The organism is Paenarthrobacter sp. NPDC018779 (assembly GCF_044391085.1).
Lineage (GTDB): Bacteria > Actinomycetota > Actinomycetes > Actinomycetales > Micrococcaceae > Arthrobacter.
In genome coordinates this window covers 57,672-114,809 of record NZ_JBIRZS010000011.1, presented here as the reverse complement: position 1 = coordinate 114,809, position 57,138 = coordinate 57,672, and the positions used below count along the sequence as shown (strand labels likewise).

Annotated in this window: 52 protein-coding genes (2 of these 52 running past the window's edge); 26 read left to right on the top strand and 26 right to left on the bottom strand. The window is 64.4% G+C overall.

Going from position 1 to position 57,138, the window contains the following annotated elements; genetic code table 11:
* Together ACH488_RS13260 and rsmI are read right to left on the bottom strand one after the other, a co-directional pair.
* A protein-coding gene (locus ACH488_RS13260; RefSeq protein ID WP_397324796.1) for an NAD-dependent succinate-semialdehyde dehydrogenase crosses the window boundary here: on the bottom strand, positions 1 to 1,441 show its 5' portion. 41 nt of this gene lie to the left of the window's left edge; 1,441 of the gene's 1,482 nt are visible here — the first part of the coding sequence; it begins with the start codon at positions 1,439 to 1,441; its stop codon lies beyond the left edge, outside the window.
* Between the two features lie 161 nt (positions 1,442 to 1,602).
* Positions 1,603 to 2,493 carry a 16S rRNA (cytidine(1402)-2'-O)-methyltransferase gene (gene rsmI, locus ACH488_RS13255; protein WP_397324823.1) on the bottom strand — a complete coding sequence of 297 codons (891 nt, stop codon included), beginning with the start codon at positions 2,491 to 2,493 and terminating at the stop codon, positions 1,603 to 1,605.
* Between the two features lie 157 nt (positions 2,494 to 2,650).
* Here rsmI and ACH488_RS13250 point away from each other — a divergent pair, with 157 nt between their 5' ends.
* Both ACH488_RS13250 and ACH488_RS13245 read left to right on the top strand, forming a co-directional pair.
* Positions 2,651 to 4,405 carry a dolichyl-phosphate-mannose--protein mannosyltransferase gene (locus tag ACH488_RS13250; protein WP_397324821.1) on the top strand — a complete coding sequence of 585 codons (1,755 nt, stop codon included), beginning with the start codon at positions 2,651 to 2,653 and terminating at the stop codon, positions 4,403 to 4,405.
* Positions 4,406 to 4,486: 81 nt separating this feature from the next.
* Positions 4,487 to 6,319 (top strand): AMP-dependent synthetase/ligase, encoded by a 1,833-nt coding sequence (locus ACH488_RS13245; protein WP_397324795.1) that lies wholly within the window; start codon positions 4,487 to 4,489, stop codon positions 6,317 to 6,319.
* 25 nt (positions 6,320 to 6,344) lie between these two features.
* On the opposite strand, the gene ACH488_RS13240 is transcribed toward ACH488_RS13245, so the two are convergent.
* Both ACH488_RS13240 and ACH488_RS13235 read right to left on the bottom strand, forming a co-directional pair.
* Positions 6,345 to 7,532, bottom strand: coding sequence for a TIGR01906 family membrane protein (locus ACH488_RS13240; protein WP_397324793.1), 1,188 nt, complete (start codon positions 7,530 to 7,532; stop codon positions 6,345 to 6,347).
* A 139-nt stretch (positions 7,533 to 7,671) separates the two neighbouring features.
* Positions 7,672 to 8,667: a stage II sporulation protein M gene (locus tag ACH488_RS13235; protein ID WP_397324791.1), complete on the bottom strand. Its 996-nt coding sequence runs from the start codon at positions 8,665 to 8,667 to the stop codon at positions 7,672 to 7,674.
* Positions 8,668 to 8,785: 118 nt separating this feature from the next.
* On the opposite strand from ACH488_RS13235, the gene ACH488_RS13230 reads away from it, so the two are divergent.
* A complete protein-coding gene (locus tag ACH488_RS13230) occupies positions 8,786 to 9,589 on the top strand; it encodes an RDD family protein (protein WP_397324790.1) in 804 nt (267 codons plus the stop codon).
* 3 nt (positions 9,590 to 9,592) lie between these two features.
* Here ACH488_RS13230 and ACH488_RS13225 read toward each other — a convergent pair whose 3' ends face one another.
* From ACH488_RS13225 to ACH488_RS13205, 5 genes are all read right to left on the bottom strand, one after another.
* Positions 9,593 to 10,417 carry a pentapeptide repeat-containing protein gene (locus ACH488_RS13225; protein WP_397324788.1) on the bottom strand — a complete coding sequence of 275 codons (825 nt, stop codon included), beginning with the start codon at positions 10,415 to 10,417 and terminating at the stop codon, positions 9,593 to 9,595.
* 187 nt (positions 10,418 to 10,604) lie between these two features.
* Complete coding sequence (locus tag ACH488_RS13220) at positions 10,605 to 11,825, bottom strand: Ig-like domain-containing protein (protein ID WP_397324786.1); 1,221 nt, start codon at positions 11,823 to 11,825, stop codon at positions 10,605 to 10,607.
* A gap of 113 nt (positions 11,826 to 11,938) precedes the next feature.
* On the bottom strand, positions 11,939 to 13,417 hold the full coding sequence (gene ahcY, locus ACH488_RS13215; protein WP_397324785.1) for an adenosylhomocysteinase: 1,479 nt from the start codon (positions 13,415 to 13,417) through the stop codon (positions 11,939 to 11,941).
* A gap of 45 nt (positions 13,418 to 13,462) precedes the next feature.
* Positions 13,463 to 13,651, bottom strand: a complete 189-nt coding sequence (locus ACH488_RS13210; protein ID WP_397324783.1) for a Trm112 family protein — start codon at positions 13,649 to 13,651, stop codon at positions 13,463 to 13,465.
* 113 nt (positions 13,652 to 13,764) lie between these two features.
* Positions 13,765 to 14,172: a DUF3499 domain-containing protein gene (locus ACH488_RS13205; protein WP_397324782.1), complete on the bottom strand. Its 408-nt coding sequence runs from the start codon at positions 14,170 to 14,172 to the stop codon at positions 13,765 to 13,767.
* Between the two features lie 121 nt (positions 14,173 to 14,293).
* Between ACH488_RS13205 and ACH488_RS13200 the strand changes: the two genes are divergently transcribed.
* Entirely contained in the window at positions 14,294 to 14,812 is a 519-nt protein-coding gene (locus ACH488_RS13200; protein ID WP_397324780.1) for a metallopeptidase family protein, read from the top strand.
* A gap of 24 nt (positions 14,813 to 14,836) precedes the next feature.
* Here the strand turns inward: ACH488_RS13200 and ACH488_RS13195 are convergent, their stop codons facing one another.
* From ACH488_RS13195 to ACH488_RS13185, 3 genes are read right to left on the bottom strand one after another with little or no spacing between them, the layout of a single operon-like run.
* Positions 14,837 to 16,519 carry a DUF5719 family protein gene (locus ACH488_RS13195; protein ID WP_397324778.1) on the bottom strand — a complete coding sequence of 561 codons (1,683 nt, stop codon included), beginning with the start codon at positions 16,517 to 16,519 and terminating at the stop codon, positions 14,837 to 14,839.
* Positions 16,512 to 19,835: a glycosyltransferase gene (locus ACH488_RS13190; RefSeq protein ID WP_397324776.1), complete on the bottom strand. Its 3,324-nt coding sequence runs from the start codon at positions 19,833 to 19,835 to the stop codon at positions 16,512 to 16,514. Before ACH488_RS13190 ends, ACH488_RS13195 begins: the two co-directional genes overlap by 8 nt.
* Before the next feature lie 29 nt (positions 19,836 to 19,864).
* Complete coding sequence (locus ACH488_RS13185; RefSeq protein WP_397324774.1) at positions 19,865 to 20,410, bottom strand: WhiB family transcriptional regulator; 546 nt, start codon at positions 20,408 to 20,410, stop codon at positions 19,865 to 19,867.
* 366 nt (positions 20,411 to 20,776) lie between these two features.
* On the opposite strand from ACH488_RS13185, the gene ACH488_RS13180 reads away from it, so the two are divergent.
* On the top strand, positions 20,777 to 21,472 hold the full coding sequence (locus ACH488_RS13180; protein ID WP_397324772.1) for a TIGR03089 family protein: 696 nt from the start codon (positions 20,777 to 20,779) through the stop codon (positions 21,470 to 21,472).
* On the opposite strand, the gene ACH488_RS13175 is transcribed toward ACH488_RS13180, so the two are convergent.
* Positions 21,459 to 22,031, bottom strand: a complete 573-nt coding sequence (locus tag ACH488_RS13175) for a GtrA family protein (protein ID WP_397324770.1) — start codon at positions 22,029 to 22,031, stop codon at positions 21,459 to 21,461. The genes ACH488_RS13180 and ACH488_RS13175 overlap by 14 nt on opposite strands.
* Positions 22,032 to 22,222: 191 nt before the next feature.
* On the opposite strand from ACH488_RS13175, the gene ACH488_RS13170 reads away from it, so the two are divergent.
* The 5 genes from ACH488_RS13170 to ACH488_RS13150 are packed head-to-tail and all read left to right on the top strand — an operon-like array spanning position 22,223 to position 27,889.
* The gene (locus ACH488_RS13170; RefSeq protein ID WP_397324768.1) at positions 22,223 to 23,410 is read left to right on the top strand and encodes a 5-(carboxyamino)imidazole ribonucleotide synthase; all 1,188 of its coding nucleotides are present in this window, start codon (positions 22,223 to 22,225) and stop codon (positions 23,408 to 23,410) included.
* Positions 23,407 to 23,970, top strand: a complete 564-nt coding sequence (gene purE, locus ACH488_RS13165) for a 5-(carboxyamino)imidazole ribonucleotide mutase (protein ID WP_397324766.1) — start codon at positions 23,407 to 23,409, stop codon at positions 23,968 to 23,970. Before ACH488_RS13170 ends, purE begins: the two co-directional genes overlap by 4 nt.
* Positions 23,971 to 23,981: 11 nt before the next feature.
* On the top strand, positions 23,982 to 25,637 hold the full coding sequence (locus ACH488_RS13160; protein WP_397324764.1) for an LCP family protein: 1,656 nt from the start codon (positions 23,982 to 23,984) through the stop codon (positions 25,635 to 25,637).
* Between the two features lie 48 nt (positions 25,638 to 25,685).
* Entirely contained in the window at positions 25,686 to 26,951 is a 1,266-nt protein-coding gene (gene manA / locus ACH488_RS13155; protein ID WP_397324763.1) for a mannose-6-phosphate isomerase, class I, read from the top strand.
* A 2-nt stretch (positions 26,952 to 26,953) separates the two neighbouring features.
* Complete coding sequence (locus ACH488_RS13150) at positions 26,954 to 27,889, top strand: lipid II:glycine glycyltransferase FemX (protein ID WP_397324761.1); 936 nt, start codon at positions 26,954 to 26,956, stop codon at positions 27,887 to 27,889.
* Positions 27,890 to 28,044: 155 nt separating this feature from the next.
* Here the strand turns inward: ACH488_RS13150 and glpX are convergent, their stop codons facing one another.
* On the bottom strand, positions 28,045 to 29,064 hold the full coding sequence (gene glpX, locus ACH488_RS13145) for a class II fructose-bisphosphatase (protein WP_397324760.1): 1,020 nt from the start codon (positions 29,062 to 29,064) through the stop codon (positions 28,045 to 28,047).
* A gap of 199 nt (positions 29,065 to 29,263) precedes the next feature.
* Between glpX and ACH488_RS13140 the strand changes: the two genes are divergently transcribed.
* The 5 genes from ACH488_RS13140 (at position 29,264) to ACH488_RS13120 (ending at position 34,527) form a co-directional block, all read left to right on the top strand.
* A complete protein-coding gene (locus tag ACH488_RS13140) occupies positions 29,264 to 29,971 on the top strand; it encodes a DUF4245 domain-containing protein (protein ID WP_397324759.1) in 708 nt (235 codons plus the stop codon).
* Between the two features lie 9 nt (positions 29,972 to 29,980).
* Positions 29,981 to 30,595: a carbonic anhydrase gene (locus ACH488_RS13135; RefSeq protein WP_397324757.1), complete on the top strand. Its 615-nt coding sequence runs from the start codon at positions 29,981 to 29,983 to the stop codon at positions 30,593 to 30,595.
* A gap of 87 nt (positions 30,596 to 30,682) precedes the next feature.
* Entirely contained in the window at positions 30,683 to 32,110 is a 1,428-nt protein-coding gene (locus ACH488_RS13130; RefSeq protein WP_397324755.1) for a class II fumarate hydratase, read from the top strand.
* 156 nt (positions 32,111 to 32,266) lie between these two features.
* On the top strand, positions 32,267 to 32,935 hold the full coding sequence (locus ACH488_RS13125; RefSeq protein WP_397324753.1) for a TetR/AcrR family transcriptional regulator: 669 nt from the start codon (positions 32,267 to 32,269) through the stop codon (positions 32,933 to 32,935).
* A complete protein-coding gene (locus ACH488_RS13120; protein ID WP_397324751.1) occupies positions 32,932 to 34,527 on the top strand; it encodes an MDR family MFS transporter in 1,596 nt (531 codons plus the stop codon). Before ACH488_RS13125 ends, ACH488_RS13120 begins: the two co-directional genes overlap by 4 nt.
* A gap of 4 nt (positions 34,528 to 34,531) precedes the next feature.
* Here ACH488_RS13120 and ACH488_RS13115 read toward each other — a convergent pair whose 3' ends face one another.
* Together ACH488_RS13115 and ACH488_RS13110 are read right to left on the bottom strand one after the other, a co-directional pair.
* On the bottom strand, positions 34,532 to 35,005 hold the full coding sequence (locus tag ACH488_RS13115; RefSeq protein WP_397324749.1) for an NUDIX hydrolase: 474 nt from the start codon (positions 35,003 to 35,005) through the stop codon (positions 34,532 to 34,534).
* 17 nt (positions 35,006 to 35,022) lie between these two features.
* A complete protein-coding gene (locus ACH488_RS13110; protein ID WP_397324747.1) occupies positions 35,023 to 35,553 on the bottom strand; it encodes a prepilin peptidase in 531 nt (176 codons plus the stop codon).
* A 61-nt stretch (positions 35,554 to 35,614) separates the two neighbouring features.
* Between ACH488_RS13110 and ACH488_RS13105 the strand changes: the two genes are divergently transcribed.
* Both ACH488_RS13105 and ACH488_RS13100 read left to right on the top strand, forming a co-directional pair.
* Complete coding sequence (locus tag ACH488_RS13105; protein ID WP_397324745.1) at positions 35,615 to 36,421, top strand: hypothetical protein; 807 nt, start codon at positions 35,615 to 35,617, stop codon at positions 36,419 to 36,421.
* Positions 36,422 to 36,487: 66 nt separating this feature from the next.
* The gene (locus ACH488_RS13100) at positions 36,488 to 37,132 is read left to right on the top strand and encodes a GNAT family N-acetyltransferase (RefSeq protein WP_397324744.1); all 645 of its coding nucleotides are present in this window, start codon (positions 36,488 to 36,490) and stop codon (positions 37,130 to 37,132) included.
* Positions 37,133 to 37,190: 58 nt separating this feature from the next.
* Here the strand turns inward: ACH488_RS13100 and ACH488_RS13095 are convergent, their stop codons facing one another.
* Both ACH488_RS13095 and ACH488_RS13090 read right to left on the bottom strand, forming a co-directional pair.
* The gene (locus tag ACH488_RS13095) at positions 37,191 to 38,585 is read right to left on the bottom strand and encodes a PhoH family protein (protein ID WP_397324742.1); all 1,395 of its coding nucleotides are present in this window, start codon (positions 38,583 to 38,585) and stop codon (positions 37,191 to 37,193) included.
* A gap of 274 nt (positions 38,586 to 38,859) precedes the next feature.
* Complete coding sequence (locus ACH488_RS13090) at positions 38,860 to 39,621, bottom strand: isoprenyl transferase (RefSeq protein WP_397324740.1); 762 nt, start codon at positions 39,619 to 39,621, stop codon at positions 38,860 to 38,862.
* A 158-nt stretch (positions 39,622 to 39,779) separates the two neighbouring features.
* On the opposite strand from ACH488_RS13090, the gene ACH488_RS13085 reads away from it, so the two are divergent.
* Complete coding sequence (locus tag ACH488_RS13085; protein ID WP_397324738.1) at positions 39,780 to 40,421, top strand: hemolysin III family protein; 642 nt, start codon at positions 39,780 to 39,782, stop codon at positions 40,419 to 40,421.
* 40 nt (positions 40,422 to 40,461) lie between these two features.
* On the opposite strand, the gene ACH488_RS13080 is transcribed toward ACH488_RS13085, so the two are convergent.
* From ACH488_RS13080 to mca, 3 genes are all read right to left on the bottom strand, one after another.
* Positions 40,462 to 42,621, bottom strand: coding sequence for a thioredoxin domain-containing protein (locus ACH488_RS13080; RefSeq protein WP_397324737.1), 2,160 nt, complete (start codon positions 42,619 to 42,621; stop codon positions 40,462 to 40,464).
* Entirely contained in the window at positions 42,599 to 42,880 is a 282-nt protein-coding gene (locus tag ACH488_RS13075; RefSeq protein WP_397324735.1) for a hypothetical protein, read from the bottom strand. Before ACH488_RS13075 ends, ACH488_RS13080 begins: the two co-directional genes overlap by 23 nt.
* 99 nt (positions 42,881 to 42,979) lie before the next feature.
* Positions 42,980 to 43,882 carry a mycothiol conjugate amidase Mca gene (gene mca / locus ACH488_RS13070; protein ID WP_397324733.1) on the bottom strand — a complete coding sequence of 301 codons (903 nt, stop codon included), beginning with the start codon at positions 43,880 to 43,882 and terminating at the stop codon, positions 42,980 to 42,982.
* Between the two features lie 68 nt (positions 43,883 to 43,950).
* On the opposite strand from mca, the gene ACH488_RS13065 reads away from it, so the two are divergent.
* The gene (locus ACH488_RS13065) at positions 43,951 to 44,409 is read left to right on the top strand and encodes a DUF4307 domain-containing protein (protein WP_397324732.1); all 459 of its coding nucleotides are present in this window, start codon (positions 43,951 to 43,953) and stop codon (positions 44,407 to 44,409) included.
* A gap of 153 nt (positions 44,410 to 44,562) precedes the next feature.
* The gene (gene greA, locus ACH488_RS13060; protein ID WP_387433331.1) at positions 44,563 to 45,057 is read left to right on the top strand and encodes a transcription elongation factor GreA; all 495 of its coding nucleotides are present in this window, start codon (positions 44,563 to 44,565) and stop codon (positions 45,055 to 45,057) included.
* Positions 45,058 to 45,192: 135 nt separating this feature from the next.
* Here greA and ACH488_RS13055 read toward each other — a convergent pair whose 3' ends face one another.
* The 4 genes from ACH488_RS13055 to ACH488_RS13040 are packed head-to-tail and all read right to left on the bottom strand — an operon-like array spanning position 45,193 to position 49,352.
* Positions 45,193 to 45,810, bottom strand: a complete 618-nt coding sequence (locus ACH488_RS13055) for a rhomboid family intramembrane serine protease (RefSeq protein ID WP_397324730.1) — start codon at positions 45,808 to 45,810, stop codon at positions 45,193 to 45,195.
* A 12-nt stretch (positions 45,811 to 45,822) separates the two neighbouring features.
* Complete coding sequence (ilvA, locus tag ACH488_RS13050) at positions 45,823 to 47,061, bottom strand: threonine ammonia-lyase (protein ID WP_397324728.1); 1,239 nt, start codon at positions 47,059 to 47,061, stop codon at positions 45,823 to 45,825.
* Between the two features lie 3 nt (positions 47,062 to 47,064).
* Positions 47,065 to 48,345 carry an AI-2E family transporter gene (locus ACH488_RS13045; protein ID WP_397324726.1) on the bottom strand — a complete coding sequence of 427 codons (1,281 nt, stop codon included), beginning with the start codon at positions 48,343 to 48,345 and terminating at the stop codon, positions 47,065 to 47,067.
* 56 nt (positions 48,346 to 48,401) lie between these two features.
* Positions 48,402 to 49,352 carry an aldose 1-epimerase family protein gene (locus ACH488_RS13040; protein ID WP_397324724.1) on the bottom strand — a complete coding sequence of 317 codons (951 nt, stop codon included), beginning with the start codon at positions 49,350 to 49,352 and terminating at the stop codon, positions 48,402 to 48,404.
* Between the two features lie 99 nt (positions 49,353 to 49,451).
* On the opposite strand from ACH488_RS13040, the gene galT reads away from it, so the two are divergent.
* The 3 genes from galT to ACH488_RS13025 are packed head-to-tail and all read left to right on the top strand — an operon-like array spanning position 49,452 to position 53,042.
* The gene (gene galT, locus ACH488_RS13035) at positions 49,452 to 50,594 is read left to right on the top strand and encodes a galactose-1-phosphate uridylyltransferase (protein ID WP_397324723.1); all 1,143 of its coding nucleotides are present in this window, start codon (positions 49,452 to 49,454) and stop codon (positions 50,592 to 50,594) included.
* Positions 50,591 to 51,751, top strand: coding sequence for a galactokinase (gene galK, locus ACH488_RS13030; RefSeq protein WP_397324721.1), 1,161 nt, complete (start codon positions 50,591 to 50,593; stop codon positions 51,749 to 51,751). Before galT ends, galK begins: the two co-directional genes overlap by 4 nt.
* Before the next feature lie 52 nt (positions 51,752 to 51,803).
* A complete protein-coding gene (locus ACH488_RS13025) occupies positions 51,804 to 53,042 on the top strand; it encodes an acetyl-CoA C-acetyltransferase (RefSeq protein WP_397324720.1) in 1,239 nt (412 codons plus the stop codon).
* 78 nt (positions 53,043 to 53,120) lie between these two features.
* Here ACH488_RS13025 and ACH488_RS13020 read toward each other — a convergent pair whose 3' ends face one another.
* Positions 53,121 to 54,044 carry a Bax inhibitor-1/YccA family protein gene (locus ACH488_RS13020; protein WP_397324718.1) on the bottom strand — a complete coding sequence of 308 codons (924 nt, stop codon included), beginning with the start codon at positions 54,042 to 54,044 and terminating at the stop codon, positions 53,121 to 53,123.
* Between the two features lie 401 nt (positions 54,045 to 54,445).
* Here ACH488_RS13020 and ACH488_RS13015 point away from each other — a divergent pair, with 401 nt between their 5' ends.
* The 3 genes in view from ACH488_RS13015 to ACH488_RS13005 are tightly spaced (at most 9 nt apart) and all read left to right on the top strand, a layout consistent with a single transcriptional unit that may run on beyond the window.
* Positions 54,446 to 55,723 carry a branched-chain amino acid ABC transporter permease gene (locus ACH488_RS13015; protein ID WP_397324716.1) on the top strand — a complete coding sequence of 426 codons (1,278 nt, stop codon included), beginning with the start codon at positions 54,446 to 54,448 and terminating at the stop codon, positions 55,721 to 55,723.
* 9 nt (positions 55,724 to 55,732) lie between these two features.
* Positions 55,733 to 56,701 carry a branched-chain amino acid ABC transporter permease gene (locus ACH488_RS13010; RefSeq protein WP_397324714.1) on the top strand — a complete coding sequence of 323 codons (969 nt, stop codon included), beginning with the start codon at positions 55,733 to 55,735 and terminating at the stop codon, positions 56,699 to 56,701.
* Positions 56,698 to 57,138, top strand: the start of a protein-coding gene (locus ACH488_RS13005; RefSeq protein WP_397324712.1) for an ABC transporter ATP-binding protein. Its footprint extends 570 nt past the window's final position; the window shows 441 of its 1,011 coding nt (coding positions 1–441); the start codon lies at positions 56,698 to 56,700; its stop codon lies off the right edge, out of view. The genes ACH488_RS13010 and ACH488_RS13005 overlap by 4 nt, the downstream gene beginning before the upstream one ends.

The window sequence follows — 57,138 nt, the reverse complement described above, 5'->3', positions numbered from 1 at the left end:
AGAGGTACTCTTCGATGCCTTCGGAGCCGCCTTCGCGGCCCAGGCCGGACTGCTTGACGCCACCGAACGGAGCTGCGGCGTTGGAGATCACGCCGGCGTTGAGGCCGAGCATGCCGGTCTCGAGGCGTTCGCTCACGCGCAGGCCACGGTTGAGGTCCTTGGTGAAGACGTAGGCCACCAGGCCGTACTCGGTGTTGTTGGCCAGGCGGATCGCGTCGTCCTCGGTGGAGAACGTGACGATCGGGGCTACGGGTCCGAAGATTTCTTCCTGCAGGATGCGGGCGTCTTCGGCGACGTTCTTCAGCACGGTGGGCTGGTAGAAGTAGCCGGGACCGTCGACGGCGGCACCACCGGTGACTGCCTCGGCGCCACCTGCGACGGCGTCGGCAACCAGGGCGTGGACGCCGTCGCGGGCCTTGCCATCGATCAGCGGGCCGACCTTGGATTCGGGCTCGGTGCCGCGGGCGGTGGTGAGGGAGGCGATCTTCGCGGCGAACTTCTGCGCGAACTCGTCAGCGATGGATTCCTGGACAATGAAGCGGTTGGCCGCGGTGCAGGCCTCGCCCATGTTGCGCATCTTCGCCGCGATGGCGCCTTCGACGGCCTTGTCCAGGTCAGCGTCCTCGAACACGACGAACGGTGCGTTGCCGCCCAGTTCCATGGAGGTGCGCAGCACCTTGTCCGCGGCTCCCCGGATGAGGGCCTGGCCCACCGGGGTGGAGCCGGTGAAGGAGATCTTCCGGAGGCGGTCGTCCTTGATCAGCGGACCCGTCACGGCCCCGGCGGTGGAGGTCTGGATGACGTTCAGCACACCGGCGGGCAGGCCGGCTTCCTGCATGACCTGGGCGAACAGCAGGCTGGTCAACGGGGTCAGGTTGGCCGGCTTGAGGACCATGGTGCAACCTGCGGCGACGGCCGGGGCGATCTTGCGCGTGGCCATGGCCAGCGGGAAGTTCCACGGCGTGATCAGCAGGCACGGGCCAACGGGCTTCTTCTGCACGAGCAGGCGGTTCTTGCCATCCGGGGCTGCGGAGTAGCGGCCCGAAACGCGGACGGCTTCTTCGGAGAACCAGCGCAGGAACTCGGCACCGTAAGTCACTTCACCGCGGGCCTCGGCCAGGGGCTTGCCCATTTCCAGGGTCATCAGCAGCGCGAAGTCCTCGGCGCGCTCGGTGACGAGTTCGAAGGCACGGCGCAGGATCTCGCCACGTTCGCGCGGGGCCGTGCGGGCCCAGTCAGCCTGCGCGGCGGCAGCGGCGTCCAGGGCCGCAGCGCCGTCCTCCGCGCCGGCGTCGGAGATGCTCAGCAGGACCTTGCCCGTAGCCGGGTCCTCAACATCAAAAGTCTTCCCGGATCCCGCCGGACGCCACTGACCATTGATCAGCAGGCCAGTAGGAACGGAAGCCAGCAGTTCGCTTTCGCGTTCAACCGTGACAGTCATGGCGACTCCTTCGTCTTGGGTGCTTTGGAGTGTTGCACCACTAGGGTTCCTTGCCAGAAGTGGCTTGAATTACTGCCACGGTACTGCCCGGCCGGAAGGAGTGTCTACGCCTTCGCGCACTGCCCTGCGCCTCCCAATTTGTGCAACTGCACAGGAGTGCATCAGCGCGCTGCGAGTACCGCCGCGTACAGTTCCCGCTTGCTGATGCGGGCGTCGTCGGCCACCGCCGCAACGGCTTCCTTCAGGCGGATTCCCTGGGAGACCAGCTCATTGACGGCAACAACCTGGTCCTCTGGCTTGGCCGGCGCCTGTTCAGGTGCACCACCAACCACTACGGCGATCTCGCCCCGGACCTCATTGGACTCGGCCCACTCCAGGAGTTCCCGCAAGGATCCGCGAATCACTTCTTCGTAGGTCTTGGTCAGTTCCCGGCAGACGGCCCCAGTGCGGTCCGGCCCAAAGCGTTCGTGCAAGGCACGCAGCATGGCTTCCAGGCGGTGGGGCGCTTCAAAGAACACCATGGTGCGGCGCTCGTCAGCCAACTCCCCGAGCCGGGAACTACGCTCCCCGGATTTACGGGGCAGGAAGCCCTCGAAGCAGAAGCGGTCCGTCGGCAGCCCGGACAACGCCAGGGCGGTCAGCACAGCCGAAGGCCCGGGCACTGCCGTCACCGTCAGCCCGGCCGCGACTGCGCCTTCAACCAAGCGGAACCCGGGGTCGGAAACCGCTGGCATCCCCGCATCACTGACCATGAGGATGTTCTTGCCTGCGCGCACCTGTTCCAGCAGGTCGCCGGTCTTCGCCACCTCATTGTGTTCGTGGTAGCTGATCACCCTGCCGGTGACCTGGACACCAAGCGCCTGAACCAAACGATGCAGCCGCCGGGTATCCTCGGCCGCGATGATGTCCGAGGTGCCCAGGAGTTCGATCAAGCGGGAGGACGCGTCGCCCACGTTCCCAATGGGGGTTGCGGCCAGGACGATCCTTCCGATTCCGGAGGTCCCGTCGGGTACCGGCGCTTCGAGCTCGTCGTCGGGAAAGTCGTCATCCAAGGGGGCTTCGGCCGGCACGCTGCGTTCTTCGTCCACCTGCCAAGCCTAATGCCCGGGCCGCCCCGCGAGGCATTCCGGCTTAGCACCAAGCATCGAAAGGTAGCATGGGCGGGTGAACCAGTCGCCCGTCCCAGCAACAGCTTCCGGAACTCCCGGGATGCCGTCCTCGCCTGAAGAGGCCGAAGAGACGGCACAGGGTGCTGCTGGCGGACAAACGGTAAGTAAACTGACCGCTTGGCAGCCCCCCGGCCGGCGCAGCCCCGGCAATCGTGGACAAAGGCGTGGCTTGGAAGGCCACCATTGGATTGAGCGTCCGGCTGAGGCGTTCACCGCGAACGCCCTGCGGTCCCGGCTCATCGGCAGCATCCAGAGTTGGCGGGACTATCCGCCGACGTTGCGCCTGTGGTTCTGGCTGATCCCCACCCTGACGGCGGCGCTCGGGGGCATCCTTCGCTTCTACCGGCTGGATGCACCCCACAGCCTGGTCTTCGATGAGACCTACTACGTCAAAGACGCTTACTCCTACCTGGTGAGCGGCTATGAACGCAGTTGGCCGGCCAAAGCCAACGACTCGTTCAACATCGGCAATCCGGACGTCCTCCTGAACTCTCCCGAATACGTGGTGCACCCACCCGTGGGCAAGTGGATGATCGCTTTCGGCATGTGGCTGTTCGGTTCGGACAACCCCTTCGGCTGGCGGTTCGGGGCTGCCCTGACCGGAACACTCACGGTCTTCCTGATCTCGCTGATCGCGCTGAAGCTGTTCCGTTCCCACATACTCGGCCTGGTCGCCGGGCTCCTCCTCGCCGTCGATGGCCACCATCTGGTGTTGTCGCGGACCTCCTTGTTGGACATCTTCCTTGCTTTCTGGCTTTTCGCGGCTTTTGGTGCCCTGCTGTTGGACCGCGACGACGGCCGCCGTCGTCTTGCTTCCCGGCTTGCCGCGCAAGCGGCTGCTTCGCCCGATGGCCGTCCCTCCCCCGTCCAACTGCTCTCCGGCCCGTGGCTGGGCATGCGCTGGTGGCGGCTCGTGGCGGGGATCTGCCTGGGGCTTGCCGTCGGAACCAAATGGTCTGCCCTCTTCTTCGTGGTTGCCTTCGGCCTCATGACCGTTTTCTGGGACATGAACGCCCGCCGTGTTGCCGGAATCCGAAGCTGGCCAAGTGCCGCCATCATCAAGGACGGCCTCGCAGCATTCGTCACCATCATTCCCATCATGTGCGTTACGTACGTCGCCACCTGGACGGGTTGGTTCCTGTCCAAGGACGCGTACTACCGGCAGTGGGCTGCCACCAATCCGTCCCCCGGCTGGGACTGGTTGCCCAACTCCGTACGTTCCTTGGCGCACTACCATCTTGAGGCCTACAAGTTCCATCAGGGCCTGTCCTCGGACCACCCCTACGAATCCAGTCCCTGGACGTGGCTCATCATGGGCCGGCCAACATCTTTCTATTACCAGTCGCCCAAACAGGGAACTGCCGGGTGTGTGGTGGAAACCTGTTCGTCGGCCATCCTTCCCGTCGGCAACCCTGTGGTGTGGTGGGGTGGAACCATCGCCCTGGTGATCCTGCTGTTCTGGTGGGCCGGGCGCAGGGACTGGCGGGCCGGTGCCATCCTGGCCGGCGTGGCTGCCGGCTACCTTCCGTGGTTCATGTACCCGGAACGCACCATGTTCATTTTCTACGCGGTGTCCTTTGAACCCTTCCTGGTGCTGGGCTTGACGTACGTGCTGGGCTTGGCGCTGGGCCGGAGCAGCGATCCACCCTGGCGGCGCAGGTCCGGCTTCTACATCGTGGCGCTCATCGTGGTGCTGGCCGTCATTGCCACAGCCTTCTTCTATCCGGTGTTGACCGCCGAAGTGATCAGCTACCAGGACTGGCGGATGAGGATGTGGATGCCTTCGTGGATCTAGGCTGATCCATGGAGGCAATTGACCAGTGCCTGCTGGAAGGCCCCGGCAGTGCGCAGCAACGGCAAGGAAATGAGGAGGGTCGTGAGGGAAGCAAGCACGGAGCTTCTGGTCGAGGCCGATGAGAACAGCAATGTCACGGACCTCCTGTTGGAACGGTGTGCCAAGGACCCGTTCGGGACGCTCTACGCGCACAAGACCGCCAATGGCTGGTTGAACGTCAATGCTTCCCGTTTCCAGGCCGACGTCAACGCAATGGCCAAAGGACTGATTGCCGGTGGCCTTAATCCCGGTGATCCCGTAGCCGTCCTGTCCCATTCAAGCTTTGAGTGGACCGTGGTGGACTTCGCCATCTGGATGGCCGGCGGTGTCACCGTGCCTATCTATGAGACGTCCTCGCCGAGCCAGATCGAGTGGATCCTGGTGGACTCCGGCGCCCGTCGGATCTTCGTCGAGGACGCCGGCAAGGCTAAATTGGTCCGCGGCGTCGTGGACAAGTCGGCCGCCCTGGGCGACGATCCCGTGACCATCATCCGGATGGAGCACGAAGGCGAGGTGCCCAACCTGACCAGCCTGGCCGCCGTCGGAAGCGGAATTACGGACACGGAGCTGGAACGGCAACGCAGCGCCGCAACCCTGGCCAACGTCGCGTCCATCGTCTATACCTCAGGGACCACGGGTAAACCCAAGGGCTGCGAAATCACGCACGGGAATTTTGTGCTGGTGGCCAGGAACGTCATCCCTTTCCTTCCGCAGCTGCTCATGCAGCAGGACGCCCGTACCTTGATGTTCCTGCCCCTGGCCCATGTGTTGGCCCGTGCCGTGCAGGTGGTGTGCCTCTCAGCCGGTGTCACCCTGGGCCACAGTGCCGGTGCCAACGGCCTCATGGCGGACCTCGGCGCGTTCAAGCCCACCTTCCTCCTGGCCGTGCCGCGTATCTTCGAGAAGGTGTACGCCGGCGCCGGCCACAAGGCGACCATGAGCGGCAAGTCGGCGCTATTCGCGGCAGCCTCGGCCACCGCTGTTGAGTATTCGACGGCGGTGGACCTCGCCTCGCGTGGGCAGGGAACGGGCCCGGGGTTGCTCCTGCGGCTGAAGCACGCCGTGTTCAACAGACTCCTGTATCCGAAGGTCCGCGAGGTGTTCGGCGGGGAGGTCGGCTACACCGTCTCCGGCGCCAGCCCCCTGAGCCTTCGGGAAAACCACTTCTTCCACGGCGCGGGCGTTCCCGTCCTGGAAGGGTACGGGCTCACCGAAACCACGGCGCCCTGCACCGTGAACACGCCCACCATGTCCCGCATCGGCACTGTCGGAATTCCCCTGCCCGGCACCACCATCCGTGTGGCCGGCGATGGCGAAGTGCTGGTCAAAGGCATCGGAGTGTTCAAGGGATACCACGCCAATCCAGCTGCCACCGAAGAGGCGTTCGTTGACGGGTTCTTCCGCACCGGAGACCTCGGCGAGCTGGACCAGGACGGTTTCCTCACCATTACTGGCCGCAAGAAGGACCTCCTGGTAACGGCCGGAGGGAAGAACGTAGCGCCAGCACCGTTGGAGGAGAAACTCCGCGAACACCAACTCGTAGGCCAGGCCGTGGTGGTCGGCGACGGTCGTCCCTTTGTCGCAGCCCTCGTGGCCCTGGACCCCGAGGGGCTAACCGATTGGTGCGCCGAGAACAAGACCGGGGCCCTGTCCCTCCAGGAGGCCGCTGCCGACGCACGTGTGCGGGCGGCCGTGCAATCCGCCGTCGACGAAGCCAACAAGCTGGTCTCGGCAGCGGAGTCGATCCGCAAATTCGACTTCATCAATGCCGAGCTCAGCATCGAGTCGGGCCACCTCACGCCCTCGCTGAAACTCAAGCGGGCGGCCGTGGTGAACGATTTCTCACCCTTGGTGGACAGGCTCTACGCGAAGTAGGGCCACCGCCCGGCGGGCAATCGCCCTAGCGGCGGACAGCCTCTTCCTGGGAGGCCGGATCTTCGTCCTGCTCCGCGGCATCAGCGTCGGCCACCTGCTCAGTGGCCACGCCACGGCGCCGGCGGGTAGGCCACGTGAAGATGAACGTCAACGTAGCGGCCAGGAAGACCAGCCCCCCGATCACGATTCCGGCGTCCGACCAGAACTGTCCCGGGAACAAGCGGATCAGGGTGTCTTCCAATGAGAACGTCCATGTGCCGTTGGCGAAGAAAATCCGGTGGAACTCCGTAAAGAACTGCTGCCAGCTAAGCACGGCCAACACCGCCAGGCCGATGATGATCACGAGCGTCACGATGGATCCGGCAAACAGCCCCCGGCGCACACCGCCGACGCTCCGCTTCCGGAGGTAGATGATCGCGATGATGCTGAGGATGATGAGCAGCAGGCCGGCGCCGAACGAGGACAGCATGACCACTTTGACATCGGCCATGTGCGAGACTTCGGAGTCCTTGAACAGTTTGGCGCCGTCCTGGTTGACCAAACCGCCCAGGTACCGTGGCCCGGCCCAGTTGCTGAGATAGTCCACGGCGTAGGATCCGTAGGTCATGCGGTCGTCGGTGCTGAAGCCGTAGCCGTCACCCGGGAATCCCGGGCGGTTGTACTCCACCCAAAGGAACAGTGGGCTGGTCACGGCCCGCACCGCCAGGACCAGCAGGATCACGGGGTAGAACACCGCCAGGAGGACCTGGAAAACACGCGGACCAATCGGCTTCACTTTCGCGGCCTGCTCGCGCTCGGCATTCCTCCGCGCCACTTCCTCCTCGGGAGGACGGACGGAAAGGGCCGAGGTCGGCAACGGTTCCGAATAGTGCGAAGGGCGGCCCGCAACGGTGTCCGCGAAAAGCGGTGGCTCCGGCTCGGCGTCGGCAGCTTCTGCTGCCTTCCGATCGGCACGGCTCCCAGGTTGGCCGGCGGCCGGCGCCGATGGCTGGCTGCCGGCCGGCGCCGATGGCTGGCTGGCAGCCGCCGCGGCTGGCTGTCCGCCAGTGGGGGTAGCGGGAGCAGCAGAAGCCTTGGAAGCGGCAGGGGCGGACCCGGCGGCTGGAGACGTTCCACCGGAGGCTTTGGGCTTCATCCAGTCGAAAGCCGGCTCATCGGGATCGTCATGGACGTCCGTGTCCGGTTCTTGTGGTTTCGGGCTCTTGTCGCTCACAGCGGTTTCACTTCCGTAGGCATCCACCGGCGGTTGGGGCCTGCCGGCATTCTTGTCTGCTTTCGAGCCTACAGTCCGCCCATGCACCGAGACAGGAGCCACCCCGCCTGCGGCCAGATTGAAACGTAACTGTAAGGTGCTACGCCGAAATGCCGCGGTAGCCGGCGTCGTTGGCGTCCAGGTCGCCGGTCTCTCCGGCGCGGGCAGCCCGGCCGCCCAGAAGGAGCGTGTAGACCCAATAGCCGGCAAGGACCAGCGCACCGATGGTGATCTTCGCCCAGACAGGAAGCGGACTCGGTGTCACGAACGCCTCGACGACGCCTGAGACCAGCAGCACCAGCACCAGCCCCAGCGCGACGGTCACCAGCGAACGCCCCTCGTCGGCTACGGCCTGCAAGCGTGTTCGCGGTCCCGGCTGGACCATCGCCCAGAAAATCTTCAGTCCGGCGGCGCAGGCGATGAAAACGGCTGTGAGTTCCATCAGGCCGTGAGGGAGGATGTAGCTGAAGAAGACGTCCAGCTTGCCGGAAGCGGCAAACACGCCCGCGGCCACGCCCACCCCCTGGGCGTTGAGGAACAGGATCATAGGCACCCAGAATCCGGTCACGCCAAATGCCACGGCCTGGGCGGAGATCCAGGCGTTGTTGGTCCATACGGCTCCGGCAAAGGAGGCGGCGGGGTTCTCGGAGTAGTAATCGATGAAGTCGTCCTCGACGTACTGGCGGATGCTCGCATCACTTCCGTAAACCGCGCGCAAAGCTTCGGGCGAGGTGCCGATCCACCAGGCGTAGGCGCCGCCAACCAGGACGAAGAAAACCCCGCACCACACGGTGAGCCAGCGGACCCGGTAGAAGGCGGCTGGGAGCGAGATGACGAAAAAGCGGGCCAGGTCCTCCATGAAATTGGACCGCGCACCGGTGAACCGTGTGCGGGCCTGCGCCAGCGCCGCCGACAACGACGACGACAAGGCCGTCTCCGGTGCCACGGAACGAATGAGGGACAGGTGGGCGGATACCGTCTGGTAGAGGCGCAGCAGTTCATCGGCTTCGGTTCCGGAAAGCCGCCGCTTCTGGGCTAGGTACGTCAGCCGTGACCATTTGTCCTGGTTGACGGCTGAGAAGGCATCAATGTCCACGGCACCACCCTAGCCCGTGACATGGCCCGTGGAGGCAGGAGCGCCGCTAGACTCGGTGAAGTGGGCCCTCTTGGCCTGCCGCAGGAGTGCCTGCCAGCACTATGGACCGGGGGACGGCTTGAGTTCGATCATCACAGGCGAGGCCGTTGTCCTTGAGTTGCGCCCAGCCTCTTTCGCAGCACGTGCCTTGGGACTGATCATCGATGTCGTCGCGCACATCCTCCTGCTGATCCTCCTGATAGTCCTCCTGGGAGCGGCCGCCAGCGATGTTGATGAGGCTGCCATGCGGGCCATGATCCTGGCAGCCGTGGTCTTTACTTTCGTCATTGTTCCGGTGACCGTTGAAACCCTCACCCGGGGGCGCTCCCTGGGCAAGCTTGCTGCTGGCTTGAGGATCGTCCGCGACGACGGCGGCGCCATCCGGTTCAGGCACGCAGTGATCCGGGGGCTCCTCGGATTCCTGGAGATCTACCTGACCTTTGGTGGCCTGGCAATCGGCGTGGCCCTGTTCAACGAGAAGTCCAAGCGACTGGGCGATATTGTTGCCGGAACCTACTCCTTGCGTCTCCGCGTCCCAGCCGAGCCGCACATCCTGGCCACGGCCCCTCCGTACCTCCAGGGCTGGGTGGCCATGGCGGACATTGGCCGCGTCCCGGACGCCACGGCCCGCAGGGCCGGAACTTTCGTCCAGCACGCATACCGGATGGCGCCCGTTTCACGGAACAACATGGCCATCGCTTTGGCCTCCGAGTTGTCGCGCTACGTCGCTCCTCCCCCGCCGCCCGGAACCAACCCCGCGGATTACATCGGGGCGGTCCTGGGCGAGCGGAGGAACCGCGAGTTCATCCGGCTGCGTCAAGCGGAGCAACGCAACATTGCCGTTGGCGAAAGACTGCGAAAGCTTCCGTTCACGGAACGCTGACGTTCACCCCCAATGCCCGGGCCGGTCAAGCCGCGCCGGGATGAGCGTGGCACCGTTCCCTTCCGCGGCGTTGACCTGCTGCTGGGTCAGGTAAAGGGACCGGGACACGTCGGCGTTCTCCAACCGGGCGCCGCGAAGGTCTGCGCCCAGAAGGTCCACGGCCGTGAGGTCGCTCCCCCTGAGGTCCGCCGCGATAAGCAATGCTCCCCGGAGGTCGGCACCGCACAGCCGGCGGCGGCACAGATCCGCTCCGGCGAGGTCCGCACCCGGCCTGAGTCCGCCGTCGTACGTGCTGCTTCCCTCAGCACCGTACGAACCCCGTACCTCCCCACTCACCTCCAGGAGAAGCGTGCGGACCTCGCCGTGAAGGTTTTCGACGTCGGCACGCACGACGGCGTCCGGGTCGCCACCCGTGACGGCCAGGACGCTCCGCGACAACTGGCGCGCGGCGTCTGCGCGTTCAGGATCGTAGGTGCGTTGCTGCACTTCCTCCAGGTACCAGAGCATCTCGTGGAGCTGCCTAACCACCTTGAAGACGGCAAACATGGACGTTCGGGAAGAGGGGTCGTCCGTCCAGCTGACACCTCGGAAGATTTGCTGGGACACCACCTGCCCAGCACCGAAACAATCGAACACGGTGCAGCCGCTGAAGCCGCGCGGGCGCAACCGCTCATAGATGGTGCAGCTGAAGTCACCGGCCATGTTCGGGCACGGTGCAGCGGCAGGTTTGTCTATGGCAAAGTCAGCCGAACGGGCGAAACCCAGGGCTGTGCAGCACAGCGCAAAGCACTTGCCGCAGTCGGGACGAAGGATAGGTGAAATGGTCACAGGTGCTCCAAAAAGGTGAAAAGGATCCGGGGGCATGAGCCAGGGAACCCATCAAAGGGTTCCCCTTCGGAACACCCGTTATCACCGCAGAAGGCAGCACAAAATGAGGGGCCGGGGAATGGCCGGCACCGAAAAGATTCATCAAAGAGCGCAGGAGATAATCACTGCTTCGATCTTAACAGCAGGTCTACCGCTGCGCGTAGCTCGCCCAGGGAATGTTCCAGTCCCCAAAGCCTTCCAGCGGTTCAACCGGCGGAGCTCCGGTGTTCAGGATCTGCACCACATCGCCGGTCTTCATGTTGTTGAAGAACCACGCGGCGTCCTCGGGCAGCAATCCAACGCAGCCGTGGGAAACATTGACCCTGCCGATGGCCCCCCACGCAGCTTCCAGGGCCTGGTGAACATAAACTCCGGACCAGGTCAGGCGGTTGGCATACTCCACAACCAGCGGCGGGTAATACCCCTTGTCGCCGGGCTTGAGACCGATGGTTCCTGCGTTGAAGTTCGAGTGGCGTTCCTGCTCCATGATCACGGCGTAGCCCGTGGGCGAGAGCCAGTCCTCCCCGCCGAGCGAGACAGGGGCAGTGTGCTCCAACTGTCCGTTGATGTACACATTCATGGTCTTGGTGGTGTCATCCACCACCGCAATGCGCTGGGGTCCGGTGGTGAAGGTGGAAGTGACATTCCCGTTGCCGATCATGCCGTTGCCGAAGTCCACCCCCAGGAGCTTCATGTCCACAGTGACAGTGCTTCCCGATGCCCAGAAGGCCTCGGGCCGGATGCGGACCTTCTTGTCCGAGTACCAGTGCCACGCCACGGGCTGCCCGGAGGATACGGTGATGCCCACCCGCTTCTCCATCGCGGCTTTGTCCAGCACCGGCTCGCTGAAGTTGATCTCAATGGGCTGGCCCGATCCCGCCACCGAACCGTTCCGCGGATAGATGGAAGCGTCGGCTTCGTAGGCGGCGGATACCGTGGTAAAGGTCTGGGTCTTCTTCGTCTCTTTGCCCGCGGTGTCCACTACGGTGAAGGAGTAGTTGTACTGCGTTTTGAACTTCAGGACTTCCAGGGTGGTCCACGTGGTGCCGTCGGCGCTGGTCTTGCCGGGAACGGGCGTGCCACCGCCAACCGGAGCGAGGACCACGTCCTTGACCTTGCCGTTGACGGCCTTCACTTGCGGACCAACCACAGGGTTCCACTCAACCGCGCCATCGAGCGGCGTGACCCCCAATTCCACGGGCTTGGCCTCGGGAGCCGGAGTCGACGGAGCGGTTCCGGCCTGGTTTTGCGCGGAACCGGCCAACAGGCCCGGAACGGTTGCAACTCCGATTCCGCCCGCGGCAATGGCCGCGCAGATCCCCACGATGGCAACGATCTTGCCCGTTTTTCGCTTGGCGACTTCCGTCATGGCCCTGTCTTCCTGTCCCCCGGCAAGCAATACTGAACACCCAATTTTAGCCGAAAGGCCGGACACGCATGGTACGCGTCCGGCCTTTCGCTTCCGTCGAAGGGGTTTTCGCCCTAGTAGCGGTAGTGCTCCGGCTTGTACGGTCCGGCAACGTCCAGGTCAAGGTAGTCGGCTTGTTCCTTGCTCAGTTCAGTGAGCTCCACGCCCAAGGCGTCCAGGTGCAGGCGTGCCACCTTCTCGTCGAGGATCTTGGGAAGGACGTAGACCTGCTTTTCGTACTCGCGCTCACCCTCGGGCTGGTCCCTCTTGGTCCAGAGTTCGATCTGCGCGATGGTCTGGTTGGCGAAGGAGTTGCTCATCACGAAGGACGGGTGGCCCGTGGCATTGCCCAGGTTCAGCAGGCGGCCCTCGGACAGGACAATGATGGAGCGCTCGTTGGTGGTTCCGGAGTCGAAGACCCACTCGTGGACCTGGGGCTTGATCTCCACCTTCTTGACGTTCTCAACCTTGGCGAGGCCGGCAATGTCGATCTCGTTGTCGAAGTGGCCGATGTTGCCCACGATCGCCTTGTTCTTCATGCCAACCATGTGCTCTGCAAGGATCACGTCCTTGTTGCCAGTGGTGGTGATGAAGATGTCGCCCTGGGCCAGCACGGATTCCAGCTTGGCAACCTGGTAGCCGTCCATGGCGGCCTGCAGCGCACAGATGGGGTCGATCTCAGTTACCACCACGCGGGAACCCTGGCCACGCAGCGCTTCCGCAGCACCCTTGCCGACGTCGCCATAGCCACAAACGACGGCGACCTTGCCGCCCATGAGGACATCCGTGGCGCGGTTGATGCCGTCGGGCAGTGAGTGGCGGATGCCGTACTTGTTGTCGAACTTGCTCTTGGTGACGGAGTCGTTGACGTTGATGGCCGGGAAGAGGAGCTTGCCCTGCTCTGCCAACTGGTACAGACGGTGGACGCCCGTGGTGGTCTCCTCGGTGACGCCCTCGATCCGTGCAGCAATACGGGTCCACTTCTGCGGGTCATCGGCGAGCGTGCGGCGGAGCAGGTCAAGGATGAGGTGGTATTCCTCGGGGTCGTCCTCCGTGGCCGCGGGAACAGCACCGGCAGCCTCGAACTCCACGCCCTTGTGCAGCAGCAGCGTCGCGTCACCGCCGTCGTCGAGAATCATGTTCGGTCCCAGTTCGGGGTTGGCGTCGGCGCCAGGCCAGGTGAGGATCTGTTCGGCGGTCCACCAGTACTCCTCCAGGGTTTCGCCCTTCCAGGCGAACACCGGGACACCCTGCGGGTCTTCGGCTGTGCCCTTGCCAACCACGACGGCGGCAGCTGCCTCGTCCTGGGTGGAGAAGATGTTGCACGAAGCCCAGCGGACCTCAGCACCGAGCGCCGTAAGGGTCTCGATCAGCACGGCCGTCTGGACCGTCATGTGCAGCGAACCGGCGATGCGGGCGCCCTTGAGCGGCTGCGACGCGCCGAACTCGGCGCGCAGGGACATGAGGCCCGGCATTTCATGCTCGGCCAGGCGGATCTGGTGTCGGCCGGCCTCGGCAAGCGAAATGTCAGCCACTTTGTAGTCGAAAGTCATGGGTGTCCTTAGGTAGACCGTGTGCGTTTGGTGTCTGGGGCGCTGTCAGGCGTTCGCGGCGGCAAGAAGGTCCGGAGGCAAGAGGAGCGGGATGCCGTCCTCGATCGCATAGCGGAGCTTTTCCCCAGTGTCAGCAGCCTCGGTGGACACGAGTTCCTCACCCTCCTGGACCAGCGGTGAACCAGTCACCGGGCAACGCAGGATGGACAACAATTCAGGACTGACCTTTGGCATGGATGATGCTCCCTGGGTGGCGCCGGGCATGGCGCCGCTGGCGGACTTATCTGCAGCCTCCAGCCTACCGCGCCGGGAAAGGCCCTTAGGAGCCCGCGACGTTTTGCGTACGGTCAGGACGGCTCGCGGAGAACCCGCAAATGTCCGCGTCGCGTTCCCTCAACAGCAGCGGGTGGTTCCACGGGCTGCCGATGCTGGCGCGTGGACGTTTCCGGCCCGGAATTGGCATTGGAGGCAGCCTCGCGAACGGCGTTGGCAAGTGCCAGGAGGTCGTCGGGTCCCGGCTCGGGAGGCGAGGTGGGCATGGCCAGCCGCAGGACTTCCCAACCGCGGGGAACCGTCAGGGTTTCGGCGTGCTGCGCACACAGGTCGTAGGCGTGGGGTTCTGCGTAGGTCGCCAAAGGACCGAGCACGGCGGTCGACTCGGCGTACACGTACGTCAAGGTAGCTACCGCGGACTGGCGGCAAGCGGATCTGGAACACTGGCGAATAGCACCCACAACATCCCAGATTAGCCGCATGTGGCCCCTGGACCCTGCATTGACGGCGTGTGGCCGTGAGGATTCTGCCCTGCGGTTCCACGGTCGGCGCGGTGCTGCCCATGATGTCGCGCTGGCGGATTCCCGGGACTACAGTCGATATATGCAGTCACAGCCACATGTTCCTGGCTTCTCCATCAGGTGGACAGACGCCGAAGCCGCCGGTGATACGGACCATGCCGCGCCGAAGGCCAGGAGCTTCCGGACGCGGCGGCGGAACCGTCACGGTCGGGGGCTGCGGGGAGATCTCATGCTTCCCAACCTGCCCGGTTTCCGTTCCCGCTCCGAGCGCTTCGACGATCTCGTGTTGGATTCCGCGGAACGCCTGCAGGACATGTGGGGCAAGCAATTGGACGGCGTGCTCTTCGCCGTGGATGAAATACCGCCAAACCTTGAAGAACTGGTGGCCTCCGCAACGCCGGCACCCATGGGCTCCTACACTCCCGGTGTCCGGGGCGCAGCGCCCATGATCACCGTGTACCGGCGCGTGGTGGAACAGACTGCCGGAACCAAGGAGGAACTCCAGGACCTGGTCCATGACGTCGTGGTGGAGTACACCGCAGAAATGCTCGGTGTGCCGCCGGAGACGCTGGACCCCGTGTACCGGCGGCGTTACCAGTAGGCCGTTACCTGCAAAGGCCTGGGCTCAGTAGCCAACCGTGACAGGAACTTTCTCCAGGCCGGCAGCAGCGTCCTGGATGGCCAACACGGAAACATCGGCACGGTCCTTGGTGCCAAGCAGCATGGCCCCGTAGGCGGGATCGCCGGATGCGGAAACAACAAAGCCTGCCACTGTGCCACCGTCCGCGGTTGCGGGGAGTTCAATCAGGGATGTGGTTCCTCCGGAGATGTCGATATCCACGGACTTCCCCACTTTCCCGTCGGCGGTGACAGGCGCGTAACTGACGCTTGCCCGCCCCTCGGGAACGCCGAAGCTGAAGAACCGCTGGCCCGAGCCGGGAACCGCCACCAGGTGCTGGCTGCCCAACCGTGCGGACGACGGCGACCAGGCAAAGTCGGTGGGCGACTCGGCCTTGGCTCCGCGTGCAATACGGGTGGAGGCCACGAAGGAAACATCGGAACTTGCGGTCACGGTGTAGCTGCCCGCGGGTACTCCGTCCAGGTCCAGGCTGGAAACGGTGCCGCCCTTGACCGTGACCACTCCCCCGTTGGGAAGCTGCCGCTCGCCGTTGGCCCCGTAAAGCTTCACTTGGACCACGGCATCCGTGGACCCCGGAACGGCAATCTGCAGGGCCGGCACCGCGTCGCCGAAGCCGGACCTGCCACCCAGCGCCTTCAGCGCCGTCGCGTCCTGGATATCGACGCCGGTCATCACCTGGAGGTTGGATGGTGCGGCTCCTGGCGACAGGAAGTCCACGCCACCGGGAACCAGCCCACGCAGGACGCTTTGTTGGATGGTTCCGGCCACGGGGCCGCCGGTGCTGCGCAGGTGGACCGCCAGCTCGGATTCGTTCGGCGCGAGGCCTGCGAGGTTGACCGAGCGGGTTGTTCCCGGGGCAATCAGGAGCCCTCGGGCGCCGGGCGCCTGGATCTGCCCCTGGTGGCCAAACAGGTCCAGGTTGACGGTGGCCGGAGTCTCGGAGGCGTTGCTGAGGTTTAGGACTGCGGTTCGGCCCAAGGAGGTGTTTGAGCCCAGGAGCCAGGCATCGTTGCCGGGCTGTTGGCACTGTGCGGCGGCCAATCCCCGGAGGTCGCCGTCCGTGGCGGAGTAACTGAGGTTCGCCGAAAGCGAGGCCTTTTCGTTGCCGATGGGGTCGGCGCCTACCACGGTTGGCGAATCCACCGGGCTGACAGATGCCGCCGCTGCGGCCAGCACGGGCGGGCCAGGCGTGGGCGATGGCGTGCTGGTGGGGGCTGTGGCAATCTGGGCCACGTTCTTCCCGCCCAGTGCCGTGATGCTGCTGCCGGGGACGGTTCCGGCCGGGTTGCTGAGGACCACAGCATTCAGGGCGCTGGTTGCAGTAGTGGAGACCGGGCTGAACTGCGCGTCCGTTCCTACCTCCGTGCCCGTGACCAGCCGCGCCGGCTCGGGGCAAACGCCCAGGGAGCGGCCCGCAGGGACGTCTGCTTGGCGGGCTTCAACGTTGGTCCCGCCGGATGGTCCCGGAACCATGCCCGCGGCCGCCACCGCGCCGCCACCGGCGGCCAGGATGACGACGGCGGACAACACGCCCGTGACGATTCCCTTGTTGGAACTCCGCCGGCTTCCAGCACGCTCCTTGGACGGCTTGGGAGCTTTGGCGGATTCCGCCCGTGGCTTTCCGTGCTCCGTAGCTCTTTCGACGCCGTTTTTCTGGTCGTCAGACACTGCTGTACTCCTTACGGAGGGAAACTTCATCCCTCGACATGCCGGTGCGCGAACGGCGGGCGGGGACGGGAACCGCGAGCAGCGCCGTGAGGCCGAAGACCACGGCCTGCACGATTCCGAACCACAGCGCCCACGGAGCCGTGTAGCGGATTTCCAGCGTTCCACCAGTGGCAGGGAGCTCGAAGGCCTGGGCCCAGCCGGAAGACGTTGATGTCAACGCCCGGCCGTCCAGCGAGGCGCTCCAACCTTGGTCTGAGCGCTCGGCCAGCACCACTTTCCTGCCCTCTTTACCAGCGGGCACCTGGGCATCCACGGCCACGTCGCCCGATGGCAGGGCGCCCACCACAGCTCCGTTGGCGTCAACAATCCGGACCCGGTTCATGGTGTCCGGAGCGGTGGAGCCACCGGTGTTCCGCGGAGTCACCCTCCACAGCCATCCGGCGTCCGTTTGTCCCACGGCCACCAGGCCGGGAACGGCGTCGATCCGGCTGGCCGTCAATTGGGCCGCACTGTCCGCTGCCTTGAGGACCACAAAACCGGCGCCTAACTGTTCCAGGTCCGCACGGGGATCAACTCCGGTGCTCGCCACGATCGTGGCCACGGCGCGGCGCACTGAAGCGGTAGCGGAATCGTCGGTCACAATCTCCTCGCGGCCCGGCGCCCCGATAATCGTCCGTGCCGAGGCGATGGTGGACAAACTGTCCAGCGTGGTTCCGGAACCCCGCATGAGCGACGAAGTGAACGAGCCCTGCTCGCCACTGGTGATTACCAGTGTTCGCGTCCGCTCGGGTCCCGTACCGCGGTCGACGGCGGTTGCCGGCAAAGTATCGCTGGTCACCGCGCCCACCAACCGGCTGGCGCCAAGGGAACCGTTTGCCGGGGCCGACACTGGCGTACCGCCGGTTTCAGAGGAAGGCTGCAGGATGTTCTGCGCTGTCCAGGCAGCCATCGCCGCCAACGGACCAGCCACCAACAGTGCCACCGTCACGGCAGACGCGAGGCCTCGCAACGGCATTCTCCAGCGCGTCGGGTCCGGAGCGGACCGCGGCGCCAGGAAAATCCTGTCCGCACCGATCATCGCCGCTCCCAGGAACAGCATTCCTGCGGCGGACACCGCCGGACCGGTGAAGGGACCCACCAGGGCGGTGCCGTTGACGCCCGTTGCCACGTGTCCTACCAACCAGCTGCTGGCCAGGGTAGCCAAAGCAACCAGCCAGAACACGCGGGCCAGGGCCGTACGCTTTCCTGGCAGGAAGAGGGCCGCCACTGCGAGCAGAAGCGTCGGAACACTGACCAGCAGGGCAAGCAAGAGTGCCCAGGGCACGGGACCGGACCCAAACAGCGCAAGTCCGGTGAGGCCGCCGTCGGGCTTGAACGCTAGGGGCTGGCCCAGGATCTGCTGCCACAGCGGTGCGGCTGCGAAGTCCAGCGGCAGGCCGGGATCGGCTAGCAGCGAGCGGGGACGGTCCAACGCCGAGACGCCGTACGGGACAAAAAGTACCAGGCTGGGGAGCAGCGACCACCAGAGCGTTTTCCCACGGGATCCGAGCACGACGGCAGCAAGAACGATTGCCACGGCAATGGGAGCCAGGAGCGATGGAGCCGCAGCGGTCACAACAGCCATGGCGAGCCCGGCGGCTGCCGCAGCAGTCCACGACGGTGTCCCGTTAATGCCCGGCTTCCCACGGACCGGCGTCGGCCTCCGGCTGAACGGTGCCTGGGTGGCAGTGCCGCCGATGGCCGTCCCTGTTGCCCGAAGCAGCGCCAGCAGAAGGAGCGGCATCACCAGATGGGCCAGCAGGGCCCCCAACCTGCCCTGGTTGATGGCTATCAGCAGCGCCGGCGCACTGCCCCAGGCCAGCGCAGCAACGGTCCTGAACCTGCGGCGCTTGGTGAGCGCGCCCACGGCAAACCAGGCGCCCACAGCGGACAAGGGCATGGCCAGGACCAGGAGCCAGGCGATGGCTGAGTTGCCATCGCCCCATCCGAACAGCGAGAGGAGCCACAGGACGTAGCCGAACGGGTCCCCGTGCCCGGGGAGTCCGGCGCCCAAGGAGATCCACCAACCCGAGGCGTTATCCCACATGTCGCCAAGTGATGTGGAAACGGGTAGGAGCCCGCCACCGGCAACGACGCCGGTGCGCAACAGACCAAGCAAGCCAATCAAGCCAGCCGCCAAACCAGTCAGCGCTGCTGCTGCGGCACCGGTCCCTACCCAGCCGCGTTCATTGGTGGCCAAGGCGGCAAAGTCATCAACGGCGTCGCCGCTGGGCTCGGCGGCCAGGAGGTCCGAGGTATCCTGGCGATCGTCAGCCGGGCGGATGGCCTCAAGGAGCGACCTCCTGTGCGCACGGACCTCGCGCGAAGACTTCTGCAGGCCGCGAACCAAAGAACGCTGCCGGCAGCGCGTCCTGGCCGCTGAACGACGGGCACGGGCTACAGCCACGGGCCGTGCAAGCGCGGCAAGGGTGGCGGTGAATTGGGTGAAGCCATAGCCGGGTTCCTTGAGCAGGATACTCAGGACCAGCCGGACCAGCGCACCGAACAGGGCGCCTACGGCCTGGAACGGGACGTTCCACCATGGTGTGTGCTTGAGCCGCAAATGGATCTGGGCCTTGCGTGCTGCCGATGACGTGCCTAGGGCATTCGGCCTGTTCTCGACGTGGAACATCCGTGCACTGGGTACCACCACCACGCGGTTGCCGGCCAGCCAGTTGCGCCAGCACAGGTCAACATCGTCGCCGCTGCCGGGAAGCGCAGGATCGAACCCTCCGAGGAGTTCCCACACATCGCGCCGGATCAGCATGCCCGCGGAGTTCACGGCGAGCGTATCCGAACGCGGATCGTATTGGCCTTGGTCAACTTCATCGGCGTCGATCAGCGTCAACCGCTCGGCCCAGCGGCTCGTGGAAAGTCCCACGTCCACCAGGCGGCGCTCGTCGTTCCAGTCGAGCTGCTTGCACCCGGCAATGGTTACCGAGGTAGTGCGCTCCACAGCAAGCAACAACTCGGCCAAGGCATCGGGGGCAGGAGCGGCATCGTCATGCAGGAGCCAGATCCACTCCACCACGTCCGCATTGCCGTGCGCTCCTGCGGGGGCCAACTGCTGCAGGCCGGCTTGGACGGCCGCACCGAAGCCTGACTTGGGCTGGTGGTGTTCCACCACGTTCGCATCGCCGAGCGCATCCCGGAGCAACTCCGCTGAGTAGTCAGTGGATCCTGTATCAACGCCAATGGCGGCATCTGCCGAACGCGTCTGGTCCGACAGTGCCGCCAAAGTCCTGGGGAGATAGGTCCCGCCGTCGTGGGCTACCACGACGGCGGTGACGTGTACTTCCTTAAGAATTAGACTGCTCGCTTCCTCAGCCGACGGCGTTCGCGCTCGGAGAGCCCGCCCCAGATACCAAACCGTTCATCATTCGCCAGGGCATATTCCAAGCACTGGGAGCGGACATTGCATGCACCGCAGACTTTCTTGGCGTCCCTGGTGGAGCCGCCCTTTTCAGGGAAGAAGGCCTCGGGGTCCGTCTGGGCGCACAAGGCGTCCGTCTGCCAGCCAAGTTCGCCTTCATCATCGAAGTCCGCCTGGCTGGGAAGTCCTATCCATACCGGCTGCGCGGGGTTTTCGAGCGGACGGCGAAGCTCCATGGGAGGATCGTCCACGTCATCGTCCGGACCCTCGGGTACATCGCCGATCAATGCTTCGTGTGCTGCGAGGAGGGCTGTTGCCTGGTCCTCCAATGTCTGCTGCACGTTTTGGTTGTATCTCTCTGCCGCTTCCGGGTCCGCGGGATCCACATACCAGTCCCCTGGTACGTCCCGCGAACGGTACTTCACCGACGCTTGTTCTGCGACGACTGCATCTTCCTGGATACGCAACGCTTGCCCCATGGCGTCCCTCCTGATTTTGCAGCTGCTGCCTGGATGTTTTCCGATTCCCGATCATGTGCCCGGTCATCTGTGCAGCGGCGTTTGATTACTAATTACACGTGTGTAACTACCCGCCAGTCAAGCCGCGCCGGGATAATAATCAAGAATCTGTAGAAAAGTGGGATGCGCCACGCCCAACGTTTTCCACCGCCGCGACAACGCGGGTCCGGGAAATCGGAAGCACAGAATCACTTCACGTGAACATCAGCCGAACTTCCGCGGAAATCCGCATCTACGCTACAAGATGCACAGGAACCTGATAAATCGCCTGTGTCGCAATTCACATACTCCCGGGACGCCGTCCGCAGGCCGTGACAAGATTGAGCCATGAGCATCCCGGCAGCGAACCTGATGACCACCCTGCGATCCGGCCACGCCACCTCCCCCAGGCTCACGTGGTACGGCCCCGACGCCGAACGCGTGGAACTGTCGGGCCGGGTTTTGGACAACTGGGTTGCCAAAACCAGCAACCTCCTGCAGGACGAATTGGACGCCGAACCCGGCATGGCCGTGCGGCTGGACCTGCCTGCCCATTGGAAGTCGTTCGTATGGGCGCTGGCCGCCTGGCAGTTGGGCATGGAAGTGGTGCTGGACGGTTCGGACGCCCACCTTTTGGTGACCAACGAGCCCGACGGCGGCGCTGGCGCCGGCTTCGACGCGGTGGTCGCCGTACCGCTCGCCGCACTCGCCATGCGTTGGCCTGGCGAGCTGCCGGCCGGCGTCGTGGACTACGCTGCGGAAGTTCGCTCCCATGGGGACGTTTTCATGGCGCACAGCGAGGGGTCGGCCGGCGATCCCGCAGTGCGCGGCGCTTCGCCGTTTGCCCACGGGGCCCTGATGGACGGCTTCGCCGCCGCACAGGAGCCGGGCGTGCGCCTGTTGGTCCGCGCGGCCGAAGGCTTGGAGCCCGGCCTTGCGTCCGCTTTGGGCGCCTGGAACCAGGACGGTTCAATTGTCCTGGTTCACCCTGACGTGGACGTCACGCAGCACTTGCTGGATAACGAGCGCGTCAGCCGTTCTTGATGGACGGCACCTCGCCCGTCGGCGGCCCGGCGTTGCCCGACTCGGCGACTCCGGCCTTTGCCTTGTGGTGGACCTCGATGAGTTCGTGGTCGTGGGAGTAGGCGGGCTCGGCGTCGAGTTCCTCATTGAAGACCCAGAACCGATAGGCGAAGAAGCGGAAGATGGTTCCCAGGATCAGGCCCACCACGCTGCCGGCTATGAAGAGGGACGGCTTGTCATTGAGGTTCAGGATGTACTTCGCGAACCAAACACATCCGGAAGCAATCAGCAGGCCCACGAAGTTCATCACAGCGAAAAGCACGGCTTCCCGCACCACGTTCGCCTGCTTACGGTGGCGGAACGTCCAGAACCGGTTGGCAACCCAGGAGAAGATACTTGCAACGATCGTCGCGATCGCCTTGGCCCACACTTCGCTGCCGTGCATCGGACCCGAGAAAAGCCAGATAAAGACGGCCGAGTCGATGACGAACGCAACGCCGCCGACGGCGCCGAACTTGGCTACTTCGCGCCAGAAGAGCGAGGCAAGTCCGCGGATGCGATCTGCAAGTGTGGTGATCATGACCCTCCAAGGCCGTTGAAAAGTGGGCCGATGGGCCTCATCCATTTTAGCGCCGAATTCCAAGGGCTGCCCGGGAGCCGGCTGTGAGAACGCCTATACCCCTGTGCGTCGCGCCATGCTAAAGGCGGAAAAGTTGGTACGAAAAGCCGCAGAATCAATGATCCCGCCACTGGTTCGGTAGGCTGAACCTTGTGACTTTTCCTGTTATTGGCGTTGTTGGCGGCGGCCAACTCGCACGCATGATGGCCCCGCCCGCTACCGCTTTGGGATTCGAACTCCGCGTTTTGGCTGAAGGTGAGGACGTTTCGGCCGTTGCCGCAGTGGCCACCGCGCCGATCGGAGACTACAAGGACCTCGACGCCCTCTTGGAGTTCGCCAAGGACGTGGACGTCCTCACGTTCGACCACGAGCATGTCCCCACGCAACACCTCCGCGCGCTCCTGGACGCCGGCGTCAACGTCCAACCCGGTCCGGATGCCCTGGTCAACGCCCAGGACAAGCTGGTCATGCGGGCCGCCATCGACCGCCTTGGCCTGCCCAACCCGGAATGGTCGGCAGTTCACTCGGTGGACGAACTCGTCTCCTTTGGCGACAAGATCGGGTGGCCCGTGGTCCTGAAGACCCCGCGCGGCGGCTATGACGGCAAGGGCGTGCGCATCGTGGACTCCGCAGAGGAGGCCGCCGATACCGCTGACTGGTTCCAGACCATGAGTCCGCTGCTCGCCGAAGCCAAGGTGGACTTCAGCCGCGAACTCTCGGCTTTGGTGGCCCGCACCCCCAGTGGGGAATCGCGCGCGTGGCCAGTGGTTCACACCATCCAGGTGGACGGCGTGTGCGACGAAGTCATTGCTCCGGCACAAAACATCTCCCTGGAGGTCGCCGCGGCAGCCGAAGAAGCTGCGCTGCGCATTGCCAACGAACTCGGCGTCACCGGAGTCATGGCGGCAGAGCTCTTTGAAACCCCGGGTGTGGGCGCCGGATTCCTGATCAACGAACTCGCCATGCGCCCGCACAACACCGGGCATTGGACGCAGGACGGCTCCATCACCAGCCAGTTCGAACAGCACCTGCGGGCCGTCCTGGACCTTCCGCTCGGTGCCACCGATGCCCTGGCTCCGGTCACGGTCATGAAGAACTTCCTCGGCGGCGAGAACCAGAACCTGTTTGAGGCCTTCCCCATGGCCCTCGCTTTCGAACCCGCTGCCAAGGTTCACTGCTATGGAAAGTCCGTCCGTCCGGGCCGCAAGATCGGGCACGTCAACTTGGTGGGCACCTCCGCTTCCGACGTCGACTCCGTGCGTGAGCGGGCCACGGCCGTAGCCAACACCATCCGCGACGGCCGCCTGCCGGCACTGTCAACCTCCGAGGAGACCGCATGACTTCTGAAAACACCGCTCCCCTTGTTGGGCTCGTCATGGGTTCGGACTCCGACTGGCCCGTGATGGAGGCTGCCGCCGACGCCCTGGCCGAATTCGGCATCCTCTTCGAGGCTGATGTGGTCTCCGCCCACCGGATGCCCACCGAAATGATCCGCTACGGCCAGACAGCCCATGAGCGCGGCCTCCGCGTCATCATTGCCGGCGCCGGCGGCGCAGCCCACCTTCCGGGCATGCTCGCCTCGGTCACTCCCCTGCCGGTCATTGGTGTCCCGGTTCCCCTGAAGACCCTCGACGGCATGGATTCCCTGCTCTCAATCGTGCAGATGCCTGCAGGCGTTCCCGTGGCGACGGTATCCATCGCAGGTGCACGGAACGCGGGTCTCCTTGCTGTCCGGATGCTGGCCTCCGGCACGGACGAACTCGCCGGCCGCCTGCGCGACGACCTCCTCAACTTCGCGCAGGAACTCAATGACGTTGCCACCAAGAAGGGCCAGAACCTCCGGCGGAAAGTCGAAGAAGTCTTCGCACCTGCCGGCGATTCCGCACGGAGCACCCGCTAGGAAGGCAGCGGATGACCAGCATGCAAAAGAATACGTTTCAGTCGGGGGCAACTCTGACTGATCCTGTCCGCTATCCGTCCGGGGCCAGCGCCCCGGTACGGACCAAACGCGCCTTCGTGCTGGTCCTGCTCACCCTTTTCATCCCGGGCAGCGCCCAGATTGTTGCTGGCGACCGCAAACTGGGCCGGATCGCCCTCCGCGTCACCCTGGTTGTCTGGGCCCTGCTGCTGCTGACCTTGGTCCTTGCGTTGGTCAACCGCAGCGTCCTGCTGAGCATCGCAACGCATCCCGTGGGATCGCTGCTGCTCATTGTGGTCCTGGTGGCGTTGGCCCTGGGCTGGGCGTTCCTGTTCATCAACACGCTGCGGATCATCCGTCCCACCTTGCTCGCCCCGGGAATGCGACCCATCATTGCCGTGGTCCTGGTGGCCGCTACCGTCCTGGCGAGTGGCTCCCTTGGCTACCTCGCGTACGTGCTGAATGTCAGCCGCAATGCGATCGGCAGCATCTTCGACGCCGGTCCGGCCATCGACCCGGTGGACGGCCGCTACAACTTCCTGATGATGGGCGGCGACGCCGGGGATGATCGCACGGGACGCCGCCCGGACAGCCTTTCGGTGATCAGCGTGGACGCCAAAACCGGCGAAAGCGCCATTATTTCCGTTCCCCGCAACCTCCAGAACGCACAGTTCAGCGAGGGTTCGCCCATGCGGAAGATCTACCCGGATGGCTACAACTGCGGCGACGAGTGCCTCATCAATGCCGTCAACACCGAGGTCACCAACAACTACCAGAACCTCTACCCAGGGGTTGCCGATCCCGGAGCGCAGGCGACCTTGGAAGCCGTGTCCGGAACACTGGGCATCACCGTCCAGGCCTACGTCCTGGTGGACATGGACGGCTTCGCCAAGCTGATCGATGCCATGGGCGGCATCCGCGTCAAGGCGGGCGGCTGGGTTCCCATCAGCGGTCCCGTCACCGACGAGGCCAACGGAATCCACGGCATGCCCGACGGCTGGATCCCCGCTGGTGATGTCCACCTCGATGGCTTCCACGCCTTGTGGTACGGCCGGTCCCGTGAATTCGTGGACGACTATGCCCGCATTGCACGCCAGCAATGCGTCCAGCAGGCCATGCTGAAGCAACTCGATCCGGCTACATTGCTGACCAAGTTCGAGGACATCGCCAACGCCGGCACCAAGGTGGTGGACTCGAACATCTCGTCCTCCCAGTTGGGCAGCTTCGTGGACCTGGCACTGAAGTCCAAAGGCCAGCCCGTCCAACGGCTCACCATCGGACCGCCGGACTTCGAGGCCTCCTTCTCCACGGTTCCGGACTTCGACCTCATCCACTCCAGGGTGCAGCAACTGCTGGCCTCGCAGGACAGCCCCAAGGCGGACAGCCCCAAGGCGGACGACGCCGTGGTGACCGGCACCAAGCCGGGAGCCGGCACCGTTAGTGCCGCCGGCGCGGTTCCTGCCCAGCAGTCCAGCGTCCGGCCAGCCGGCCAGCAGCCGTCGCCGTCGTCGTCGGACTTCACGCCGGTGACCACCACACCCGATGGAACACCCATTACCGAGGAGCTGCTCAACGGGCTCAAAGCGCAGGGCGACGAACAAGGCATCCGTGACCTTGTGGCCACCAACGGCCAGTGCGCCCCGCTGTAGCCACGCAGCATCCCGCCCACGTTCACGCAACCTAAAGGACTTTCCTTCGTGTACCAGATTGAGAATGTTTTGCGGCCCTATGTTTGGGGTTCGACGACGGCGATCGCGGAGTTGCTGGGCCGGCCCGCCTCGGGCGGCCCGGAAGCAGAGCTGTGGATCGGGGCGCACCCTGATTCTCCCTCGACGGCGGTCCACCCGAATGGTGTAACGCAGGCCCTGGATGAACTTATTGCCTCCGATCCGGAGCATTTTCTGGGTGCGGAGAGCGTGGCGGAATTCGGTCCGCGGCTGCCTTTCCTGACCAAGCTGCTGGCGGCCGAGCAGCCGTTGTCGCTGCAGGTCCATCCCAGCCTGGAACAAGCGCGGGAGGGTTGGGCGCGGGAGAACGCCGCCGGGCTCGCGGCCGGTTCCGCCGATCGGAACTACAAGGACGACAACCACAAGCCGGAAATGATCTACGCCTTGACCCCGTTCAGGGCGCTGTGCGGATTCCGGCCCGCAGCGCAGTCGCGGAGTATCTTTGAACACCTGGCAACGGTGATGGACTCCGCGGCTATGAGCGTGCCGGCCATCATCACCGGCGTCATTGACGACCTGGGCCTGGCAGAGGAATCATCGGCCCTGAAAGCGGCCTTCACGCGGCTGATCGAGGGCGGTCGTGAAGTGTCCGAGGCCGTGGTGGAAGTCGAATCCGTGCTCCGCTCGGGTGCCCCACGCGAACCGCACGAAGAGGCCCTGACCGCGATGCTGGGCATCAACGAGGCTTTCCCCGGCGATCCCGGAGTCCTCATTTCCCTGCTCCTGAACCACTTGACCCTTGAGCCCGGCGATGCCGTGTACTTGCCTGCAGGAAACGTGCACGCCTACATCCACGGCCTGGGCGTGGAAGTCATGGCCACCTCGGACAACGTGCTGCGCGGCGGCCTGACGCCCAAGCACGTCGATGTCCCCGAACTGCTCAAAACCGTGCGTTTCGAGGCCCTCGGGGTTCCCCACGTAGTGGCTGAAGGCACCGAGTTCGGCCAGGAACTGTACCGGCCTCCATTCAAGGAGTTCCAGCTCCAACGCATCGAACTGGGCCCCACGGCCGAGCCCGTGCCCTTGGCGCAAACCGGGCCCGCCGTCGTCGTGGTTGTTTCCGGGTCTGTGGTCCTCGACTCCCCCAAGAGCGATCTCCGCCTGGAACGCGGCGCCGCCGCGTTCATCCCCGAGGTGGAGAACCCCGTGAACGTCCATCCCGTCCAGGGAGCCACCGAAACCAGCGTGGCCTTCGCGGTCACCACGGGACTGTCATCCAGGACGAAGGGGAACTAAGCGTGGACTACTTCCTCCAGACGTCCGCCTGGGCCGATGTGCAACGATCCCTGGGCCGCCGCGTCCACGAGCAATCGGGTCCCGGCTGGAGCTGCCTGGCCATCGAGGAAAAGAACCCGGCGGGCAAGATCATCTACGCACCCTACGGCCCCGTGGCGGACTCCGTGGAAGCTTTCGACGCCGCTACTGCCGCCTTGGTGAGTTTGGCGAAGAAAGAACGCGCCGTTTTCGTCCGCATGGAACCCGTCTCCGCCGGCTTTACCGCGTCCGACGCCGGTCCCCTCCTTCGGGCGCGCGGCCTCCAGCCCGCGCCGGCTAACCAGCAGCCCGAGCTGAGTTGGATCGTGGATCTTGAGGGCGACTTCAAGGATGTCCTGGCGGGCATGAAGCCCACCAACCGGAACCTGTACCGCAACATCCACAAAAAGGGTGTCACTTTCCGGGCGTCACAGGATCCCGCGGACATTTCCGTGCTGCTGCACTTCCTGCACCTAACGGCAGCGCGGAACGGCTTCAAGCCGCAAAGCGACGAGTACCTCACCAGCGTGGCGCAGTCCCTGCTCCCCGCAGGCGCCGGGACCCTGTTCATCGCAGAGCTCGAAGGAGAACCGATCGCGGCGGCCTTTGCCTACGACTCCGCGGACACACGCGTCTACGCCCACGCCGCCCTGGATGACACCCACCGCAAGTTGAGTGCCGGCATTCCGCTGCTGGTCACCCTCATGGCCGACGCCAAGGAGAAGGGCCTCAAGCACGTGGACCTGTGGGGCGTGGCACCCGAAGACCAGCCGGACCACAAATGGGCAGGCTTCACGGCCTTCAAGAAGTCCTTCGGCGGCCGTGAGGTCTCCTACCCCGGCACGTGGGACCTCCCGGTCAACAAACTCCGCTACGGCGCCTACCAACTGGCAAGGAAGCTCCGCGACCGGCTCCGCTGATTCTCTCTTCCCAGCGCCAGGAAAGCGCGACACCTGGTCCGCCACACAGCAAGAAGCGCCCTATCGCGTCAGCGGCATCAAATCGACGAGGAACGAGGAGATAGCCGCAGAGCGATGGGGCGCTTCTTGCGCCCAAGGCGCGTTGGGTGCAGAGCTTACCTGCGCGCGTACGTCTCCCACTTGGAGGCGTGGTGCTCTGCATCAACGAAGCGCACCGTGCCGGACTTGGAACGCATCACGATTGACTGCGTCAGCACGCGGTCCTTCTGGTAGCGCACGCCGCGGAGGAGGTCGCCGTCGGTGATGCCGGTGGCTGCGAAGTAGCAGTTGTCCGAGGTGACAAGGTCATTGGTGGACAGGACGCGGTCAAGGTCGTGGCCGGCGTCGATGGCCTTCTGCTTCTCGTCGTCGGAAGTGGGCCACAGGCGGCCCTGGATCACGCCGCCGAGGGACTTGATGGCACAAGCAGCAACAATGCCTTCCGGCGTGCCGCCGATGCCCATGAGCGCATCCACGCCGGTACCGCTGCGGGCCGCGGCGATGGCACCCGCGACGTCGCCGTCCATGATGAACTTGGTGCGCGCGCCGGCTTCACGGATTTCCTCCACGAGGGGGCGGTGGCGGTCGCGGTCCAGGATCATGACGTTGAGCTGGCTGACCTTGACGCCCTTGGCCTTGGCGATCAGGTGCAGGTTCTGCTTGACCGGAAGGCGGAGGTCCACCATGTCGGCAGCCTCGGGACCGGTGACGAGCTTCTCCATGTAGAACACGGCGGAGGGATCGAACATGGAACCGCGTTCGGCCACGGCCAGGACGGCAAGGGCATTGTTGATGCCCAGGGCAGTCAGACGCGTTCCATCAATGGGGTCTACGGCAACATCGCACTCCGGTCCGGTGCCATCGCCAACCTGCTCGCCGTTGAACAGCATGGGGGCCTCGTCCTTTTCGCCTTCGCCGATGACTACGACGCCGTTGAAGTGGACGGTGTGGAGGAATGAGCGCATGGCGTCGACGGCGGCACCGTCTGCCTTGTTCTTGTCGCCGAAGCCAACCCAGTGGCCGCCGGCAATGGCTGCGGCTTCGGTGACACGGACGAGTTCCAGTGCGAGGTTACGGTCAGGCTCGTCGATTCCGACGGCGAGCGACGGCGAAATCGTGGAAAACTGCTGGGTCATTGGTGCAGGAGACACTTGAACCTCTTCTTCGAGTGACGATTCACGGGACCGGACACGGTTGCACAAGGCCACCTGTGGTCCCTCTCCATTGATCATAGTCGCCGGAGCTCCTACCGGGCGGTTGATGACCACCGCATCCGTTGGGCCTGGTGAGGTTCCCGGTTGTGTGTTCACAGCAGCGATAAGGGACTATGGAAGAGTGAGTGAAACGCAGGACAAGCCCGCGGCCGGCAATGGCCCTAACGCCAATGAGGCCAGCCCCACCAGTAACCCGGACGCCCCGTACAAGCCCGTCATTCCGGCGAAAGCCGCCAAACGGGCCAACGCCTCGGTCATTGGCATGATCATCGCACTGGTGCTGTGTGTCCTGGCCTTCCTTCCCGTCGTTCTCATGAACCCCGCACCCAAAGGTGAGAACTTCCGACCCGCAGTGGACGTCGCAGGCATCGCCCGGAATGCCACCGATGTGGCGGGATTCACACCCGTCACCCCGGATACCGGCGACACATTCACGCCAAACTATGCCCGGTGGGAAACCGGCACCGCCACTGGCGTCCCCACGTGGGAGGTGGGCTACCTGACGCCCAAGGAGGCGTTCATCGGCTTGATCCAGACGCGGCAGGCCAACCCCACCTGGGTGTTGCAACAGACGGGCAACCTCCCGGTCACGGGAACCCGAAACGCCGGCGGCCAGGACTGGGAACTGCGCGACTCCGGTAAGGACAAGCGCAGCATGACGCTGCAATACAAAGGAACCACCATCATCCTGAGCGGCACGGCGAACCTCGACGAATTCGCCACCCTGGCGGCCGCCGTCGTAAAGTCCGCGGACCAGGCCCCCGCAGCAGGCTCCGCTTCCCCACAACCCGGCGCAACACTTTCGCAGCCTGCCACGCCCGCGCCGTAAAGTAATCAGGTGCCTACTAATCTGACTCCGGCCCTGGCCTGGCAACGCCTCCGCGAGGGTAACGAACGTTTTGTCTCCGGCGAATCCCAGCACCCCAACCAGGATGCTTCCCGCCGCTCCTCCCTCCTCGAGGGACAGAATCCATTCGCCGTCATTTTTGGCTGCGCCGACTCGCGCCTCGCGGCCGAGATCATCTTCGACCTTGGCCTGGGCGATGCCTTCGTGGTCCGCACCGCCGGCCAGGTGATCGATGACGCAGTCCTCGGCTCCCTGGAATACAGCATCAGCGAACTCAAGGTTCCCCTGATCGCCATCCTGGGCCACGACAGCTGCGGCGCCGTGACAGCCACCAAGGGAGCCGTGGAAACGGGTGAGATGCCTCCGGGCTTCATCCGCGACCTCGTGGAACGCATTACCCCCTCGGTGCTGACCGCCAAGCGCAACGGCCAGGAAGACGTCAACGACATGGTGGTGGAACACGTCAAGCAGACCGCGGATCGCCTCGCTGACAGTTCACGTGTGATTTCCGACGCCATTGAGGAAGGCCGTGTGGCCGTGATCGGTCTCTCCTACAAGCTCGGTGAGGGCCAAGCGGCCCTTGTTTCCGCGATCGGACAGGTCTAGGACAACGTGCCCCGGCCCTTCGGCCGGGGCACGTAGCACTGCCTTCCGGGTTTTCGGTGGAGCCCGCAATCGCCCTAAGCTAGCCCCATGACTTCCACCACTGAGTTCCGTATTGAACATGACACGATGGGCGAAGTTCGCGTCCCCGTGAACGCCCTGTACCGCGCCCAGACGCAGCGTGCTGTGGAGAACTTCCCCATCTCCGGCAAGACGCTGGAGCGCACGCACATCGAAGCACTCGCACGCGTCAAGAAGGCCGCTGCACTCGCGAACGCCGAACTGGGAGTGCTCGATGAAGAGCTCGCCAAGGCAATCGCTTCCGCAGCCGACGAGGTTGCTGCCGGCAAGTACGACGGTGACTTCCCGATCGACGTTTTCCAGACCGGCTCCGGCACGTCCTCGAACATGAACACCAACGAGGTCATCGCAGAGCTGGCTTCGCGTGCCCTCTCCGCAGCAGGCAGCGACAAGGTGGTCCACCCCAACGACCACGTGAACGCTTCCCAGTCTTCCAACGACGTTTTCCCGACGTCCGTCCACGTTGCAGCCACCTCGGCCCTGATCAACGACCTGATACCGGCCCTGGAGTACCTGGCCGCCTCCCTGGACCGCAAGGCCGCGGAATTCAAGGACGTCGTCAAGTCCGGCCGCACCCACCTCATGGACGCCACCCCTGTCACGCTTGGCCAGGAATTCGGCGGCTACGCCGCGCAGGTCCGCTACGGCATTGAGCGCATCAACGCCGCACTCCCCCGCGTCGCCGAAGTTCCCCTCGGCGGCACCGCGGTGGGCACCGGTATCAACACACCGGCAGGCTTCCCGGAGCGCGTCATCGAACTGCTCGCTGCAGACACCGGCCTGCCGTTGACCGAAGCCCGGGACCACTTCGAGGCCCAAGCCAACCGCGACGGCCTGATCGAAGGCTCCAGCCAGCTCCGCAACATCGCGATCTCCTTCATGAAGATCAACAACGACCTCCGTTGGATGGGTTCCGGCCCCAACACGGGCCTCGGCGAAATTGCCATCCCTGACCTGCAGCCCGGCTCCTCCATCATGCCGGGCAAGGTCAACCCCGTGATTTGCGAAGCCTCCATCATGGTGTGCGCCCAGGTCATCGGCAACGACACCGCCATCGCCTGGTCCGGTACCAACGGTGCTTTCGAGCTCAACGTCGGCATCCCGGTCATGGCCGCCAACCTGCTGGAGTCCATCCGCCTGCTGGCCAACACCAGCCGCGTCATGGCCGACAAGATGATCGACGGCATCACCGCCAATGTCGAGCGCGCCCGCTTCCTGGCCGAGGCTTCCCCGTCCATCGTGACCCCGCTGAACAAGTACATCGGCTACGAGAACGCCGCCAAGATCGCCAAGATCGCCGTCAAGGAAGGCCTGACCATCCGCCAGGCCACCGAGAAGCTCGGCTTCGTCGGCGAGAGCGAGGGCAAGGTTTCCGAGGCCGACCTCGATAAGGCCCTCGACGTCACCACCATGACGTCCCCGGCCCACAAGGCTTAGGCGCACCAACCCGCTAGTACGACGACGGCCGGTACCTTCCGCACGGAAGGTGCCGGCCGTCGTCGTCCCCGGCCCTTTCCGCTACCCGAACCATGTGGGGAACGACACTCCACTTTCTTTTTGCACTATTGAATACTTAGTGCAAAACTTTACTCTGTGAGCAATAGTGCAAATATCGACGGCGGCCTCCGCGAGCGCAAGCGCGCCGCCACGAGGTTGGCGATCACCGCCGTCGCCCGCACCCTGACCGCCGAACGGGGTCTGAACGGCTACACCGTTGAAGAGGTGTGCGAAGCGGCGGGCATTTCGCGGCGTACCTTCTTCAACTACTTCCATTCCAAGGAAGACGCCGTGATCGGGGCCTTCTCCGACGACCTTCCCCAGGATGCGCTGGATGACTTCAACCGCGATCCCGAACGTCGCCCCGACGGCATCTCGGACACCCTGCTGGCAGCCCTCTACCACCTCACCGTGGACATCGTGGAGCGATCAACCATCAGCCGCACCGAGGTCCACCAACTGATCGCCGCCATCAAGGCCGAGCCCCAACTCCTTGGCCGCATGACCTTGGAGGGCGAGGCCCGGGAACTGCAGTTCATGGAACTGATCGCCCACCGCGAAGGCCTCTCTCCCGGGCACCCGGAAATCGTCATGGCCTCGGCCGTATTCGGAGCCGTTTCCAAGAAGACCTCCCACCAGTTCTTCTCGGAGGACAACACCCGGCCCTACCGCGAGCTTCTTGACCAGAACCTCGCCGCGGCCCGGAAACTCTTTTCGCAACCGCTGGACACCACCCCCGCACAGACACCGAAGGACCCCGCATGAGTACACTCTCGAAGGCAGCCGAGCCGCTGCTCTTGACCCAGAAGAGGATCTGGATCATCTTCTCTGCCCTGATAGCGGGCATGCTGTTGTCCAGCCTGGACCAAACGATCGTCTCCACGGCCATGCCCACCATCGTGGGCAAGCTCGGCGGCGTGGAACACCAGGCCTGGATCACCACGGCCTACCTCCTGGCCACCACCATCGTCATGCCGATCTACGGCAAGTTCGGTGACATCCTTGGCCGGCGGAACCTGTTCCTCGTCGCCATCGCCCTGTTCACCCTGGCTTCGGTCGGTTGTGCCTTCGCTACGGAGTTCTGGGGCTTCGTGGTGTTCCGGGCCATCCAGGGCCTCGGCGGCGGTGGCCTCATGATCCTGTCCCAGGCCATCATCGCGGACATTGTGCCGGCCAAGGAACGCGGAAAGTACATGGGTCCGCTGGGCGCCATCTTCGGCTTGTCCGCCGTCGCCGGTCCGCTGCTGGGTGGATTCTTCGTGGACCACCTGACCTGGGAGTGGGCTTTCTACATCAACATCCCCATCGGCATCGCCGCCTTCATCACGGCCTGGTTCACCCTGACCCTGCCGAACAAGAAGGCCGAAAAGAAGATCGACATCCTTGGTGTCGTCTTCCTTTCCGCTGCCACCACCTGCCTCATCTTCTTCACCGACTTTGGTGGCAAGAAGGACGAAGGCTGGGATTCACCGTTGACGTGGGCTTTTGGCGCCGGCATGGTCCTGGCCGCATTCGCCTTCGTCATGGCTGAACGCCGCGCCGAGGATCCCATCATTCCGCTGAGCCTGTTCCGCAACCCGATCTTCATCAACGCCACGGCCATCGGCTTCACGCTGGGCCTGGGCATGTTCGCTGCAATCGCCTTCGTGCCGACGTTCCTGCAGATGTCCTCCGGAACCTCAGCGGCCGAGTCCGGCCTGCTCATGCTCCCCATGATGGTGGGCCTCATGGGCACGTCCATCTTCTCCGGCATCAGGATTTCCAAGACGGGCAAGTACAAGCTCTACCCCATCCTGGGCGCGGCCTTGACCATTCTTGCCATGCTCTGGTTGACCACCCTGACCGCCGAGACGCCCATCTGGATGATTTGCGTACAGCTCTTCATTTTCGGCGCCGGGCTGGGTTTGATCATGCAGGTCATTGTCCTGGTGGTCCAGAACTCTGTCCCTGCGGACCAGATCGGTACCGCGACGAGCACCAACAATTACTTCCGCGAAGTAGGTGCGTCCTTGGGCGTAGCGGTCTTTGGCTCGATCTTCACCAACCGCCTCGCTGAGTCCTTGACCAAGGCCTTCACCGGCGCCGGCGCCTCATCCGAGCAGGCCTCGCAGTCCACCAGCACCCTGGATCCGCAGGCCCTGGCGCAGCTGCCGGAACAGCTTCGGGACGCGATCGTGAACGCCTACGCCGACTCCCTGGCACCTGTGTTCTGGTACCTCGTGCCGTTCATCGCCATCGCCCTGATCCTGGCCATCACCCTGAAGCAGATCCCGCTCTCGGACACGGCCGGCATGGTTGCCCGCGGTGAGGCGATCGGCGGCGCCGAGGCCGAGGAACTCGAAGCCGCCCGCCGCTGATCTGCTACTCCGTCTGGTACGCCACGGGGCCTTCGGGCTCCGTGGCGAGCCGTATGGCCTGCAGGTGTCCGTGGCTCATTTCGGGGAGATCATCCAGGTGGAACCACTGGACATCCAGGGACTCGTCGTCGTTGACCCGGGCTTCACCGGAGACATACTTGCAGCGGAACGTGATATCGAGGAAATCGCATTCGTCGCCGTTCGGAAAGGTCACCGGACCTACCACTCCGACCCCGATGATCCGTTCGGTCTCGGCTACCACGGCTGTTTCCTCGAAGATTTCCCGGACCAGACCCGGGGCCGGGTGCTCCCCCGGCTCCAGGATTCCCGTTATCGGCGTCCAGTGTCCGTTATCCGAGCGTTGGCACAGGAGCACCCTGTCTTCGTCATCCAACACGATGCCCCGGACTGCAGGCAGCCACAACGGGTCATTCCCGATTTTTTCCCGCAGCTTCAGCACAAACTCAGGTGCACCCATGCAGCCAGCTTACGGCGTCATGCAGGCAGGACAACCATGGCTGCGGCAGCCCCTGCCAGCATGAACGGTCCAAAGGGAATCGCCGAGGCGAGGCTGCCCCTCCTGGTCACGATGATGACCAGCCCCCACAGCCCGCCCAGGAGGAACGCCAGGAACGTTGCCGCGAATACGTGGCCCCAGCCAAGGTAGCCCAAGTACAAACCCAACACCCCGGCCAGCTTCACGTCCCCGAATCCCATACCCGGCGGATAGACGAGCCGGAGCAGGAAATAGAGGACCCACAGGGCAGCGGCACCGGCAAGCACCCCGAGCCCCGGAATTCCGGCCAGCGCGCCGTCCATCCGTGACCCGGAGAGCAGGGCCGCAGCCAGGAGCAGGATCCCGGCCACCCCGTACGACGGAAAGACGATGCGGTTGGGCAGCAAATGGCTTCGAACGTCGATCACCGTGAGCCGCACCGCCATGACCACGAAATAAAGGGACGCCAACAGCACCAGCCAGAAGGCAAAAGGGGCGGCGTCCCAGAGGTCGGCGAGTCGTCGGATCACCCTCGGATGCTACCCCGGATTATCTCCGGGCCCGGCGTGAACCTCTGGGTACACTGTGGATATGGGGCGCTACAGTACAGATGGACCCGGCCTGCCGCCGGGATTTGGACCCTCAAACGGGCGTTCAGGGGATGATTCCGACTTGTCCTCCACGTTCCGGAACCTGTGCCGTTCATCGCCCTGGAAGTGGACCAGCCTTCGGTTCGAATACCTTGAGCGGCCGGGGACGGGCGCCAACATCGTGCGGGCCTGGCTCAGGCGTCCGGGAGCGCTCCGCCTGGAGTCTCCGAATGGCCAACTCCTCTACAGCACCACGGGGATCAACGACTCCAGGGATGAGTTCTATGTCAGCGCTACGCGCCGCTCGTGGCTGCTTCCGCCGCATCTGGTGACACCTGTTTACGACGACGGCGGCCTGGTTCGGCGCCGTCCGGAAGCCGCTTACGGTGAGCCTTCGTTCGGAAACGGCCGGCTCGCCGCCGCCCTGGACCCCGTGGAACTTGCCGGCAACGCGCCCGTACCCCTGGAGTTCCCGGACACCAACCCGGTGTCCTTCGATGAACTCCGCGAGGTGGACCACGAGGGGCGCCTGGCACTGGAGGCAGTCATCACCCGGGGCCGGACCTACAAGCCTTCGGATCCCGCCGAACCGTTGGCGCACCCGGGACGGACGCTGGTCCGTGTAGACGCTGCCACGGGAGTCTGCGTCGCCAGCCAATCGCTGGATGGCGAATCCTCCGGCAAGGGCCATTGGCTCAAGATCCTGGCCGTGGACGAGTACATGTTGGATGACCTCTTCCTTGCCGAGTCCATGAACTTGACCGATGTCCGGCGCCACATCTCCTGGGACATCGGCCCGGCGGCCTGACGCTGCCCGGCTCTGAGGGAAGCCGCGTGACAGCAAGCCCCGCTCCGGCCACGCTAGACTGCGGCGATGACCTCGCTGGCAAACATCTGGCCCCCTTTCGGACTGACCCTCACCACGCCGCGCCTCGTCCTGCGTCCCATTTTCGACGCCGACATCCCCGCCGCCGTGGCTGCTGCCCGGTCCGGAATCCACGAGCCTGGAAAGAGCCCTTTCAGCACGCCGTGGGCCGAACTCCCGGACAACGAACTGGCTCCCAAGATGGCCCAGTGGTACTGGCGCTGCCGGGCAGGATTCACCCCGGACGACTGGACCCTGCTCCTGGGCGTCTGGCAAGGCGACGATTTCCTCGGAGTCCAGGACCTCGCTGCCACGAAGTTCGCGGTACTCCGGACGGTGCACACAGGCTCGTGGCTCAAGCAAGCGGCGCAAGGCCGCGGCATCGGCAAGGAGATGCGCGCCGCCGTCGTCAGCTACGCCTTCGATTACCTGAAGGCGGAGGTGGCCGAATCCGAAGCCGCTACCTGGAACCAACAATCCCTGGGCGTCTCCACAAGCCTGGGCTACGAACCCAACGGCCTCACGCGCACCGTTTGGGGCACCAAAGTGGAGGACGTCCAAAAAGTCCGCCTCACCCCAGAATCCTTCAAACGCCCCGACTGGACCCTCCACGTCCAAGGCCACGAAGGACTGAAATCGTACCTGGGCCTCTGACCCACGCCGACGGGCCGTGGCCCGGCGAACCCGGCCACGGCCCTTGGGCACCAGCACTTTAGATTTCTGCCCCTTCAAGCAGCTCCGTCACGAGGGCCGCGATCGGCGACCGCTCGGACCGGGTCAGCGTGATGTGCCCGAACAGCGGGTGTCCCTTGAGGGTTTCGACGACGGCTGCGACGCCGTCGTGCCGGCCCACGCGGAGGTTGTCGCGCTGGGCGACGTCGTGGGTGAGGACAATCTTGGAGTTTTGGCCGATGCGGCTCATCACCGTCAGGAGGACGTTCTTCTCCAGTGACTGTGCTTCGTCCACGATCACGAAGGCGTCGTGCAGGGAGCGGCCGCGGATGTGGGTGAGCGGCAGGACCTCCAGCATTCCGCGGTCCATGACTTCTTCCACTACTTCCTGGCTGACCAGCGCGCCGAGGGTGTCGAACACCGCTTGCGCCCACGGGTTCATTTTCTCGGATTCGGAGCCGGGCAGGTAGCCGAGCTCCTGTCCACCAACTGCGTACAGGGGACGGAAGACCACTACCTTGCGGTGCTCGCGGCGTTCGAGGACGGCTTCGAGGCCCGCACAGAGGGCCAGGGCGGACTTACCGGTGCCGGCACGCCCGCCGATGGAAACGATGCCCACGGACGGGTCCATGAGGAGGTCGATCGCGAGCCGCTGTTCTGCCGAGCGGCCGTGGAGGCCGAAGACATCCCGGTCTCCCTTGACCAATCGGACCTGCTTGTCCGAACCCACCCGGCCCAGTGCCGAGCCGCGGTTGGAGAGGACCACCAGGCCGGTATTCACGGGCAGTTCGGCCGCGGCCGGGATGAAGACCGGTTCGTGGCCGTAGAGGGTGCTGACTTCCTGTTCGCTGGCTTCGATTTCGGCCAGGCCGGTCCAGCCGGAGTCCTTGACGAGTTCGTTCCGGTACTCGTCGGCGTGCAAGCCCATGGCCGAAGCCTTGACGCGCATGGGGAGGTCCTTGGAGACCACGGTGACGTTGTGGCCCTCGTTGGCCAGGTTCTTCGCGACCGCCAGGATCCGGCTGTCGTTGTCGCTGCCGCGGAAGCCCGCTGGGAGGACGTCCGGCGAAATGTGGTTCATTTCCACCCTGAGCAGGCCACCATCGTTTCCCAAGGGAATGGGGTGGTCCAGGCCGCCATGCTCAATCCGCAGGTCGTCCAGGAGCCGCAAGGCTTTCCGGGCAAAGTAGCCCAGTTCCGGATCGTGGCGTTTGCCCTCAAGTTCGCTGATGACCACGATCGGGACAATGACCTCGTGCTCGGCGAAGCGCAGCAGTGCGTGCGGATCGGAGAGCAGGACGGAGGTATCTATGACGTAGCTGCGGCCTGTGGGTGCCGCGGTTTTCTTTGTCCCTTTGGTGGCGCGCTTGGCGCGAGAGGTAGCTGCACTTTCCCCGTCGGAAACCATTGCGGGCAGTTGCTCTGAAATAGCCACATCGACTCCAGCCCCGGGCGTTCGCCCGGCCTTATGGTGAAGCGGCTCGGCCGGAAGGCCGGGCGTGGCCTCCCCTGTAACTGGTGCGATGATCCGCTCCATCTACTGGCCTCCCCGATCAGCGGGCGGTTTTGCCTGCTGATGGGTTTAACGTAATCCCCGCCACAGGAAATTCCTCTTTGTGGCGTCGGCAAGTCGCTTCTCCACGAGTGAATTCGGGATTAACGGAAGTTCACCCAGCAGTGGTTGAAATGACCAGGAGGAATCGGGCGCCTCAGGAACCGAAGCGGCGTTGGCGTCCCGCATAATCGCGGAGGGCCCTCAGGAAATCGACCTTGCGGAAAGCCGGCCACAGGGCTTCGCAGAAGTAGAACTCGCTGTAGGCGCTCTGCCACATCAGGAAGCCGGAGAGCCGCTGCTCACCGGAGGTGCGGATGACGAGGTCGGGATCGGGCTGGCCCCTCGTGTAGAGGAAACGTGAAATATCGTCCACCGAGAGTTCATCTGCAACCTCGGACATGTTACGGCCCTTGGCAGCGGCGTCCTGGAGGAGTTCCCGGACGGCATCCACGATTTCCCGTCGCCCACCGTAGCCCACGGCCACGTTGACGTGGATCTTCTCGTGGACCGGCGTCCGGGCAGTGAGCTTGTTAAGCCGCTCGGCCAGGTAGTCGGGAAGGAGTTCCGGCGCCCCCATGGCATGGACGGAAATATCCTCGTTCTCATCCAGGCGGTCCATGGTGTTGGCAATGATGCCCATAAGCAGGTCCAACTCCTCGCCGGAGCGGCTCATGTTGTCCGTGGAGAGCATGTAGAGCGTCACTACTTTGACGCCCAGCTCCTGGCACCATCCCAGGAACTCGTGGATCTTGTCCGCTCCCGCTTGGTGCCCTTCGCTGGTGGGTGCGTTGAACTGGCGCGCCCACCGGCGGTTGCCATCCACCATGACGCCGACGTGGCGCGGAATCTTCTGGTGGTCGAGCGATCTGAGGAGCCGGCGTTCGTAGAAGCCGTAGAGGAAACCGGGCAGCTCCACCGGACTCTCACCTGACTTCCTTGCTCTGACCAATCGAACGACGCGCACATCCAAGGCTACCTGCCCGAGCTGGCAGGCTGGTGCAGCAGGCGGCCCGGAACAAGGTGGAGCAACATTACCCATGAGTAACTTACCGGACCGTAGGTTACTCTTTAACAATGGCTGACTCGCTCATCATCAAGCCCTTGTGGCGCGGCTGGATCCATGCTGTGGCAACCCCATTTGCCCTTGCCGCGGGGATTGTCCTGGTGGCGCTGGCGCCCACCGCGGACCGTAAGATCACCTCGGCCATCTACGCCCTGACGGGAGTCATGCTGTTCGGAGTCAGTGCCGTGTACCACCGCGGCAACTGGAATGACAGGATCCGGATAGTGCTCAAGCGGCTGGACCACACCAACATCATGCTGGTCATCGCGGGCAGCTACACGCCTCTTGCCTGGTCACTCCTGGACAGGCCCGCGGCAGTCACGCTCCTGTGGACCATTTGGTCAGCAGCCATCGCCGGCGTGCTGTTCCGCGTGCTCTGGACCCACGCACCGCGGTGGCTGTACGTGCCCATCTACGTTGCCCTCGGCTGCGGTGCACTCTTTTACCTGCCACAGTTCTTCGCCGCCAACGTGGCCTCCGCCGTCCTCATCTGCGTGGGCGGAGCACTCTATATCGCGGGAGCCGTGTTCTACGGCATCAAGAGGCCGAATTTCAGCGCTACGCACTTCGGTTTCCATGAGCTCTTTCACGCCTTCACGGTGTTCGCTTTCGCGGCCCACTTCATCGCCATCATGATCGCCGTCCTGAGCTAGGACCCGCGGCGCCAGGACCCGCGGCCCTAGGACCCGCGGTTCAGGCGCCGGAAACCATCGCGGCCAGCCTGGCTTCCACTTCGGCCAGTGTCCCCACAGGCCGTTCGCACACCATCCCGCGGCACAAGTACACCTGCGCCGAGCCGTCAGGGCTGCCTGAGCGGTGAAGCAGCAACGGCACTTCGACGGCGGCTGCCGGGGACCCGCCGTCGTCCGCGGTTTGCACGGCGACCACCAGGCCCGGGCTTGCCGAAGCCAGCAGCGCCTGGTGGAGTTCGCGCCGCAGCGGCGTGTCCGGACCGGCGACGGCGGCCTCCACCGGCCCGGCAAGGGCGGCCTGCGCCGTGGCCAGGAGCCAGCCAGCCACCCGGGGCGCGCGGCTGGCGATCGGGGGAAGCAAGCCCAGGATGTTGCCGGCCATGAGGCGGTGATCGTGGGATCCCGAGTAGGCCGAGTAGGTCAGCAACGCACCAGCGAACGCGGCAGCACCACTGGGAGTGGCGTTGTCGAAAGGATCCAGCGCGGCATGTTGCCCTTGGGCGTTGAAGACCTGGGCAGATTCACCGGCCGAGTCAGCAAGCTGGCCGTTCGCCACGAACCGGTCGCTCGCGGCCAGGACCAGGCTTTCACCCAGGCCGTACCAGCGTTTCTGCCCTGTCACGGCGTAGAGCGCAAAGAAACCGTCGGCGCAGAAGGCGTAGTCCTCCAGGAGTCCGCCGATCCCCCTCGGCGCGGCATCGTGCGAGACGCGCGTCAGCAGGTTCTCGCCGGAATTCCAGTGGACACGTTCCAGGTAGTCGGCGATGCCCTCGGCAGCCGCGACCAGTCCCGGCCGTTCCAGGACAGCTCCGGCTTCCGCCAGGGCCGCTACCGCCAGACCGTTCCATCCGGCCACCACCTTGTTGTCCCGTGCGGGCTGGTTGCGCTTGTCCCTCGCGGCCAGAAGCGCCGGGCGCACGCGTTCCCACACCCTGGCTTCGGGGCCGGTCAACAGCTTCCCGGGATGCAGCGGCGAGCCGAGGGCGGAAACGGTCCCCTCACTGCCCACGTTCATGATCCGTGCAACGGCCTCGGCATCGCCGGTACCCAGCACCTCCTGCAGCGAGTCAGGCGTCCACAGGTAGGCCGCGCCCTCGTGATGGACACCATCCACCACGGTATCGGCGTCGAGGGAGGATGCCAGGGCGCCCCCTTCCACAGCAAGGGCGGACACCATCCAGTCGGCGCAGGCGGAGGCAACAGCGGCGGCTTCCTCAACGGGGAACACCGCGTTTCCGCCCAGCCTGATCCAGTGCGTATAGGCACGCAGGAGCTGGCCATTGTCGTAGAGCATCTTTTCGAAATGGGGAACAGACCAGTCCGCCGTCACCGAATACCGGGCGAAACCGCCGTCGAGCTGGTCCCGCAAGGCGGAACGTGCCATGCCGGCCAGGGTCCGGCCGGCCATGTCCCTCGCCGCTTCGGCCGTTTCTGAGGGTGCCGCCGCGTGCCGGATCAGGAATTCCACAACGGCCGACGGCGGGAACTTGGGGGCGGCGCCAAAGCCACCGGCGGCTACGTCCTCGGACCGCGCCAACAGGCCAACTGCCTCGGACAGCAACCCGGCATCAAGGACCTCGGGCGGCCCATCAAGCCGTACCGCGCCGGACATCTGGGCGTTGGCCATGTTCGACGCCAAACCGCGCGCGTTCTGCTCAACGGCTTCGCGCCGCTCCACCCAGGCTTCGTGGACCGCTTCCAGGACGTTGCGGAAGGAGGGCCGTCCGGGCAAGGGTGTGGGCGGGAAGTAGGTACCGGCATGGAAGGCGAGCCCATCCGGAGTCAGGAAGACGGACATCGGCCAGCCACCCTCGCCGCTAATGGCCTGGGTGGCTGCCATGTACACCGAATCGACGTCCGGGCGCTCCTCGCGGTCCACCTTGACGGGAACGAAGTGTGCGTTCAAGTAGTCGGCTGTGGCCTGGTCCTCGAAGGACTCATGGGCCATGACGTGGCACCAGTGGCAAGCTGCGTAGCCGATCGAGAGGAAGACCGGAACGTCGCGTTCCACTGCGAAGGCAAAGGCTTCATCGCCGAAAGGCCGCCAGAACACCGGATTGGCTGCATGCTGGCGCAAGTAGGCGCTTGGCTCCAAGCCCAGGGCATTGGACGCTCCGGGCCATCTGTTTTCCTGCGGGTCAGCGGGGCCCGGGAGCGGCATCGCCGTTCTCATCCGTCGGAGCGTCAGCCGATCCTGACTCGGCAGCCAGTCGCGCTTCCTCCACCTGTGCGCGGTACCGGACGCGCCGGATACGACGGACCATGTCCACAATGAGGAAAGTGGTCAGGATCACGATGAAGGCGGTCAGGACAAAGCCCCACGTACCCGGGGTCACCTGGTCCTCGGACAGGCCCGGACGCAGCGTGCCGGTGGGGTCGGGCGACGGGCTGACGGTCAGGGCGAGGATCAAGTGGTGCACGTTCAAACCTTCTATGGGAGCTGATGCATGCCGGTCCAGCGGGCTGGGAACTGGTTGGCCCCGGGAGACTTCTACGAGCGATAGAAACCCGGGCCTTCCCTATCTTATCCCTGCGAAGAGGTCCTTTTCCGGCAGCTCGGACGTGACCTTGGACTGGACCAGCGTGTAGTCCTCCCAAGGCCATGCCGTGCGCTGCAGGTCCGGGGAAACGGCGAAGAAGAAACCCACCGGGTCGATCTGGGTCCGGTGCGCCCGGAGGGCATCGTCCCTCGCCTCGAAGAAGTCGCCGCAATCAATCTGCGTGGTGGTCTGGTGTGCCGGCACAGGCGGTGTGTGGCCCTCGGCGTCCGCTTCGAGCCAAGCTGCGAGCCGCTCGGCGTACGGTGACTGCAAACCCGCTTCTTCCAACGCGAAGTGCAGCGCACGGAAACGTTCGGGGCTGAAGGCGCGATCGTAGTACAGCTTGCTGGGCGCCCAGGGTTCGCCGATGCCCGGATACCGCTCCGGATCTCCGGCCGCCTCGAACGCTTCCACGGCCACTTTGTGGGCCATGATGTGATCCGGGTGCGGATAGCCGCCATTTTCGTCGTAGCTGATGATCACATGCGGCTTGAAGTCGCGCACCAGGCGTACCAGTGGTTTGGAAGCGCGCTCCAGTGGCTGCAGGGCGAAGCAACCTGCGGGCAGCGCAGGCAGCGGATCTCCCTCCGGAAGGCCCGAATCCACGAATCCCAACCACCTCTGCTGGATGCCGAGGACTGCCGCAGCGTTCGCCATCTCCAACCGGCGCGCACCGGCCATGTCCCGCTTGGGGTGTGGGGCATCCTCCATGGCAGGGTTCTGGATGTCTCCGCGCGATCCGTCAGTGCACGTAGCCACCATGACCTCGACTCCGGCCGCGGCATACATTGCCATGGTTGCTGCACCCTTGCTGGACTCGTCGTCCGGGTGGGCATGGACGGCAAGCAGGCGAAGCTGCTCTGTCTCGGTGGACGCAGTCACGGGACGGCTCCTCTTTCATGGATGGTGCAAAAATTAGGGACTGCCGGGATCCGCACTAAACTGGATGGGTGACTTCAGAGGACGCATCGGCCACCAAACTTCCGGCAGACAACAGCCTAGCCAATCGCTACGGTGGCCAAAAGCGCGGATTGACCCGGAAGTCAAAGAGGAACATCATCATTGGAGCCCTCGTGGTGGGCATCGGTTTTGCCGCCTACGTCGCCACCGGTTCCGCCACGGCTCCCGTCACCTTCAAGGACATCGGCTACAGCACCGTGGATGACACCCAGGCCGAGGTGGATTACCAGGTCACTAAGTCCCCCTCAGCCACGGCGAAATGCGCCATCAAGGCCATGGACTCCAAGTTCGCCGTAGTGGGGTGGAAAGTGGTGGAGATCGGGCCGAATGACCCCCAACAGGATGCCGACGGCGGCCGGACCACCGCCCAGCGGACGGTCCTCATCACCGAATCCGCGGCCGTGTCCGGCGTGGTTGACAACTGCTGGATCACGGACAGCGGCAAATAACAATCGTGTGACGCAGCACTCAACCGGTTTGGGTTCATCCAAAGGATTTACTACAATGGATAGAACCTTCACCCCCGTTTAGTTGGTTACTGAGTTTCACGAGTGGCCACCTCGGCGGGGTCTTTTGTTTTGTCAGATCAAGAGGAGAAATCCGTGTCTACCACCAACAGCGCCACAGCAGCTTGGCTTACCCAGGAAGCTTTCGACCGCTTGAAGGCTGAGCTGGACCACCTTTCCGGCGCCGGCCGAGCGGATATCGTCCAGAAGATCGAAGCCGCCCGCCAGGAAGGCGACCTCAAGGAAAACGGCGGCTACCACGCAGCCAAGGAGGAGCAGGGCAAGATCGAGGCCCGCATCCGCCAGCTCACCGTACTCCTGCGCGATGCCCAGGTTGGCGAAGCCCCCGCCGACGACGGAATTGTTGAGCCCGGCATGCTGGTTGTTGCCAAGATCGCCGGCGACGAGGAGAAGTTCCTCCTTGGTTCCCGCGAAATCGCCGGCGACTCGGACATCGACGTCTTCTCCGAGAAGTCCCCGCTCGGTGCCGCGATCATCGGCCACAAGGAGGGCGACAAGCTCAGCTACACCGCCCCCAACGGCAAGGAAATCTCCGTGGAGATCGTTTCCGCCAAGCCGTACGCAGGCTAACGCTTCACCCAAGGAAAAACGCCGGCCCTCCCTTCGCAGGAGGCCGGCGTTTTTTCGTCCCCGGCCCACCCAACTGGGGGACAGCAAACGTCGCGCTGAGCCCTCAGTGGAGCAGGTGCTGTCCCCTGGTTGGGTTTACGGGGTGGGGGCTGTGGATTTGGGGCGGAGGAGGATCGCCGCAACGACGCCGCCGATCGCGCCGCCCAGGTGCGCCTGCCACGAAACGTACCCCATCACGGTGGGCAGCACGCCGAACAGGATGCTGCCATAGGCCATGAAAAGCACCACGGACAAAAGGATCTGCCACCAACTGCGGTTGAAGAATCCCCGGACCAGCAGGAAGGCAAAGAATCCAAACACCAGTCCGGAGGCGCCAACAGTGACTCCTCCCCCGCCGATGAGCCAGACGGTCAGGCCGGACCCCAGCCAACTGAACGCAAGTGCCGTGATGAATACCCTCAGCCCGGCCAGGAACACCAGGAAGCCGAAGATCAGCAGCGGCAGCGTGTTGGAAAGCAAGTGGTTGAGGTTGGCATGGAGCAGGGGGAAAGTCAGGATATCCAGGACGCCGTCGAAGGAGCGCGAACGCAAGCCGAACGTGCGGTTGAGCCCATGCATCATGAGCGTATTCAGGAACTCAATGACGTAGAGCAACACCACGAAGCCGCCCATGAAGAGCAGCCCGCCCTTGGCCCTTCCCGCCAGCGAATCGCGGGCCTCGGCCTTTGACCCATCGGGCGTTTCGAGCACCATGCCAACCTCCTGTCAGTGCACCACGATCGGTTGGAAGCCCTCGGCGCGGAGCGCGCCCAGCACTTGTTCACCGTGTTCGTGGCCCTTGGTTTCCAGGTTGATGGTGATGGATACGTCGCCCATGCTGATGGAGCCGCCCAGGCGCGTGTGGTCCAGCCCGGTGACGTTGGCATCGTTTTCCGCGATGATGCGGGCGATCGTGGCCAGGGAACCGGGGCGGTCGTCCAGCATCATCCGGACGGTCATGAACCGCCCGGCTGCGGAGAGACCGCGCTGGATGACTTTCAGCATGAGCATCGGATCGATGTTGCCGCCGGAAAGCACGACGGCGGTGTTCCCCGGGTTTTCGATCTTGCCGTCCATCAGTGCGGCTACTCCCACCGCGCCGGCCGGTTCCACCACCATCTTGGCCCGCTCCAGCAGGAAGATCAGCGCCCGTGCCAGCGAGTCTTCGCTGACCGTAACAACGTCGTCCACCAGCTCGCGGATGATGCTGAACGGGAGCTGTCCCGGCCGGCCTACGGCGATACCGTCCGCCATGGTGGAGACCTTCTTGAGGGGCACCAGGGCGTCAGCAGCCAACGACGGCGGGTAGGCGGCAGCGTTTTCGGCCTGGACGCCGATGACACGGATGTCCCGGCCGAGTTCCTTGGCCTTGGCCTTGATGGCCACGGCCACGCCCGCCAACAGGCCACCACCACCGACGCCCATGAGGATGGTGTCCACGCGCGGGATCTGGTCCAGGATTTCCAGTCCGATGGTGCCCTGCCCTGCCACCACATCCACGTTGTCGAACGGGTGGACGAAGACAGCACCGGTCTCGTTGGCGTAACGCTGCGCCTCGGCCAGGGCTTCATCCACGTTGTGGCCGTGCAGCACCACCTCGGCGCCGTGGCTGCGGGTAGCGGCAAGTTTGGGAAGTGCCACGCCGAGCGGCATGTAGATGCGGGCGTTGATGCCCAGGCTCTTCGCGGCGACTGCTACACCCTGGGCGTGGTTACCGGCGGAGGCCGCTACGACGCCCCGCTTCTTTTCGTCCTCGGAGAGGCGGGCCATGCGGACGTACGCACCGCGGACCTTGAACGAGCCGGCGCGCTGCAGGTTCTCGCATTTGAAGAAGACGTTGCCGCCAACAAGGGTGCCAAGTGCCCGTGACGACTCCACTGGAGTCTTGGTAATAATGCCCTCGAGCAGCTCCTGCGCCTTGAGGACATCGTCCAGCGTGACGGGCAGGGTTTCGAGGGTATTCACTGGCTATTCTCCTTTGTTGGTGTCGGCGTCAGTGGGCTCCGTGGGGACGCCTGCTGAGGCCTTGGCCTTGCTGTTGGAACTGGCGCCGCCGCGGGTACCACCGGCGGGAAGGTCGACGTCCTTGAAATTGGAGTCGCCGTCAGGCCCCGGTGAACCTTCGGCGGTGGCGGCCTCAGCCGCGCCCAGTCCCCCATCATGTTCCCACGTCCGCCCGGCAATGTAGCGAACGGCCGTATTTACTACGGCGAGGATCGGCACGGCGAAGAGTGCTCCCGGGATGCCTGCGAGGTAGGAACCGGCCGCCACGGTGAGGATGACGGCCACCGGGTGCAGTGCAACGGCCTTGCCCATGACGAGGGGCTGCAGGATGTGGCTCTCAAGTTGCTGGACCAACAGCACGATCGCCAACATGATCAAGGCGTTGACCGGCCCGTTGGCCACCAGGGCCAGCAGGACGGCGATGGCACCGGTCACCAAGGCACCCACCACGGGAATGAACGAGCCGATGAACACCAGTACGGCCAGGGGCAATGCCAAGGGGACCTGGATGATTGCGGCTCCGACGCCGATGCCCACGGCATCCACGAAAGCGACGAACATCTGGATCCGCACGTAGTTGACCATGCTGGTCCACCCGCGGCGGCCGGCCCCATCCGCGGCCCGCCGGGCTTTCCTGGGGAGCAGCCGGACCAGGAAGGCCCAGATCCGGCTCCCCTCCAGCAGGAAGAAGATCAGGATGAAGAGTGCCAGCACCAGTCCGGCCGCAAAGTGACCTGCCGTACTGCCGAAGGACAGTGCTCCGCTCAGGATGCTGCTGCTGTTGTTCTGCAGGGCGTTGACAGCGTCGGAGATGTACTTGTCGATCTGGTCCGCGGTCAGGTGCAATGGACCGTCGGCAAGCCAGGTCTGGACTTGCTGGATGCCAGTGAGCGCCTCCTGCCACAGTTCACCGAAGCCGGCCGCCAACTGGCGTCCCACCAGCGCCAAGGCCCCGGCGATCACGCCAATGAACGCCAGCACCGTGATGGCCACAGCCAGCCCATTGGGCACCTTCAGGTTGCGCAGCCAAACGACCACGGGGTAGAGCAGGCCTGCCAGCAGGGCGGCAACCATGACTGGAATGATGAGGAAGCTGACCTTGCCAAGCAGCCAGACCAGGATGCCGATCATCACCAGAATGAGGCCGGCCCGCCAGGACCATGCGGCCGCTATGCGCACACCGTACGGTATGTCCTCGGCGATCTGGCGGTCTGAACGGGTTTTGGCGTCCGGTGTTGGCGTCATGAACCCATACTTCCGCAGCCCGGCCCGTATGGGAAACCGAACCACCCACGGACCAGCTAAAGCGAAGCGCTGATACCCCAGGTCATGGCGAAGGACTCTCCAGGCCCCAGCCAACGCAGGCCGTCCCCGCTGTTGAAGGCATTGGCCGGACCCGTCATGGGTTCCAGCGCCACGGCTTTGCTCCGGCCCGGGAACGTGTCGGTCACGAACACGTGGACATACCGGCAGTTCCGGTCCTGCACCAGGCTCACGCTGCGCCCATCCGGTGCGCTCAGCGTGTGGCGGGCAGTGCCGCCGTCGTACGCCAAATCGGTGAAGGCGACGTCTATGTCCAAGCTGCCCACGGAGCGGCCCCCGGACAGGTCGAAATCGCCTTCCACAGGCGCGGTGCTCCGGGGAATCAAGCGTTCGTCGGCAACCAGCCGGGTTCCCGCCTTGACGTGCAACGTCAGGTCTTCCGGAGCAACGTCACCGAGGCGCAGGTACGGGTGGGCCCCGAGAACGAAGGGTGCCTGGGCATCCGAATCGTTCAGCAGGGTTTGCTCAACGTGCAGGTCCAGGTTGGCATCGATTTCGTAGCGGACCCGGTGGCGGACCAGGAAGGGGTAGCCATGCTGCGGGAAGACCGTGGCCTCCAGGGTCACGGAGAACTCGGATTCATCCACCAGCGCGTACCCGGCGTTCCTGAGCAGGCCGTGGCTTGCATTGTTGCGTGACACTTCGGTGACGTCGAGTTGCTGCTTCTTGCCCTCGAGATGCCATACACCGTCTTCCACGCGGTTGGCCCACGGTGCCAGGGTGATTCCCGTGGCACCCGGAGGAATATCGGCGTCCCCGTAGCTTTCGGTCAGCTGGACTCCGCTGCGCGAGTAGAGGCGCAGACCGGCAGCCAGTTCGGTGACGACTGCGAGCGCATCACCGCGGCGCAGCTCGAATTGGCGGCCTGTGGCAAAGCGGCGTGCCTCGGACCGGGTTTCTGCTTCTGGAGTGGGGGAAGAGTCAGGCATGGGAATACCGTACTGCACGCCGACGCTGGGCCCGATCACTGTGATGTTAATTTTTGTTAGAAACTATGCGTTTTTGATTGCTTATGGAATGATGGGTCCATGAGTCGCATCACCAGTACCCGCCTCGCCGACAGCCGCGAGCTGATCTACTTCGACGACCCCGGGACTCCCGAACGGACACCCGGGTCATTGGTGGACCACCGGGATCTCCCGGCCCGGGGGGAACCCGGCGAAGTGCGGTACGACGCTTTGTCCGGAGAGTGGGTTGCCGTGGCTGCCCACCGCCAGAGCCGCACCCACCTTCCGCCGGCCGAGCAGTGCCCCATTTGCCCCACCACCACAGCCAACCCGTCGGAGATACCTGCTCCCGACTACGACGTAGTGGTCTTCGAGAACCGCTTCCCCTCCCTGGGTCCTGCGCTGGGCGATATTCCACAGGCCCCTGCCAGCGGAGGGCACGGGATCAAGGGAGCAGCCTTCGGCCGTTGCGAGGTAGTGGCCTTCACCCCGCAGCACACCGGCTCCTTCGCGGAACTGGGTGAGACCCGTGCGCGCACCGTCATCGAAGCCTGGGCCCAGCGCACCGAAGCCTTGAGCGCCCTGCCCGGCATCAAGCAGGTGTTCCCCTTCGAGAACCGCGGCGCGGACATTGGAGTAACGCTCCACCACCCGCACGGCCAGATTTACGCCTACCCCTACGTCACTCCCCGCGCGGCCAGCCTGGGCATGGTGGCCCGGAAGCATTACGACGACGTCGACGCCAAGGAAACGCTCGCGGCGTCGTTGCTCAGGGCCGAACGGGAAGACGGGAGCCGCATGGTGCTGGAAGCACGCCATTTCAGCGCCTACGTTCCCTTCGCTGCCCGCTGGCCCCTGGAGATCCATCTGGTTCCACACCGGCACGTTCCCGATCTCGCGGCCCTGACCGGCGAAGAGCGGGACGAACTGGCCCACGTGTACCTGGATCTGCTCAAGCGTCTGGACGCCCTCTACCCGACACCCATGCCCTACATCTCGGCCTGGCATCAAGCTCCCCTGGATTCATCGCTGCGGCCCGCCGGCCAATTGCACCTTCAGCTCACCTCACCCCGGCGCGCCGCGGATAAGCTGAAGTACCTGGCCGGTTCGGAGGCGGCGATGGGTGCGTTCATCAATGACACCACTCCGGAGGCCGTGGCCGAACGCCTGCGCAGCGTCGCCGGCACCCCCTCCGTCAAGACCCTGGAAGGCTCCCCCGCATGACCACCACCACTGAAACCAGCGCCCTGGCTGAACGCTTCCAAGAGACGTTCGGAACAGCCCCCGACGGCGTGTGGCAGGCACCGGGACGGGTGAACCTCATCGGAGAGCACACCGATTACAACGAAGGCTTCGTGCTGCCGTTCGCGATCGACAAGACCGCCAAAGTTGCCCTCAGGCTCCGCGACGACTCCACCGTTCGCCTCCTTTCCACCTTCGGTGGGCACGGGCTGGTGGAAACCTCGTTGGAGGGCCTGGAGCCCGGCTCAGGCCAAGGCTGGTCCCGCTACCCCCTGGGCGTGGCGTGGGCCCTGAAGGAACGCGGAATCGCAGTGCCGGGCTTCGACCTGCTGCTAGATTCCGACGTACCCCTGGGTGCTGGATTGTCCTCCTCGCACGCCATTGAGTGCGCAGTGATCACTGCACTGAACGAGCTCACGGACGCTGGTTTGGGCGCCGAAGAACTGGTCCTGGAAACGCAGCGCGCCGAAAACATCTTTGTTGGCGCCCCGACGGGAATCATGGACCAGTCGGCCTCCCTCCGAGGCGCCAAAGGCCATGCAGTGTTCCTTGACTGCCGGGACCAGCACGTGGACCTGGTCCCCTTCGATGCAGAATCCGCGGGGCTGGTGCTGCTGGTTATCGACACCAAGGTTTCCCACTCCCACGCCGACGGAGGGTACGCCTCGCGCCGGGCGTCCTGCGAGTTGGGTGCAGAGGTCCTGGGCGTCACAGCCCTGCGCGATGTGGGCGTGGAAGACCTTGAAGAGGCTTCCGGTGTCCTGGACGAAACCACGCTGCGCCGCGTCCGCCACGTGGTGACGGAGAACGACCGTGTGCTGCAAACCGTGGAACTGTTGGGCAGCCAAGGCCCAGCCAGCATCGGCCCCCTGCTCGATGCCAGCCATGCTTCCATGCGGGATGACTTCGAGATTTCCTGCCCGGAACTGGACCTGGCCGTCGAGGCCTCCAGGACCAACGGCGCCATCGGAGCCCGGATGACCGGCGGCGGCTTCGGCGGCTCAGCCATCGCCCTTACTCCGGTGGGCCAGGAGCGGCAGGTGCGTGACGCCGTCGTACGTGCTTTTGCCCAGGCCCGCTTCACCGAACCGGACATCTTCACCGTGACTCCGGCGGCGGGAGCGCTTCGCTTGGCGTGAAAGCTTGTGCTGGTCCCAGCTTGCGTAAGAATACCGGGCGTAAGCTGGGGCCATGACTGAGGCCGTCATTGTTTCCACTGCCAGGAGTCCAATCGGCCGGGCCTTCAAAGGCTCCCTCAAGGACGAACGCCCCGACGATCTTGCTACAGCCATGGTGCAGGCCGCCTTGGCCAAAATCCCCGGTTTTGACGCCGCTGCCCTCAACGGTGACGGCTTGGACGACATCCTGCTTGGCTGTGCCGAACCAAGCGGTGAGGCCGGCTCCAACATGGCCAGGGTGGTTGCCGTCCTGGCCGGACTGGATAACGTGCCGGCAGCCACCGTCAACCGGTTCTGCGCCTCGAGCCTGCAAACCTTCCGCATGGCCTTCCACGCCATCAAGGCCGGCGAGGCGCACGCAGTGGTGGCCGCCGGCGTCGAAAGTGTCTCCCGGTACCAGAACTGGAAGGGTGCCGGCGAAACGGACGCCGCCAACCACAACCCCCGCTTTGAAGCCGCTGCCCAAAGGACGGCAGCGCGTGCGGCGTCCAACATTCCCTGGACCGACCCACGGCTGGGCGGCCGGCTCCCGGACATCTACATCGCCATGGGACAGACTGCGGAAAACGTGGCCACCACCTACGGGATCACCCGGGCCGAGCAGGACGAATGGGGCGTGCTGAGCCAAAACCGGGCAGAAGATGCCATTGCCTCGGGCTTCTACACGCGGGAAATCACCCCGTATACGCGTAAGGACGGCTCAGTGGTCAGCGCCGACGACTCCCCCCGTTCCGGCGTCACGTTGGAAGGGGTTTCCGCGCTCCAGCCTGTCTTCCGGGCCGAGGGAACCGTCACCGCAGGGAACGCCTGTCCGCTCAACGACGGCGCCGCGGCGCTGGTGGTCATGAGCGACATCCGGGCACGGCAACTGGGCCTTGAGCCATTGGCGCGGGTGCTCTCCACCGGTGTCAGCGCACTCTCGCCCGAACTCATGGGAATGGGCCCGGTGGAATCGACCCGGCGGGCGTTGGCCCTGGCCGGGCTCACCATCGATGACATGGACCTGGTGGAAATCAACGAGGCGTTTGCCGTCCAGGTGATCGCGAGCGCCAGGGAACTTCGTCTCGATCCGGACAAGCTGAACGTCCACGGCGGCGCCATCGCTTTGGGCCACCCTTTCGGCATGACGGGAGCACGGATGACCACCACCCTGCTCAACGGGCTCAAGGAACGCGACGGGACACTGGGTTTGGCCACCCTGTGCGTGGGCGGCGGCCAAGGAATGGCAGTGGTTTTCGAACGCCTGAACTGAGTGCCTTCGAGTGCCTTAAAAGGAAAATGCCCCCGATATTTCTCGGGCGCATTTTCCGTGTAGCTCGTTGAACCGTCCTTAATCGTCGCCACGCAATATGGCGAGGAGGCGGATGATTTCCACGTAGAGCCAAACCAGGGTGACCGTCAGGCCGAACGCGGCAACCCAGGAATAGCGTTCCGGAGCGCCGGCACGGACGCCTTCCTCGATGCTGGTGAAGTCCATGATCAAGGAGAAGGCGGCGAGGCCGATCGCGAGGATGCCGATGAAAACGCCCAGCGGGATGCCGGCGATGGTGATGCTGGTGCGCAGGCCGAAGGGCTCCTGCACGGCACCGGTCCACATCATCACCAGGTTGATCAGCGCGAACACTGCGTAACCGATGGTGGCGATCATGAAGAAGCGGATCATCTTGGGCGTGGCACGGACCTTGCCGCTCTTGAAGAGCAGGAGCGTGACGCCGAAGACCGCCAGGGTACCGATGACTGCTTGGAGGCCGACGCCGGGGAACATTCCGTCAAGAATGCGGGTGAGGCCACCAAGGAACAGGCCTTCGAGTCCTGCGTAAGCAAGGATCAGCGCAGGTGACGGCTGCTTCTTGAAGGTGTTCACGAGGGCCAGCACGAAGCCACCCAACGCGCCCACAATCATGAGCGTTGTGGCCAGCGTCGGGGCGACAAAGAGGGTGACGCCAGCGCCAAGGACCAGGACGACGAGGCACATGACGGTCTTCATGATGACGTCGTCGTACGTCATGCGGCCGGTATCGGCCGGACCTGCGGCAGGCTGGTTGTACATCTGCTGCAACTGTTCGTTGGTCATGCTCTGCTGCTGGGCAGACCATGCTGCCTGGCCATCCATGACCTGGCTGGGGGCACGTCCTGGTACCTGGTTAAACTGCTGGCCGTACGGGTTGCCATACGGATTTTGCGGTACAGACGGTGCCTGTTTGGCTCCACGGAAATTCTTTCCGTTGAAGATCGGGTTTCCGCCAAGTGCCATTGCGGGTGTCCTCCTGAAAAAGGGCTGAGTGATAATTCACGGTACCAATTACCACGCACGCGCGGCAGGGAAAGTTCCCTTGTTCATCCAGAAGAAACCCAACCGTGACACGGCGCTGGAACAGTGGAGGGCAGTTGCCTGCTGCGTCACTTTTGTTACCTGATCGCGACCTTTGGACCCCTTGGCCCTGCATTTTTTAGCCGCACTGAGCGGTAACATAGCCACAGCATGGGTGACTTGGGTCACATTTTGAGACGCAGGCAGGAAATGTACCAAGCCCCGTGTCCGTTCGCACCGGTTGCAATGGCGCAGCCGGGACCACCCCCACTGTGGAGGTTTCCATTTTGAGAAGCACACTGCGCGACCCGTCCATCAGACGGTCCAAGGGACTACGGAGAGCAATGGGGGCGTTCTTCGCGGCCCTCCTCGCCACTCTGTTGATCGCCGCTCCCGCGGCGGAGGCAACCACCCCCTCGCCTTCGCCATCAGCCACCAATTTCCAGAACAGCATCAGCGGGTTCCTCCGCGACGACGCCCGGGCGCCCATAGCCGGCGTCAAGATCAAAGCCTCAGGAAACGGATTCGAAGGCGAGGCGACATCCGGCACCAACGGTGCGTGGAACATCGGAGTCCCTGTCCAGGGCACTTACAAGATCGAACTCGATACCTCCACCCTGCCGGACGGCATCAAACTGGCCGACGGCCAGGAAAATCCACGCAATGTCACGTTCAGCCAAACATCCAACCTGTCCGTGATCTTCGCCTTCGGCAAGGGCATCGTGGTCCAGCAACAGGACTTCGGCCAGAACCTCCTCAACCGCCTCGTTGCGGGCCTCAGCTTCGGCCTCCTGCTGGCCTTGGCATCCGTTGGTTTGTCGCTCATTTTCGGAACAACGGGCCTGACCAACTTTGCCCACGGTGAGATGGTCACCCTGGGCGCCGTCCTGGTATTCCTCTTCAACGGATTCGGGTTCCCGTTCTGGCTCGCGATCCTGCTGGCCTTGGTGGGCGGCGGCCTCTTCGGCTACGCCCAGGATGCCGGCCTCTGGCGTCCGCTGCGCCGCCGCGGCACCGGCCTGGTTCCCATGATGATCGTCAGCATCGGCCTGGCCCTGGCCATCCGCTATGTGATCCAGTTCTATTTCGGTGGAGCCACCCAGCAACTGCCGGGAGCGCAGAGCGCAGAAATCCAACTCGGCCCCATTTCCATCTCGCCCAACAACCTGTGGTCCCTGGTGATCAGTGCGGTGGTCATCGCCCTGATCGGCATCGTCCTGCTGAAAACGCGGCTGGGCAAAGCGACCCGTGCAGTGGCGGACAACCCAGCACTCGCGGCAGCCTCGGGCATCGACGTGGACTCGGTGATCCGGATCGTCTGGATCGTCGGCGGCGTGCTTGCCTCCCTCGGTGGCATCCTGTGGGCCTACTACCGTCCCGGAGTCACGTTCGACATGGGTTCCCAGATCCTGCTCCTCATCTTTGCCGGCGTGACGCTCGGCGGCCTGGGAACAGTCTTCGGTGCACTGATCGGTTCGATCGTCGTTGGCATCTTCGTGGAACTGACCACCGTTTTCGGGCTTCCTGCCGACCTCAAGTACGTGGGTGCCCTGTTCATCATGATCGTTGTCCTTCTGTTCCGGCCCCAGGGTATCCTCGGCCGGCGTGAGCGTGTGGGTTAGGAGCGGGCCATGGACTTCGGTTTTATTCTCACCAGCGCCCTTGGCGAACTTTTCAGTCCAACGACGGCGGCCTACGCCCTTGCCGCCTTGGGCCTCGCCGTCCACTTCGGCTACTCCGGCCTGCTGAACTTCGGCCAGGCCGGCTTCATGGCCGTGGGAGCCTATGGCTTCGCGATCTCGACACTGACCTTCAAGACGCCGTTCTTCATCAGCCTGCTCATCGCGGTCTTGTGTTCGGTGATCTTCGCCTTCATCCTCGGCATTCCCACCCTTCGCCTTCGAGCGGACTACCTGGCCATCGTCACCATCGCTGCGGCTGAAATCGTGCGGTACGTCGTGACTACCAACCAGCTGACCAGCGTTACGGGTTCGGCCAACGGACTCGCGGCATTCGAAGGTGGCTTCTACTCAATGAACCCCTTCCCCGAGGGGTCCTACATGGGCATGAACAACAGGGACTTCTTCATCCGCGTGGTGGGGTGGGGACTCGTCATTGTCTGCTGCCTCCTGGTGTGGCTGCTCATGCGCAGCCCCTGGGGACGTGTCCTGAAGGGTATCCGCGAAGACGAGAACGCGGTGCGCTCCCTCGGCAAGAACGTCTACTCCTACAAGATGCAGGCCTTGGTGATCGGCGGTGTACTCGGCGCCCTCGCCGGCATGATCTTCACGCTTCCCCGTGGCGCAGTCCAACCGTCCAACTACGGCACCGAACTGACGTTCTTCCTCTGGACCTGCCTCCTCCTGGGCGGCATGGCCACCGTTTTGGGACCCGTCATCGGGGCCATGATCTTCTGGGTGGTGCTGTCCCTGACCCAGAGCCTGCTGTACGGGCTCATCGAATCCGGAGCAGTCACTTGGCTTACCACGGTCCAAGCCGGCCAGCTGCGCTACATCCTGGTGGGCGTGGCCCTGATGCTCCTGATGATCTTCCGCCCGCAAGGCGTCTTCGGCAATAAGAAGGAGCTTGCATTCGCATGAGTGAAAGCAACGGTCAGCCGACCGAAAACATCGATTACATGACAGACTCACGGCCCATCGCCGTCGGGGAAAATACTCCCGGCTGCAAGAAGCGCGATCCTATCGTGGTGGCAGAGAACGTGACCCGCTCATTTGGCGGCATCAACGCCGTGGACGTGGAATACCTCGAAATCCCCCGCCACAAAATCACCGCGTTGATTGGCCCCAACGGCGCCGGCAAGACCACGCTCTTCAACCTGCTCACGGGATTCGACACTCCGAACTCCGGCAAGTGGCAATTCGAAGGCAACAGCCTCGCCGGGGTCTCCTCCTACAAAGTGGCCCGCATGGGCATGGTCCGTACCTTCCAGCTCACCAAGGTGATGGGCAAACTGACCGTCATGGAGAACATGCGCCTCGGCGCCTCCGACCAGCCCGGCGAGCGCCTGTCCAAGGCC

What these genes read in the sequence shown, in the direction of transcription:
- ACH488_RS13250 (WP_397324821.1), top strand. Translation starts at nt 2,651, where the DNA reads ATGCCGTCCTCGCCTGAAGAGGCCGAAGAGACGGCACAGGGTGCTGCT.
- ACH488_RS13025 (WP_397324720.1), top strand. Translation starts at nt 51,804, where the DNA reads ATGACTGAGGCCGTCATTGTTTCCACTGCCAGGAGTCCAATCGGCCGG.
- ACH488_RS13085 (WP_397324738.1), top strand. Translation starts at nt 39,780, where the DNA reads ATGGCTGACTCGCTCATCATCAAGCCCTTGTGGCGCGGCTGGATCCAT.
- ACH488_RS13160 (WP_397324764.1), top strand. Translation starts at nt 23,982, where the DNA reads ATGACCAGCATGCAAAAGAATACGTTTCAGTCGGGGGCAACTCTGACT.
- ACH488_RS13055 (WP_397324730.1), bottom strand. Translation starts at nt 45,810, where the DNA reads ATGGTGCTCGAAACGCCCGATGGGTCAAAGGCCGAGGCCCGCGATTCG.
- ACH488_RS13115 (WP_397324749.1), bottom strand. Translation starts at nt 35,005, where the DNA reads ATGGGTGCACCTGAGTTTGTGCTGAAGCTGCGGGAAAAAATCGGGAAT.
- ACH488_RS13120 (WP_397324751.1), top strand. Translation starts at nt 32,932, where the DNA reads ATGAGTACACTCTCGAAGGCAGCCGAGCCGCTGCTCTTGACCCAGAAG.
- ahcY (WP_397324785.1), bottom strand. Translation starts at nt 13,417, where the DNA reads ATGACTTTCGACTACAAAGTGGCTGACATTTCGCTTGCCGAGGCCGGC.
- ACH488_RS13185 (WP_397324774.1), bottom strand. Translation starts at nt 20,410, where the DNA reads ATGGGGCAAGCGTTGCGTATCCAGGAAGATGCAGTCGTCGCAGAACAA.
- galK (WP_397324721.1), top strand. Translation starts at nt 50,591, where the DNA reads ATGACCACCACCACTGAAACCAGCGCCCTGGCTGAACGCTTCCAAGAG.
- ACH488_RS13205 (WP_397324782.1), bottom strand. Translation starts at nt 14,172, where the DNA reads ATGCGGCTAATCTGGGATGTTGTGGGTGCTATTCGCCAGTGTTCCAGA.
- ACH488_RS13045 (WP_397324726.1), bottom strand. Translation starts at nt 48,345, where the DNA reads ATGACGCCAACACCGGACGCCAAAACCCGTTCAGACCGCCAGATCGCC.
- ACH488_RS13040 (WP_397324724.1), bottom strand. Translation starts at nt 49,352, where the DNA reads ATGCCTGACTCTTCCCCCACTCCAGAAGCAGAAACCCGGTCCGAGGCA.
- ACH488_RS13100 (WP_397324744.1), top strand. Translation starts at nt 36,488, where the DNA reads ATGACCTCGCTGGCAAACATCTGGCCCCCTTTCGGACTGACCCTCACC.
- ACH488_RS13130 (WP_397324755.1), top strand. Translation starts at nt 30,683, where the DNA reads ATGACTTCCACCACTGAGTTCCGTATTGAACATGACACGATGGGCGAA.
- ACH488_RS13180 (WP_397324772.1), top strand. Translation starts at nt 20,777, where the DNA reads ATGAGCATCCCGGCAGCGAACCTGATGACCACCCTGCGATCCGGCCAC.
- ACH488_RS13175 (WP_397324770.1), bottom strand. Translation starts at nt 22,031, where the DNA reads ATGATCACCACACTTGCAGATCGCATCCGCGGACTTGCCTCGCTCTTC.
- purE (WP_397324766.1), top strand. Translation starts at nt 23,407, where the DNA reads ATGACTTCTGAAAACACCGCTCCCCTTGTTGGGCTCGTCATGGGTTCG.
- ACH488_RS13220 (WP_397324786.1), bottom strand. Translation starts at nt 11,825, where the DNA reads ATGACGGAAGTCGCCAAGCGAAAAACGGGCAAGATCGTTGCCATCGTG.
- ACH488_RS13105 (WP_397324745.1), top strand. Translation starts at nt 35,615, where the DNA reads ATGGGGCGCTACAGTACAGATGGACCCGGCCTGCCGCCGGGATTTGGA.
- ACH488_RS13010 (WP_397324714.1), top strand. Translation starts at nt 55,733, where the DNA reads ATGGACTTCGGTTTTATTCTCACCAGCGCCCTTGGCGAACTTTTCAGT.
- ACH488_RS13200 (WP_397324780.1), top strand. Translation starts at nt 14,294, where the DNA reads ATGCAGTCACAGCCACATGTTCCTGGCTTCTCCATCAGGTGGACAGAC.
- ACH488_RS13210 (WP_397324783.1), bottom strand. Translation starts at nt 13,651, where the DNA reads ATGCCAAAGGTCAGTCCTGAATTGTTGTCCATCCTGCGTTGCCCGGTG.
- ACH488_RS13020 (WP_397324718.1), bottom strand. Translation starts at nt 54,044, where the DNA reads ATGGCACTTGGCGGAAACCCGATCTTCAACGGAAAGAATTTCCGTGGA.
- galT (WP_397324723.1), top strand. Translation starts at nt 49,452, where the DNA reads ATGAGTCGCATCACCAGTACCCGCCTCGCCGACAGCCGCGAGCTGATC.
- glpX (WP_397324760.1), bottom strand. Translation starts at nt 29,064, where the DNA reads ATGACCCAGCAGTTTTCCACGATTTCGCCGTCGCTCGCCGTCGGAATC.
- ACH488_RS13080 (WP_397324737.1), bottom strand. Translation starts at nt 42,621, where the DNA reads ATGCCGCTCCCGGGCCCCGCTGACCCGCAGGAAAACAGATGGCCCGGA.
- ACH488_RS13015 (WP_397324716.1), top strand. Translation starts at nt 54,446, where the DNA reads ATGGGGGCGTTCTTCGCGGCCCTCCTCGCCACTCTGTTGATCGCCGCT.